This window comes from bacterium (assembly GCA_021372515.1).
Lineage (GTDB): Bacteria > Gemmatimonadota > Glassbacteria > GWA2-58-10 > GWA2-58-10 > JAJFUG01.
Genome location: JAJFUG010000095.1, coordinates 1 through 45,975, shown reverse-complemented (window position 1 = coordinate 45,975; position 45,975 = coordinate 1). Strand labels below are relative to the sequence as shown.

Below are 45,975 nucleotides of genomic sequence, written 5' to 3'. Positions count from 1 at the left end.
TCCCCCCACTGAAAGATCAACCAGCCTGAATCTTTTATGCGCTGACCCGCTCCGCCTTCCTCTTGAGAAATACCCGGATGGAAAGCGCTACAACGCCTATGGAAAGAATCAGCAGAAGCAGATCGACGGCCAGCAGGATATAGTTGCCCTTGGCTATATATCCTTTCAGCAGCAACACCAGCGCGGTAATGGTCGTTGCGAGCATGAAAAGCGCCGGATACAGCGCAAAGACATATTTTCTGCCTCTGAGCGCCAGCCAGCTCGCTACCGTTATCAGGGCAAGTGCGGCCAGAAGCTGGTTTGCCGTGCCGAAGATGGGCCACAGCACCGAAAAGGCGTTCGAATAGCTGAGGATGAACATTATGATTACAGTCAGGAGAGAATTGAACCAGTAGTTCTTCAACAGCGGCTTGGGCGACTTGAAAAGGATGGTCCACAATTCCTCGAACAGGTACCGGTTCAGCCGCACCGCGGCATCCAGTGTCGTAACGACAAAGCCCTCGACCAGCAGGATACCGAAAACGGTTCCGAGCGAGACCGGAATCCCCAGGCCCAGGTGGAACAGATTACCCGCCGCCAGCGAAAAACCCAGGATGGGGTTCGACTTTACATGCGGGTCCGATGGCCAGACGATCGATTTATAATCCACGAAATTCAAGCCCACGCCCAGAGCGAGAAGGACGCAGACCGCCAGCAGCGATTCGAGGAGCATCGAATTGAAACTGATTTTCCGCGCATCCGTCTCGAGGCTCAACTGCTTGCAGGTCGTGCCCCCGCCGACAAGCGAATGAAACCCCGATATCGCGCCGCAGGCTATCGTGATGAACATCATCGGCCAGATCATGCCGAGGCTTTTCGCGCCCTCGGCGACATTCACACTCGGGAGCGAGATCGCCACGCCGCCGAAGCCGACAGATACCAGCGAGACCACAAGCAGAAGAATCCCGCCGTACAGAATCTGCACGTTGATGAAATCACGCGGCTGAAGGATCAGCCAGACCGGCATCCCGGACGCGAAGAGGACATATACGGATATGATGATCATCCAGTGAAAAGGCTGCATGGAAACAGGCAATGCTATACCGGCGAGGATGGACACGATGCAGATGAAGGAAGCCAGCAGGTACGCGTAAAGCGTCCTGATCCCTTTCTTGTGGATGAGCCAGCCGAGACAGGGAGCGCACAGCGTTATGATGATGACGGATGTCGACGCGATGCCGCCGATCCGGCCGTAAGTGACTCCGTCGGTCGTAACGGTTTTCAGGATCGAGTCGGCGCCCTCGACTATGCCAAGCTTGGCGAGCGGCCAAAGCGAAGTCAGCGAGATCGCCGTGGCGCTGAGAAACGACGAGCACACCAGCAGCAGCATCATGATCGTAAACGAGATCATCAGGTTGAAACCTGTCTTGCCCAGCGTGTTCCGCGCAACTTCGGCGATGGATTTCCCCTTTTCGCGCATGCTGATGAACATCGTTGAGAAATCATGCACCGCTCCGAAGAAAATTCCTCCCACTACCACCCACATCCACGCGGGAACGAATCCGTAGAGCACCGCCATGGTCGGGCCGATAATGGGACCGGCTCCGGCGATGGCTGAAAAATGATGGGCGAAAACCACATAGCGCTTGGTCGGAACATAATCCCGCCCATCGTTGATCGTAACCGCCGGGGTAGGTTTGCCCGCATCTTCACCGAGAATCCGCGCAACGTACTTTCCGTATAATTTACTCGCCAGGACGAAAGCAATTATAGGGACTGCCAGATAGATAAGAACATTCATCTTTTCCTTTACCTCCGTTGAGCAGAGTAGGCCACCGAAGAGCTTTCCCGGTGGCAGATCGCCTGCTTCGTTCGGCCTCTATCTCACAGACTGTCAAGGCGTTTTGGCGGGTTTCAAAGCTTGCCTCGGACTCCTCCGGCCGGAGGGCGGAAACCTTGCCGGCAGCCCTCCGCCCTGGAAGGATTGCCTGACTGACCCGGCTCCCGTCCTGTCCGGACTGACTTGCCCAATAGCGTGAAATATGGACTGTTGCAACGGATTTGTAAACAACAAATACTCTTTTCTTGCAGTTATTCCGCTGAACTTACAGGTGCATGTCCGCAGCCCGCGTCAGTCCTGGCCCGGAATATGCATAAAGGCATTCATTGCCGGCTGGACGGCAACACTGTCCGACCGGGGAAACTCCGGGCCAGCCGTTCCGTAATATCTTATCATTCAATTAATTATGGATTCTTCCTCCAAATGAAAACACAGCACAAACCACTCTTACTCTCCGCCAGGGACTCATCGACCATGCTGCCGACCGGAAGGTTATTCCCACACGGACTGGGCCTGGCGCTGGCCCTGGCCGCCACTCTATGCGCGTTCACACCGGCCGTCTCGTTCGCCCAGGTGCAGGGCCAGGCCGTGATAACCAACAGCTACGCCAACCTCCGCAGCGGACCGGGCACCAAGTTCAAGCGCCTGGGACGCGCCCTGGCCGGCGACCGTTTCCCGGTCACCGCCACCCGTCCCGGCTGGTTCCGGATCGTCTACAAGGGCCGCGAGGCCTGGCTGTTCGCCAAGCTGGCCCGCCTGGAGCAGGCCGGCCCCTCGACCGCCGAGGTGGGGCATCTGGAGACGCAGATCGAGAACCTGAACCAGCGGGTGGACCAGGTGAGCCAGAAACTGGACAACGTGCGCCAGACCCTGGAGGCCGGTATCGCCGAGGTGCGGCCGGAGGAGTCGGCGGCAACCTCCATGCAGCAGAAAAAGAACGGCGGCCAAAAGTTCAGAGTGCAGCGCGAGGTCCCAGCCGTGGGTGCGGCCTGGGCTTTCATCCCCGGCGCGAGCCGGATGAAAGTGGGCCAGCGCTGGCGCGGCGGCCTGATGCTGGGCCTCACCGCCGGCTGCGCCGCCTCGGGCCTCTGGGCCCGGAACAGCTACAATTCACTGCGTGACGACTACCGGGCCCTGCCCGCCGGCAGCCCGCAGAGCGAGTTCGACCGCCTGCTCTCCCGCTCCGATGACCGGCGGAACCTGTCGGTCTGGCTGCTGGCCGGGACCGCCGGGCTCTATGCGTTCAACGTGACCGACCATTTCCTGTTCCTGCCGCGGCCGAACCTGGCGCTCTCCCCGGGCGACACGAACGGAAGGATCGACCTGAGCCTGACATGCGAGTTCTGAGGACCACTGTCACAGCCGTCCGTCTTGCGGCGCTGCTTCTGCTGGCGTGGCTTTCCGCCTGCCGCGACCTTCCGCGGGACAACCCCTACGACCCGTTGACCGAGGTTTTGACCGTGACGGTCGACGCCCCGGCCGACAGTTCCGTGTTCCGTCAGGGCCAGCCCGTGACTTTCCGGGTCTCGGCCGCGACCGCGTTCGACGACCAGGGCGTGGCACTGCGCTCGGCGGTCTGGCGCTCCAGCCTGGCCGGGCCGCTCTCGGACAGCCTGACTTTCAGCCGCTCCGACCTTCCGGCCGGAACGCACCGGATCACTGTCACCGTGCAGGACTCCAGCGGACGCAGCGGCGCGGAGACATTCAGCCTCATCATTCTGCCCGCCCCGGCGTTCGGGGTGGTGATCGATTTCCCCCCCGCTGACACCGCGGTCATCCTCGGCGCCAGCTTCCACCCCGTGGTGGAGGAGTTCCTGCCGGCTGACGGCACGGTGGAGGGGCGGCTCTGGAGTTTCGGCCCGGGCAGCGGCCTCGCCGATTTTCAGGGACAGGACCCCGGCACTGTCACCTGGCGGCAGCCCGGAGTGTTCGAGATGGTCTACCAGATCGTGGACAACCGGGGACGGCTGGCCGCGGACACCGTGCAGGTCGAGGTGGTTCAGAACGCCACCCCCACCTACGTGGCCATAATCTCGCCCGCGGCCGACACCACCGTGGATGTGGGGGACAGCCTGTTTTTCGAGGCGCTGGAGATCGAGACCTCGGCCAAGGTGAGCAGCCGCGCCTGGGTCTGGCCTGCTGGCAGCGGCTTGAACAACGGTCACGACCGGGTGGCCGTGGCCGGCTGGCGGCGTTTCGCGCGGCCGGGGACATACGAGATCATCTACGGCGTGCGGGACAAGCTGGGCCTGAGCAGCGCCGACACGGTCACGGTCAGCGTGGTCGACACCATCGCCGCCCCGCAGACGGCCATCCTCTCCCCGTCGCGGGACACCACCGTGGCCCGGGGCGCTCCGGTGAATTTCCGGGCCTCGGATTCCGACCCCTGGGGTGGAATAGTGCGCCGGGTCTGGTCCTGGGGTGAGGGCAGCGGGCTGGACAGCACGGGGGATGTAACCGCCACGCCGGGTGAGAAGGTTTTCATGGAGGTGGGGGTTTTCACCGTGCGCTACACGGTTTCTCGGGCCAACGGGGTCCAGGCCAGCGCCTCGGTGCAGGTGACGGTCACGCCCAACCAGCTCCCCACCGCTCACATCAACACCCTGTCCGGCGACACCACGATCACCTCGGGCGAGCGGCTCCCGGTGGGGGGCAACGCCAGTGATGCGGACGGCAACATCACCCGGCGCGAATGGACCCTGCGCCATCCGGACGGCAGCCTGGAGACGCTGGACGTGTCCTCTCCCCCGCTCTGGCTCCGTATCACCGCGGCCGGGGCCTACCGTCTGTATTTCCGGGTCACCGACAACAGCGGCGCCCGCAGCGCCGATTCACTGAACATCAACGTCCTGGCCGGCTCACCCAACCAGATGCCCCTCGCCTACATCATCACCCCCACGCGCGACACCACGGCCGGCGCCTGGGTCAATCTGAATTTCCTGGCCCAGGATTCCGACCCGGACGGCGCCATCGTCTCGCGGAAATGGACTTTCGGCAACGCGGTGGCGGCCGCTCCGAGCGACACCTCGGCCGCGGCGGGAAAACGGGCTTTCACCATCGACGGGACATACCCGGTGGTCTACAGCGTCATGGACAACCGCGGGGCGGTCAAAGCCGACACCTTGATCATCACCGTGCTGACCAATAACCGTCCCAACGCCGAGATACTCTCGCCGATGACCGGCGAGGTCTTCGCGCGCAACGACACTGTGACCGTGATCGGGCTGGATTCCGACCCCGGCGGGCGGATTGTCTCGCGGGCCTGGAACTACGGGGCGGGAAGCGGGATCGCCGCGGACACGATCTCGGTGCCGGGATACCGCTACTACCACAATGCGGGCACGTTCCTGATCACCTACACCGTGACCGACGACATGGGCGCCCAGCGCGCCGACACGGTCAGCGTGACCATCAGGCCGTAACGCACCCGTCTCAGATGTTCTCGCCCCCGCCGCGGCTCAGAGCCGCGGTCCGGGTCGCCGGGACCGAGTCGAAGCTGAACTTTTTCAGGTTGTACTCGGAGGGGCTGATCATGCCCAGGCTCAGGATCAGCTTCATCGCGTCCTCCACGCTCAGCATCAGCCGGTGCAGCTGCTCCTCCGGAACCAGCAGGATATAGCCCGAGGTGGGATTGGGCACCGAGGGCACGAACACGTGGGCGATCCGGCCCTCGGGCACGCCCCCGGGGTAGCTGTGGACCTGGCTCGGCTGACGGCTGGTGACGAAGCCGATGGCGTAGAGCCCCTGGCGCGGATACTCCACCAGCACCACCTGCTCGAAACTGCCCGTGTTCATCTCCAGCAGGCCGTCGCTCACTTTCTTCACCGAGGCGAACACCGAGCCGATGAGCGGGATGCGCTCGATCAGGAAATCCTTGAGCTGGTTGAGCTTGCTGCCGATGTAGGTCCGTCCGAGCACCCCCACCACCCAGATCAGCAGGATCAGGCTGACAAATCCCACCCCGACGATGTAATCCCCGAGCAGCTTGGCGAAATAGCGGCCCAGGATCTGGTCCAGCGCCCGGAAAAACCAGACTACCACGAAGATCGTGGTGATGAGCGGGACCATGATGAGCAGGCCCGAGGTGAACTGACGCCGGAACAATCCGATCATTCTCTGCAAAAGCATTGTACGCGACTCCTTCCCTTCCATTTTCCTCTCTCCCGCACACAGGCGGCTCCGTCCTCACCGACCGGAAACCGGAGAAGGTGGAATTTAGCTCCATCGAGCGGCCCGGACAAGGCTTTCTCCGTTGACAAAGGCCTGGCCAGGCTTTACTTTAATGTTTCATTCCAGCCTCTCAAATTCAAGCCTTCCAGCCGGAGGCGGCCCGATGAACAAGGGTTTCAGCGTGGTCCTGGGCATGAGCCTGGCCTATGGGGTCAGCTTTTTCGGACTTCTCCTCGCCTACATCGTCTATCAGCGCAACCACCACAAGGATGAACTCTGGCGCCTGCGGCCCATTGGGGTATCGTTCTTCGGCGTGGTCTACGGCTACGTTCTGCCGCTGATCGCGGTGCTGAACGCCCTGATCACCGTGGGAGTGAAAGTCGCGCGCGGCTGGGACTACAACCTCCTCATCTGGAACGACGCCTCCCTGCTGTATGTCCTGCCCGCGGCGGTGCTGCTTTTCCTTCTGATCGGCCGCCAGCTCTGGCGCCTGCGCCTGCCCGGCTACCTGGCCGCTCTGGTCGTGGCCGCCGCCGGGACAGTCTGGACCGCGCAACTGTCGTTCGAGGCGTGGTTTGCCGATGCCCGCAACCTGCACGTGATCGGCGCCGCGGTCACCGGCCTGATCTGGCACGCGCTCTGGACAGTCTACCTGCTGAAAGGCCGGACCCGTCAGTTATTCTCGACCGCAAAGCCGGTCCAGGCCTGAGACTCTTCTCCATCGGATATCCAGCCCCTGCTGCACGGAGTGTTCTTCCTTGGGGCAGGGGTTTGACTTTCCGCCCGCCGCTGCGCATGATTCAGAAGGTGGTTTTTCAGGGAGCCGTGAATGGAACTCAAGCCGCTGGATGAATACCGCTGGGAGATTCCGGCCCGCGAGGGCATGCGGGCGCCGGGGCGTATCTGGGCCTCCGCAGCCATGCTGGAGCGCATCCGGGCCGACAACGCCCTGGAGCAGGTGGCCAACGTGGCCTGGCTGCCCGGCATAGTCGGGGCCTCCCTGGCCATGCCCGACATCCACTGGGGCTACGGCTTCCCCATCGGCGGGGTGGCGGCGATGGACCCCGAGGAGGGGGTGATCAGCCCCGGCGGCGTGGGCTACGATATCAACTGCGGCGTGCGGGTGGTGGCAACGGGGCTGGCTTTCGCCGAAGTGCGGGAGCGGCTGGCCGGGCTGGTGGACGGCCTGTTCCGCGACGTGCCCTGCGGAGTGGGCCAGGGTGGCGAGCTGACCCTCGCCCGGCGCGAGCTGGAGCGGGTGCTGCGCCAGGGGGCGCGTTGGATGGTGGAACAGGGCTGGGGCTCCGAGGCCGACCTGGAGCGCTGCGAGGAGAACGGCTGCCTGGCCGGGGCCGACCCGGCCAGGGTCTCGGACCGGGCCTGCAAGCGCGGCGCCGACCAACTGGGCACCCTGGGCAGTGGCAACCATTTCATCGAGCTGCAGCAGGTGGAGCGGGTGTTCGACCCGGCGGCGGCGGCCGCTTTCGGGCTGGCCGAGGGTCAGCTGCTGCTGTTTATCCACTCCGGCTCGCGGGGCCTGGGCCACCAGGTGTGCGAGGATTACCTCGAAATCATGAACCGCGAGGCCGCCCACAGCCGCCTCAACCTTCCCGACCGCCAGCTCGCCTGCGCGCCCATCCGCAGCGAGGCCGGACGCGGCTACATCGCGGCCATGAGCGCCGCGGCCAACTACGCCTGGGCCAACCGTCAGATGCTGATGCACCTGGCGGTCAAGTCCATCCAGGCCACGCTGAAAGTCTCGGCCTCCACCTTGCGGGCGCGCCTGGTCTACGACATCGGCCACAACAACGCCAAGCTGGAGCGCCACCGTGTCGGGGGCCGCGAGCGCGAGGTCTGGGTGCACCGCAAGGGCGCCACGCGCTCGTTCGGGCCGGGACGGCCCGAGGTGCCCGCCGATTGCCGCGCGGTGGGCCAGCCGGTGCTGGTGCCGGGGAGCATGGGCACGGCCAGCTGGATCCTGGCCGGCACGCAGAAAGCGATGGACGAGTCGTTCGGGAGCTGCTGCCACGGGGCGGGACGGCTGATGTCGCGCAAACAGGCGATCCGCCAGTCGGCGGGACGGCACCTGGCGCGGGAGCTGGAGGCGCGCGGCATCCGGGTGCTCAGCCGCGAGCGCAACACCCTGGCCGAGGAAATGCCGGAGGCGTACAAGGACGTGGACGAGGTGGTGCGGGTGGTGCACGCCTCCGGGCTGGGGCGCAAGGTGGCCCGCATGCTGCCCGTGGGCGTGGTCAAGGGCTGACCGCCACCGGAGAGTGGCCCCGCCGACCGCTTTCAAGCTCAGACCGGCCGGGATCCTACTGTTCGATCGCGGCGGCCGCTCCACCGGCGACCACCGGGTAACCGCCGCGGCGCAGGACCCGCTTCAGCTTTTCCCACATCGACTGCCAGGGCACGGCTTTGAGCATCGCGATAAGCGAGGTCTCGAACTCGAGCGGCCGATAGTCGAACATCGTTTTCCCTCCTCAGAGGTTGGTGTTTCCACCCGCGGTCTCGGTCAGGGCTTTTTCGCGCCGTCCCTGCGGAACTGTCTGTCCGTTCGAGAAAAAATCGCAGGCAAACCTGACCCCTTCCGAGAACACTTCCAAAGCATTTTTCTTGCCGTCCAGCTCCAGCACCAGGTTGCCGCTGTAGCCGATGGCCTCCAGCGTGTCACACAGGCCGGCCCAGTCGATTTCGCCCTGGCCCGGGATGAGATGCAGATCATCCGGCTGGCCGTACAGGTTGTCGTGCAGGTGGATCGAGAACAGGCGGTCGCTGACCGCCTCGACGCTGCGGGTCAGGCTGCCGCCGTTGACCACCACGTGGCCGGTGTCCAGGCAGAGGCCCAGGTTGTCCCGCCCGCTCGACTCGACCAGCAGAAAAAGCTCCTCCAGGGAACGCCCGAACCGTCCGCCCCCGGCCGAGGGCATATTCTCCACGGCCAGCCGGACATCCAGGACCGCCGCGATGTCGGACAGGCGGTACAGGGCGTTGGTGGTATGCCGGACCACTCGGGTGTAGGCCGGGTTACTCTCATCGAGCGCATCGGTCATCGGGTGCAGCACCACGATCGAGGCGCCCAGATAATCCGCCCGGGCGATGGTCTGGCAGGCCAGCACCTCCCAGTCGAGGAGCTGCTTTTCCAGCGGATCGTCCGGCCGCACCGTGAAAGGCGCGTGGATCGAGAGCACCCGCATCCCGCTGTCGAAGACCTGACGGGCGGCCGCAGCCGCGTTCTCGGAGCTGTTGCGCGGGTCGAGATGGCTGATGTCGGCCCAGAGCTCGACATTCCTGACCCCTTGGGACGACATCCGTTCCAGGGCATCGGCCAGCTTGTATTCCGCCAGGACCATTGTCGAGAAACCCAGCCTGGCCCGGCCGTTGAGGACTTTTTCCGGCACTGCCCCGAGGGCGTGACCGGTCCGGTTGATTTTCATTCCAGGTCTTTCCTGTTTTCTTCAGTTAGTGTTCGACAGCCGGGCCTGACAGACAAGCCTATCCCCATGCAACCGATGAGGGGATGGACCGCCAAGCCCTGAAAGTCCCTGTGTCCGAGGGATGAGTTAATATAGAAAGGCGGGTTTAGCCCTGAATAAGGATCAAAGCAGAAATGTGATAGAGGGAACCGGCCTGCCCCGCAACCACCCTGTTTCAGACGGGCAATAAAAAGGCGCCCCCGGCGGACCGGGGGCGCCTTCAGTACCGGCTCTGCGTCCAGCCTTAGAAGCCGAAGGACATGGAGAAGAAGTTGTCCGCAGACAGTCTTCCCTTGTTCTTGTAGGCATAGTTGAAACGCAGGGTCTTGTCACCGAAGCTGCGCTGGATGCCGCCGCCGAAGCTCAGGCCGCGCCAGGTCGGATCATCGCCCAGGTAATCATACCCGAACTGATCCTTGTCCTCGGTGTACTCGTCGGTCTGTATCTGCCAACCCATCCGCAGGGCAGCGGAAATGGTCGGGTTGAAGTTGTAGTTCAGCTCGGTGCCGGTGGCATAGGAGATGGGGATGTAGCTGGGGCGCCAAAGTTCGGCGGAGGCCAGCCAGTTGACCTTCTCGCTGGTGTACAGGTTGTAGGCCAACGCAATCTTCATCGTGGTCGGCAGACGGTAGGTGTGGGTGCGCATCATGACCTCACGCGAGGAGCGACGGCTGATCGCGTAGGGATCGGTGCTGAAATCGTTGTACCCACCGGGGAAACTGCCGTCCTCACCCTGCGGGCCGATATCGGTCAGCAGGTTCGGGCCGCTGAACGTCATGTTCGTGCCCAGGTTCTGGATCGCGAAAGCGAAGCGGATCTCGCGGTCCATGAACTCGGTGTGGTAGATCGCACCGGCGTCAATGGCGAAAGCGTTGGCGCCCATGTTGCCCCACATGTCCTGGTGCACGTACTTCAAGCTCATGCCACCCATGAAACGGTCGCTGAAGTTGTAGGCGAAGCTGCCGCCCATCTGAAAATCATAGGCGTTGAAAGTCGATCCGGTGCCCTCGGGCGAACTGACTGTGGTGATCTCGATATCCGGGATGTCGAGATAGCCGAAGAACCCGCCCACCACTATTTTACCGTCGCTCATCGGGAACGCGGCGGCGGCATAGCTGTAGGTCAGGTCGAGGGTGTAGTCGACCACGTTCAGCATCACCTCGCGGTTACGCATGAAACCCAAACCGGCCGGGTTCCACCAGATCGAGCTGATGTCGTCCGTAATCGCCGCGTAGGCGCTGCCCAGGGCGATGCCCCGTGCACCCACCGGGATCGTCAGGAACTCAGCCGCGCGGACTCCAACAAACGAGGAGTTGTCCATCCGGCCCTGTTCCAGGTATTTGTCCAGTCCCGTGTAGTCCTGCCGGCTTACCCCCTGCGCATGCAGGCTGACCGCCACCAGCGACAGGACCGCACAGGCCGTAAGCATGGCTCGTATGGCCGTCTTCCTTATCATATCAAACCTCCATAAAGGCTGCGGGGAAAGTTTCCGTTCAAGCTCGCGATCATAAACGGGCCTCAGTCGATGACGTAGAACTTGCCGGTGTAAGTCTTCCCTCGCGTATCCGTCACGTGGTAGAAATAGAGACCGCTGGCGATCGTCTGGCCGAAGCGGTTTCTCAGGTTCCACGGTTCGGTGCCGCTGTGGTTGTCGTAGCCGGTCATGACTTTGGGTTCACTCAGGGTCAGACGGTCCCAGTCGGTGTAATTGCCCCAGCCGGAACGGTTCGACCCGATATGGTTCAGCACGTTGACCAGGTTGCCGCCCAACGTATAGATACGGATGGTGCAACGATCGGGCAGGTTGACGAAATCGACACGGCGCTGCGTGGCCGACAGGTCGAGGAACGAGCTGGCGATGTACGGGTTCGGGACGACCTTGATCTTGCTCAGGTCGGCATCCTTGGCGTCCAGCGTGCTCTTCTTGATCTCGATCGTCCACTTGTCGCCCAGCCAGGGCAGGTCCGGCACCTGGGTGAAGACCGTCCCATCGCCGTTCCAGCTGCCGAAGGCGTTGGTGGCGGTCCAGACCGTGCCGGCTGTCGGCATGGTGATGCCATCGCCGCCGCCCGAGGAGATACGCCACAGGCCACCGTTCAGCCACAGGCCGAAATGCTCGGTGTTGTCGGCCGATATGGTCTCCGGCATCTTCACCGTACGCTGGCTGACCGGCACCTGATTGGAGAAGGCCTCGTCATAATACACACCACGATTGCCTGCGGAACCGATATCGGCTCCGAAGCCTTCCTTGGTCTGGAAGCCCCAGCCGTACTGGTCGGGATAGTCGACATGCGGTATGGTGATACCACGCACTATGTCCTTCACCTCGACCGTCATCTTACCGCCACCGGCGTCCTTCCAGGTGATGGTGAAACGACCGGCCTTGGCCATCGCCACGTTGCTGGGCGAGGTGCCCGGCTTGGAGTCCGAGCCGCAGGAACGCGCGGTCGGCAGGTCGATCTCGCCGCCGGTGTATGTTCCGGGATCCATATCATAGTAGTATGACTGATACTGCCCGGACTGCTGCATACCCTGGAAGGTGACATCGAAGGCGTAGTTGATGCCCTCGGCATCCGCCGGGCCCTGGTAGGTCAGGGTCTGCTCGTTGTCGCTGCCGCCGATCAGGTCCTGGCCGATACCGCTCTTCGCCCCTTCCACGATCTGCATCGTGCGGGTGCCCTGCATACGGTTACCGCCGCAGCTTACGCTCCAGACGCCCTGGTCCGTGCAGACCAGGTTGACTGTCATGTCGGAGGTGATACGTTCGTTGTTGACCGGAAGGAACTTCACTTCCTTGATCGAAGGCATTATCACCTTCGGAGCCTCAGTCAGCTTCCCGTTGCCATCGCCGGTCAGGTTAACGGTCGGGCCTTCCAGGTAATTGGCGGCTGTCGCCGGGCTGAAAGCCACGTTGCCCATCGAAGCGACCCTGAAATCGCTGGCGTCGCTGCGCGGGATCACGTTGTACAGGCCGGACTCGCCCGCACGGTTCCAGGCCTTGCCGCTGGTCGGATCGGGCAGGCTGAACGCCGCTCCGGTGGCCGGATCGTAGTTGCGGTCGTAAGGCACCAGAGCGTACCAGACCTTCATCCCGTTACGCATGCGGAAATAGGGCTGGTCGCTCTCCAGCTTGTCGACATAGAAGAATGTCAGGTTGCCGTCCGTCAGGCTGCACTTGTAGATCATCTCGCTGTGCGAGTCGTTCGGGCCGACAAAGCTGCGGTACAGGCGGTAGCCTTCGAAATCGAACTTCCGGTAGAGGTGCTCCGGGTCCAGCTCCGGATTCTGCTCCAGGAACAAGGCGTATGGATCCGGAGTCTGGAGATTGACATCGCTCCAGGTGATAGTCACCTCGCGATCGCCCGGGACGATTGTCATCAGCGGGGGAACCGGCGTGGCCGGAGTGACGAACCCGCCGTCGAACACGCCCTGCGCCACGTCGGCGTAATGCGCCTGCGGGGCGAAAGCCTCCTGCATCATCGGGGCGTCGATGTTGGCGATGTCGTAGGTCGGAGCCACCAGCGGAGTCACGCCGGAGGGCGAGAACATGATCACGTAATCGAAGGAGAACGTGTCACGCGGGGCGACATCGGTCAGCTCGCTCCAGAAGGTATAGGTCTGCCAGTTACCGCGTCCACCCCAAACCCACTGATGATAGCGGCTGTCGCTGGGATAGAGCACGCCCGGCCAGCCCATAACCTCGCGGCCGGTCAGGGGGCTGATCATACCTTTGAAGAACGGGTAGGTGCCCCGTCCGCACTGGTACTGCACACTCAGAGGCAGACCGGAGGCCAGCAGGTTGCCCGCACCCGAGAACCCGAACTCTGGATACCTGTCGTCCGTGGTGTTCCAGAGGTTGGTCATCTCGGCCACCTGGCCGCGCAGCATGGGCTTTTTCAGCATCTTGCCGCCCATCAGCGCGGGGGTGTTGGGAGTGAAATTGGAGATAGTGGGCTGACGGCTCCAGAAAGTGACGATCTCTTTTTCCGGATGGTAAGCCCAGGCCGCACCGTTGCCGGTCCAGCCGTAATCCCAGCCGCGGCGGTTCTCGAACAGGACCATGCCCTTCCAGTCCCAGCCGTCCGGGTTGGCCACGCAACGCGGGTCCGGTTTGGCGGCGGAGGCTCCACCGTACGTCGGGTTGTACTTTTCGTACATGGTGACGTTACTGGTCAACACATGGACATAGACCATGTTGTTGCTCTCGGCGAAGTCCAGGAAATACATGCTCCAGGCCATGTAGAAACCGTTGGTCGGACCGCCCCAGGAGTTGAACACATCGCCCGAGTGGGTGAACATGGTCTCGGCGCCGTGCAGGATCGGGGCGCCGTCAGCCGCGAAGCCTTCGCGCCCTTCCCGCGGCCAGTCGGCCAGCTCCTGCGCGTCCAGACTGGTCCAGATACGGTTGAACTCCAGCTCGGCCATGTGACCTTCCATGTTCGGCTCCACCGCGCCTTCCGCGTTGATGAGCTGCTCGGCCCAAGGGAACGGCGAGCAGTAGCCGGCCATGTTGTCACGACCGCCGGAACCGAGTACCAGAGTATCTTCAGCCAGACCGTCGCCGTTGAAATCGCGGGCGGTGGCTATACCGAATGTCCAGCAGTCGTTCCCTATTAAGTTACCTGAACCCTTCGGGAACTGAAGGGTGTTGCCAGACCAGGTCGCGGTGATCCACGGCATGGCCCAACCGGTCATCAGTCCCATTCCCACGTTGTTTCCGCGGGATATCCGCTGCGCGAGCCGCTCGGCCGAGGCCGGTGATGCCAGCAGGCCGACCAGCGCCGCAAGGGTAACCAGCAGAATGCCTTTTCGTATCATAATGATCTCCTGCTTATTTTACGCATAATTAAGCAGAACACTGTCTTCTGAGCGTCTGCCAGAACCGGCTCAGAAGGAGAAATCGACCCCCATGCGAATCTGGCGCGCAGTGCCCCAGAGACGCTTGTCCATGGTCGAGGTCACGAAGTCCTCGGCAATGGCGCCCAAAGCGGCTTCATCCACTGTCAGGATCCCGTCGCCGTTGAAATCCGCGTTGAAACGCACATGGGTGCGGTTGCTGGGTTCATTGGCAATCCCATCCCAGCTTACATCTTCGCCGCCGGTGATGTGCGAAGCATCCTCATAGGAACGCGGATGAGGATACGGAGTATTGTTCTTGCGGTTCAACAGGTTGTAAACCTCGCCGAACACTGACAACTGGCGCGAGCCACCGATGGTGAACCGCTTGGAGAAGCGGGTGTCGATGTTCGTGTACCAGCGGCCGCGGAAGAAGTTGTAGCCACCCCACTGATCGGTCAGGCTCGAGTTCTCGCTGCCGGTGTACGAGGAACCGTTGCGGCTGAGCAGAGGCTCGCCGCTAAGCAGCTGGAACACCGCGTAAGCACTCACGTTGCCCAGAATCTTGTTGTAGATCGTCCCGGCCTTGAAATCCTGCGGAACGAGATAGTTGAACTGGGCAGTCAGCTTGTGCGAACGGTCACCGTCGATCGGACGCAACTCATCGGGCGGAACGAACAGCTCGTTCGACGTGGCGTCGAAGTCGCCGACGCCCTGGCTGCTGTTGTAGGAGCTGCCGGTCGTGCGGCTGTACTGCAGGGTGTACATCAGGTTATAGGAGAAATTGTTGGAGAAGCGGCGCTGCAGCTTGAAATCCACGCCCTTGATGTTGCCGTTGTCGCGGTTGACATAGCCCTGGTTCCACTCACGGAAACGCTCCTGGCGATGCCAGGCGTAGTAGTCACGGAAATAAGCCTTGGTGGCCACGTTGCCGTCAACATCGCGGTAGAAGGCGACGACGTCGAGGACCATGTCGGGAGTCACCAGATAGCTCAGGCCGGACTCGAAAGCGTCCGTGCGGCTGAATTCCAGGCCACCGGGGTTCATAAACGGCGAGCCGCCGCTGGATCCGGCATACATCATGTCCAGGCTGGGCAGCTGGGTGAATACGCCGTAGCTGAAACGCATCTGCGACTTGTCGGTCACCGGGAAAGCGACATCGAAACGCGGCGACCATTCGTGCAGCGTGCGGGGGTTGACCGTCTCACCCCAGGCGTCCAGCGAGGTGATGCCCCAGTTCCGGTTGTGCTGGAACCCGTCATACCGCAGGCCATAGTCGAACACGAAATCGCCGAGATCGGTGCGGTTCTGCGCATAGACCGCATAAATCAGGGGCTTGTAGCGGAACTCGTTGCGCGGATCGCGCTTCTCGGTGGTGTAGTTGGTGCGGAAAACGTTGTTGTTGATGTAGGTCGACTGGAACCCGATCTTGGCGCGGTTACGCCGGTCGATCTGCAGGTCGAGGTCGGCCTTGTAGTTGTTCTGGTGCTCGGACAGATAGCCGTAGTTCATGTAGTAGAAGGTCTCCTCCTCAACGCCGAAGGGACCCTCGAACGGCACGTACTGCTTCCAGCCGGTGGCGCCGTCGGGCAGGTAGGCGCGCTTCATGTCATCCGTGGTCAGACCTTCCTTGCCCGGCCAGGTCTCGACCTCGAACTGGATGTCGTGCGGAGACCAGCTCAGGAACGTGTCCCGTTCCCAGTTGGTCTTCAGGCTGGCGGTGTTGATGTCCTGCGAGGACATTTTCCAGTAGCGGAGCTGCAGGGTGGCGCTGCGCTGGGTGCTGCGCCAGAAATCGTAATCGGCGCCCAGGGTCAGCACGTTGGTCTTTGTGCGGCGACCGTAGCCCTGCGGCACGTAGAACCTGTCGTAGCCCTTGGTCCACCAGGGACTGAGGTCCCAGTACGTGCTGAGGTAATTTTTGTAAAAATCGGTGGTCCGGTCGACGACACCGGTCTGGAAATAGTTACCCTCAGCCGTGTAGCCGGTGGGATAGGACTGCTGGTTGCGCGACCAGCTGTCGATGGCCAGCAGCTTGACGCCGTCCATCGGTGAATAGGTCATCTTGCCGGTGGCCAGGGTGCGGTCCTGCCAGTTGCCGGGCAGGCGCACCGGATTGGGCGGGGAGAACAGCGATTCCAACCCCCCGGTGTGGCTGGCATAGAATTCATGGCCGGTCTTGAGCATTTCCAGAGTGTAAGGAGTGCCGCGCTCGCCCAGGACCGGGTCGTTGCGCACCGCATTGTTCAGGCGGTCGACGAAGTCCTGGTTGACCCCGCGGAAACCCTCATCCGCGTGAGTGGCGATACGGTCGGCAAAGCCCTGGATTTCTCCCGAACCGTGGAAATACATGTTCTTGACCAGGGGCACCGGCCCGCCGACACTTGTCTGGACTTGGTTGTAACCCCAGTCCGAGGTGCGGGGCTGCTGCTGGTCGGTGGTGAAACGCACGCTCCCGCGATAGTCCGCGCCGCCTTCCTTGGTGACGATGTTGACGATACCGGACTGCGCGTTACCATACTCGGCCTGGAAGCCGCCGGTGATGATATCCACCTGCTCCACGGCGTCGGACGAAATCTCCAGAGGCGTGGTGTCCTCGCCCTGGGAACCGATTTCAGTCTCGAAAATCCAGCCCTGGCCGCTCTGGAAGGGGTTGGCGGTGTAGTTGCGCACCATCACGCCGTCCACCACCATACCTTCCTCACCCAGACGGCCGCCGCGGATACGGAGACCGCGCGCCTCGGCGTCACGGCCACCGACCTGGACGCCGGCCTGCAGGACCATCATGTCCTCAAGCTTGGTCGCCGGGGTCTCTTTGACATCCGCGGAGGTCATACGCTGCTTGGTCACCGTGTTGTCGCGCGGGACAAGCACTTCGGCTTCACCCTCGACCGTAATCCCCTGCATCTCCACCACGGTCGAACTCATGGTGCCGTTGACAGTCGCGGTCTGGCCGGCCAGCAGGAGCTGGTCGGCAACCGTCATCTTCTGATAACCGGTGAAAGTGAAGGTGATCGACTGGCGTCCGGGCGGCACGTTCAGGATAAAGAAGTAACCATCTGCATTGGTCACGTTACCCAATCGGGTGCCCTCGATGGTGACCTGCGCACCCTGCAAGGGCTTGCCCGTATCTTTGTCACGGACAACACCCTCGACCTTCGCCGTGCTGAGCTGGGCCAGGATCAGCGCCGCATTCACCAGCACCAGCGTCGCCGCCAGCGCCAGCATCCGCGACACGTGTACGAGTGAGATTCTGTGTTGCATGTAATCCCCCAATTGAAATTGGAACGGAGCAACATGAAAGCGGACAAAAGTCACGGTCACTCCATAGGCAGCACCTCCCGGACCTCACGTTAAGGTTTCAGTTCGACTCTTCGAGTTCTTAAAACCACTCGAACCAGACAGCGCAAACCAGCTCATCCTTGAGACAAGCAAGCACGGCCGCCCCGCCGCGGGCAGCCCGCACATCAATTGAACTTCCAGATCACTTTCGAAATCTCGTCATCCTGGATCGGCACACCGGCCAGGCGCAGCGCCTCCTGGATGAACTTGGTGGAGACAGGCTTTTCGAAATAGAAATCCGCCCCCAGCCGGGTGGCTTTGTCCTGTATTTCGGGATTGCCGTAAGCCGTGATCAGCATGATCTTGGTGGAGGGCGCCTTGCTCTTGATGACCGACATCAGCTCGAAGCCTTCCTCGCAGGTCCCGCCGCTGAGCCTCAGGTCCAAGATCGCCACGTCGTAGGCATGCCGCTCCAGCAGCCGGATCGTTTCCTTCTTGGAATCCGTCGCGTCAACCAGCAAACCAGTGCGCTGGAGGACTTTTTTGTAGGCGAACAAAACCGCAGTCTCGTCGTCCACAAGAAGGATTCTTTTCGGTGTCATCACGCCCCGCGGGAGAAAGGTTCGATACGTATAAGACAAAAAAGATGCCACGCCGTTGAGCGTGGCATCTTTATTTGTTTTCAACAAGTTAGGCTATCTGTCACCGGAGCGTCGATTCTCAAAATCGTAAAAAAAAGCTACTTTTCTGAGAATGGTCCGCGGCGCTACCCCAATCGTCAGCAAAGACTCTCAGCACAGGGCCGGGAGCCAGATCAGCCGATTCGGAGTTTTTTTATCTTGCGGTAGAGCGTGGCCAGCGAAATCCCGAGCACCTCGGCGGCCTTGCGGGTGTCGCCGTTGAAGCGGTCGAGAATCTGGCTGATGTGGCTTTTTTCCATCTCCTCCAGCCCGACCGGCTGACTTTCGCTCTCGGGCAGAGAGCCGCCGCCCAGGCCGGACAGATGGCGGGCGGTCAGGCGGCCGTTACGGCTAAGCAGGATGGCGCGCTCCAGGACGTTGCGCAGCTCGCGGATGTTGCCGGGCCAGGAATGGGCCACCAGAAGGTCCATCGCCTCGGGACTCAGGTTTTCGGTGCTGGAGCCCAGGGAGATCAGGATGCTGCGGGCCAGGGCCGGGATATCGTCCCGGCGGGCGCGCAACGGCGGCAACTGGATCGGGAACACGTTGATCCGGAAAAAGAGGTCCTGGCGGAAAGTGGCCTCGGACACCTTTTTCATCAGGTTCTGGTTGGAGGAGCAGATCAGGCGGAACTCGCTGCGCCGGACCAGGACCTCGCCCAGACGGCGGTACTGCTTTTCCTCGATCACCTTGAGGAACTCGGCCTGCACCCCGGGCGGCATGTCGCTGATCTCGTCCAGGAACAGCGTCCCCCCGTCGGCCACCTCGATCAGCCCCGGCTTTTCCTGGTTGGCCGAGGTGAACGCCCCCCGGGCGTGACCGAACAGCTCGCTGGCGAAAAGGTCGCCTTTCAGGCTGGAGCAGTTGATATCCACGTAGGGGTTGCTGCTCCAGACCCCGTTGTCGTGGATCCAGCGCGCCAGCACCCCCTTGCCGGTGCCGGTCTCACCCTGGAGCAGGACCGGGGAATCGTTCTCGGCGGCCAGGGCGGCCAGCTCCATCACTTTCTGCATCAGCGGGTGCTCGCCGAAAAACGCGCCGCCGTTTCGCCCGAGCTGCTGGGTGGTGAGCTGCCGGCGGCGCAGGCTGCCCAGTTCCAGGCTTTTCTGCAGGATGACCGAAAGCTCCTCCAGGCTCACCGGTTTGGTCAGGAAATTATCGGCCCCGCGGTGGATCGCCTCCACGGCGGTGGGAATATCGCCGTGGCCTGTGATCACCACCAGGGCGATGTCGGGATGGTCGCGACGCAGTTCCTCAATCCAGTCGAAACTGTTCCCGTCGGGCAGCACCATGTCCAGCAGGGCCGCATCGAAACGGTTCGCGGCCACGGCGCTGCGGGCCTGGCCCAGCGAGGCCACCGCGGTGAGGTTGTAGCCGTTGCGTGTGAAAAACTTGGTGTAGCCGAACCGGATGCCCGGATCGTCATCCACCAGCAGTATATTTTTCTTCATTCCCGTCTTCCTGAGCCAGGGGCAAAGTCACTTCCACTGTCAGTCCCGGGCCGGGGTCGTTGTTGAACAGCTCAGTCTGGCCGCCGTGAGTCTCGATTATGCTTTTTACTATACTGAGCCCGAGCCCGGCGCCGCGGTTGCGGGTGGTGAAAAACGGCTTGAACACCTCGGGCAGCAGCTCCGGCGAGATGCCGGTGCCGCGGTCGCGGATCTTGACCGAGAGCATGCCGCTCTGGCCGAGGCCGACCTCCACCACGATCTCGCTTTCCTCGGGGCTGTGCTGGGCCGCGTTCTCCAGCAGGTTCATCACCACCTGCTTGAGCTTGCTGCCGTTGCCGAACACCTCCAGCCGCCCGCCCTCGGCGCCGACCACCAGGCGCACCTTGCGCGCACCCAGGCTGGAGGACTGTTTCCACAGTTCGATCGCCTCGGAGCAGATCGAGCGGATGGAGTCGCGGACGAAGCTTTCGCGCTTGAGCGGCTTGCCCAGCTCCAGGAGATCTTTCATCAGCAGGGCCAGACGGTCCACCTGGGTGCGGATGTGCTCCAGGTAGGGACTGTACTCCGGGTTGTCCCCGATGTCCTGGAACAGGGCCTCGGTGATCGCCAGGATCGCGTTCAGCGGGTTGCGCACCTCGTGGGCCACGCCCGAGGCCAGCCGCCCGATCACCTCCATGCGCTGCGACTCCTTGATCTGGGCCTCCATCCGCTTGCGCTCGGTGGTGTCCTGGATGCTGCCCTGGATGCAATAGACCGAGCCGTCACGGTTGCGGTGCACGGTCGAGGTGATCAGGCATTCCACCATCGAGCCGTCCTTGCGCTTCATCCGCAGCTCGTAGTCGCGCACGTAGCCCTTGCGCTCCAGCACGCCCAGATAGATGATCCGGTCCTCGACGTTGATATACAGGTCATCCGCCGGCAGGCGCATGAACTCCTCGTGGGTGTAGCCGAACAGGTTGGTCATCTCCAGGTTCACGTCCAGGAAACGGCCCTCCGGGGTGGTGATGCTCAGGGCGACCCGCGATTCCTCGAACAGGCGGCGGTATTTTTCCTCGCTCTCGCGCAGCGCCTCCTCATCGGCCTTGCGCTTGGTGATATCCTCGAGCATCAGGGTGTGCAGGGTTTTGCCCATGATCTCGTTCTTGGCGTACTTGAGCCGGAATACGTTGTCGCGCAGCTTATCGTCGCGCAGACCCACCTCGATATCGATCGGGATGCGGAACTGCTCCAGCTCGAAACGCGACTGGCGGGTGTAGACCTGGAGGTCGTAGAACTCGGCCTCACCGCTGAATGTGTAGAACCCGATGTGGTTCTGGCCGAAATAGACCGCGTTGCTGTCGATGAACTCCAGCAGCGGAATCTCGCTGCCCGTGGCGGTGTTGGTCACCCAGCGGCGGACACAGCCGCCCACGCGCTCGATCACCACCCGGTACTCGGAGCCGGTGTCCAGCGACTCGGGTCGGGTGATCACATTGGCGCCGTGTTTCTGGATACGGCCCTCGGAGTTGTAATTCGAACCCAGGCAGACCGTGTAGCCGAACATGTCCGGGGTGACCGCCTCCAGCCCGGAGGAGCCCGAGAGGATCGTGGAAAGGTCGCGGATATCCTCGCTGCGCTGCGAGGTGCGGATAGTGTAGACCAGGCGGATGTCCTCGAACTCGCTGCCGAACTCGCTCACCGACATCAGGCAACAGTCGAGGTAATCATCGGTGTGCGGGGCATGGTAGATCTTGAACCCTCCGCCCTCGCGCGGCAGCACCTTCCAATGGCAGTTTTCGGTGTGACGGTAGATGATCCAGTTCCGCTCCAGATCATCCGGCGCGGCCGGGCCGGCATAGGCCAGCTTCCACTCGCGGCCCTCGTCGTAGGGCAGGTTTTCCAGTGAGGCGATTTTCTGAAGGTGACGGGAAATCTTTTCGAAATCGCTTTCCTGGAAAAACTCGCGGATGTTGCGGCGCTCGCGGGTGTAACGTACCACCCGGCGGCTGAGCAGCGGGGCGTCCGCCGAGTAGCCCACGATATTCCAGTTCTCGTCCAGGTAGATCTGCGGCATCCCGACCATAGAGCGGATCGAGTATATCTCCCGGCACATCTTGTCCAGGTTCTTCAGCGTCTCGGCGTAGCTTCTCTCGATGCTGTGCAGGGAGCGCTCGGCCAGGGCGCCGCGGCGCGCGTTCTCCTCCAGCTCCAGGATACGCTGCTCCAATTGCTCGTATGTCGGCTTTCTGGCGCTCATCGCTCAACCGCGGGTAGTTGAAGTCGCCTTGCAGACCACGTTCAAAACCTTGCGAAAAGGCAATTTAGAGGCTCTCCGACCGTCAGTCAAGTGCGGCAAGCCCGAAAAACCGTGAAGAACATTATTTCACGCCGAAAAACTAATACCCGGCGGGACAATATACAAGCTAAAACCCGAAGCAGTCCGCAAAAGGGAGAGTTACAATCTTATGACCACGCAGGGCAGGCTAAGGTTTCAGGAAAATAAGGCTGTCCGGGCTCCCGGCAAAAGAAAAGGGGCGCGGGATGCGCGCCCCTTGACGGTTCCTTTGCGGCTGCCCTGCCCTCAGCCCTGGGCTTCGATCTCCTCGCGGGTGACCTTGCGCCCGCCGTCGAACGAGCTTTCGTACAGCATCAGCGCGGCGATGGAGGGACGGCGGCAGGTGTCGTAGTTCATCACCGGCTGGCCGCCGTTGCGGATACACTCGAAGAAATTCTGCACCGCCCGCGTGCTGCCGTCCTCGGTGTTGTCGCGGTAGTCGACCACCTTGTCCGGCTCGGTCATCGGGGCGTCGCTCACGTTGAGCGACTGGCCCAGCTTGATCTGGCTGAACTTGTGCTTGAGCCCGAGCTGCTGGAGGTGGCGGGTCTCTTTCTCCCAGAAAATACGGTAGGCGCTGCCGGTGAACTCCAGGGTGCCGAAAGTGCCGTGGATGGCCCAGGAGCTCCCCCAGCGGGCATTGGCCAGCCCGCCGCTCGCCACGCCGATCACCCCGTCCTCCATCTCCCAGTGGCCCATCAGGCTGTCCCAGTGCTCGCGCCCGTCCTGGTAGACCTGGATCTTGCCGGTGCAGGAGCCGGATACTGGCATGGTGCCCAGGATATCCAGGACCATGTCGATCTCGTGGGTCAGCAGCTCGGTCAGGATGCCGCCGCAGTATTCCTTGTACAGGCGCCAGTTGAGCACGCGCTCCCATTTCGGATCGACATCGTCCTTGCGCCAGGTGCGGTTGTTGTCGTAGTGGACGTAGAACTGGACTAACTTGCCCAGCGAGCCGCCTTGGACCAGTTTCTTGGCGTCGTTGAACGAGTCCATCATCCGGCTCTGGTAGCCCACCAGGTAGACCTTGTCCGGGTGGGCCTTGACCGCGGCGCCCACCTCGTTGAGCTGCTTGACCGTCAGGCCCATGCTCTTTTCGCTGAACACGTGCTTGCCCGCCTCAAGGGCGGCCACGCTGCACGGCACGTGCAGGAACAGCGGCGGAGCCACCACCACGGCGTCCACGTCCTTCTGCTCGATGATCTTCTGCCAGTCCTCCCAGGCGCGGACCTTGGGGTTGCCCGAGTCTTTCTTGCCCTCTTCCAGGTTCGGCGGGTAGATGTCGCAGACATCCGAGATGATCACCTGCGGCTGGGCGGCCAGGATACGCAGAAGGTAGCAGCCACGGCTGCCCGTGCCGATCACGCCCACGTTGAGATTGCTGTTCAGGTTCTGGCCGCGCACGATCGCCGGAGCGCCCAGCGCGCTCAGCCCGGCCACCGCCACCGCGGCGGCCCCGGCGCCTTTGAGGATGAAATCCCGGCGGCTGAGGCCTGTCTCTTTCTGTTTATCTTCCATCATCTTCCTCCATCCTTGCTTACAAAAAAATTAGTTCATCGTGGAAAACCATACTTTAATCAAAAGACGTCCGTTGTCAAACATTATTCAGCGCTTAAGCAATAAAAGCACCTGCCGACCGGCGGGCACAGACCCGCTGAACGCGGCCAGAGAAGCACCCGCGGTGGGCTGCACCTCCGGGGTGAGGGACTGGTAAGTCCCGCCGTCCGGGTCCAGGTACAGGCCGAGCGGCGCGCCCTCGGGCGCCTCCAGGGTCACTTTCAGGGTGTCACCCGCAGCCTCGACCGCTGCCCCGTCCGCCCCGCGGAAAAACACCAGGCGCGGCCCCTCACTGGCCGGCTCCAGCAGTAGGAAACTGGTCCGGCCGGGGGTGAGAGCCAGTTTCAGGGCGGCCAGGTCGGTCAGGCTGAACGTGCGGCCTTTCTCCAGGTAGGCCGCGGCAACCAGGTCCACCAGACGGTAGCGCGCGGCCGGATCGAGGCCGAGGGTCTCGGGTTGCCTGAGGCTCAGGGTCTCGCCGCGCGGGGCGCGGGATGCGACCGCTGCGCCGCCGGGCAGACAGCCCAGGCAGAGCAGCACCCGGCCGTCACGCGCATAGGCGGTCACAGTGGAGCCCTCGCCGGAGACGTTCAGCACGTCCCGGCTGTCGAACGCGCTGAAACACTGCGCCGCGCCGACTCCGAAGAAACGTTCGATGTCCCAGTACAGGCGGTTGAAGCCCAGCGGCGTGTCGGGTGAGGCTGCCGCGCTCCAGCGCTCCAGCATGTCACTCTCCCGGCGGCCGCCTATCAGTCGGAACGAGAAACCGTAGCGGGCGCAGAAATTGAGCATGTCCAGCGGGTCCTGACCCTCGCGCCACATCGCCACGGACTGCACCCCCTGGCGCTTGCCGTTCCAGGTGCTGAGCACGGTCTCGCCGGCCAGGCGCAGCGGGTTGTTGTTCTCGCCCGAAAGCCGCAGGTCGAACCAGGCCAGGCTGGTGGAACAGGAGACATTGTCCGTGTTGAACAGCATGATCCCCTTGCCGCCGGTGTGACGGGCGACCACGCGGCGCAGACGGCGGGCGAAATCATGGTACCCGTCGGTCACGTAGCGCCCCAGGTAGCCGCCGCAGCCGTGGCGGGCGTTGGTGCAGTGACGGGTGATGAACCAGTTGTCGACATACAGGCCGTCGAACGGGAAATTCATCAGCAGGGTGTCGCACTGGCCCTCCACGTGCTTGCGCCAGCCCTCGGCCCCGAAACACATCAGGCTGGTCTCGGTGATGAACTCGATGTCCTTGGAACTCATCCAGTCGGCGGCGTGCTCCTGGTAGCCGGGGGCCGAAAAATCCCAGTCCGAGGTGGTCACATAGGGGATCACCCGCAGACCCAGGCCGTGGGCGGTCTCCAGGAAATGACGGATTTTCTCGGGCTGGTCGGGCCGGGCGTAGTCGCCCGAGAAATAGTTCGCCCCGCCCACGATCAGGTTCACACCAATCTGCGCCCATTGGCGCACCTGCTCATCCGAGGGCGGCTCCCAGGCGGCGCTGTCGCCTTTCCAGCCCGCCATGCGTATCTGGTGCGGCCCCGGCCAGACAATGCGCGCCCCGGCCAGCTCCGCGCGGGGCAGCTTGGGCGGGGTGAGCTGCACGTAGAACGAGCGCTCACGGGTCTCGCCGGGGTTAAGCGGGACCGTGGTGTTGCGGACATCGAACTCCTCCAGCTCCAGTCCGGCCGGGCGGTTGTAGATCTGGGTGAAAATGTCCTGGCGGCCGCGCGAGTCCCAGCCCTCCAGCACCTTGCCGTCCGTTGTCTCCACCGACCCGGTGTCCGCCACCTTGCCGTCCGGCAGACGCACTGCGGAATCACGGTAGCCGCTCAGGCGCTCGGAGAACTCCTCCTTGGTGAACTCGATGCCGGTGAGTGGGTTGCCCAGGTGGAACAGCGTGTTGAAGTGCGACTCCAGCACGGGAGCACCCTCGGCGAGGCCCTCCAGCGATACGGTCGGGGCCTGGCGGATGTTGAACGGCGGAGCGCCCGGGTCCTCGTCCCGCGCCATGAAACGGACGCTGCGGCGGTCGAACATGGTGTGGTTGTAGCAGTGCCAGCGTAACATCAGCTTGCGTTCCGTGCTCAGGCGCACGGTCACTTTCATGAATCCGTCCACGTCGATCCGGTAGCCCACCTCCCAGCGCAGCCCGGTGGGCTGGCCGGCCTCGTCCAGATAGCGGCCGTTGGAGGTGATCTCTACATTCTCCGGCGCGGATGAGACCAGGCGGGTGGTCACGCTGTCGCTGGCGATGCTCTCCAGGCGGACAGCGCTGGTCAGGCCGCCGGAGAACAGAGTCGGCCGGATCGCCACGGCTTTCTCGAAACCGTAGCGCGGGCGGCTCTCCGCCGTGCCGTCCACACTGGCCCCGGGGTCGCTGGCCGGGAACAGCCCCACGTACGGATTGGGGAAACTCGCCCCCGCGGCCAGGAACTCATCCCCCAGGGCGCGGGCCGAGATCACCTGGCCGCTGGCGCAGTCGAACGTCCAGGCGAAAGTCTCGCCGCTCACCGTTATCCGGCCGTCTTTCTCCACCGCTTCCAGCGGCTTGTAGATACCGAACACCCGGCCGTCGTAAATGTCTCCCGCAGCTGATGCCGGCGGGGTCTTTTCCGCGGGCGGCGCACTCCGGCCACATGCGACTGTCAGGATGGCGATCACACACAGGATACGCCAGGGCATTTTCTCTCTCCCGCCGGAGTGGGTCCGGCCAGATGGTTAACGTGCGGGCGGCTTACGGCTCCGGGGTCAACTCCACCAGCAGGCTCTCCCGGAAAGCCACGGCCAGAACGGATTTTTCCGCGCTCACAGTGCCCAGGTCGCGCCCGGCGGCGTAATCCCGCGCTCGGTAGACCCGGCCCGGCTCCAGGCCGCGCAACTCAAGCGGCGTGGCCCGGCTCCAGCGTTCGGCGAAAAATCCATAATAAAGGCGATCGCCCTTTTTCACCACGTGCGCTTCGGGCTTGTCCCAGGCCAGGTCGTAGAGGTTCAGGTACTCGCCGCTGGACAGGCCCAGCTCACGGTACAGGCCGAACCAGTGTTTCCATTTTTCCATCTGCTCGGGGCTGAGCTTCGAGTACAGCGTGGTGGCCTGCGCCCCGGCGCCCAACGCGCTTTCGAACGACTCCGGGCACGACCAGCCCTCCCACTCGTGGATCGGGATCTGGTAGCAGTCGCCCACGGCGAACGCGGGACCGCGAAAAGCTTTCTCCACCTTGATCCGGCGGCGGACCTGGTTCAGGTTCACCGGGTCGGAGGCGTTGGCCAGGTTGTAGTAGGGCATCTTGAACGGGTCGTGCGGGATGCCGCAGATGCACATCTCGATCATGCAGCCGTTTTTCAGCTCCCGGGCGGTCTCGTAGATCGCGCGGAACAGCTTGTACTGGTTGCGGTAGCTGTCCAGGGGCGAGCTGTGGGCGTGGGCCGGGTTGAAACAGGGCGGCGCGGCGCTCAGGCCGGTGGTGTCGAGGTAGAGCGAGTCGAAGCCCCAGTCGCCCATGATCTTTGTGGTCAGGCCGCGCACGTATTCCACCGCCTCGGGGCAGTCGGCGCACAGGTAGTAGAGGCCGCGCTGGCAGGTGGGGAAAGAGCCGTCCTCCCGACGCACGAGCCAGTCCGGGTGCTCGGCGGCCAGGCGGCTGTCGGGGCTGACCCCCTGCGGATACCACCAGAGGCCGATCTTGAACCCCTCGGCCTGCATGCGCCGGGTGAACTCCTGGAGGTCTTTCTCGCCGCCCGGGAACTTGCCCGGCGCTGGGTGCGGCTCCCAGTCGCCGTAATGCACGAACCAGCCGTCATCCAGCAGCGCGGTGCGGATGCCGAATTCCTTAAGCTCCGGCAGGGCGCCGAAAATCTGCTCCTGGGTGAAATCCAGGCCGAAACCCCAGCTTTTCCAGTACGGCTCGTGGCAGGCCGCGGGAGAGTTGAGCGGTATCGCCACGCCCTGCGAGCGCAGGATGTCGGCGTAGGTGCGCAGGGCGTCGTGGAAATCCAGCTTGTGCAGCACGGTGAGCGAGCGGATCGTGCGCAGGCTCTCGCCGGGGCCGAGGGTTGTTTTCTGGCCCAGGCGCGCCTCGGGCGCCTCCTCCACGCACAGCTCCACCAGGCCGTCACGCCCGGCGCTCACCGGCAGGCTGATCCACTCCGGACGCGGCTCGGCGCTGGCTACGGCCAGGCCGACTTTCGGCGACCAGAGGTCGACCAGCGGGGTGCCGCCGCCCTCGCCGCCCGAGCCGGTCAACTCGCCCAGGCCCATGAAATTCTGACGGCTGAAACGGCTGTCCAGCCAGACCACCTCGTAGTCCGTGCCCCAGCGCCAGGCCGCCCCGTGGTAGGAGGCGAAAGCCCAGGGCGCGGCCTCGGGCTCCAGCAGGCGGCGGTCCAGGCGGTAGTGGCTGCCGGCCAGACGGTCGACACGGTAGGTGCGGCGGCCCAGGTTGGTGAACTCGGCCGCGCCCACAAAGGCCGAGGGGTATCGATCGTAGAACTCCAGCTCCAGTTTCACGCCGATTTTCAGGCCCGGGTACAGCGGGTGGCCGTACTGATCGGCCGCGCCGTGCAGCACGACCCGTTTGCCCGGCCCCAGGCTGGAGCCCACCTGGCAGACTTCTGTCCGCTCCCAGTCGGAGCGGAAAGCGGTCACCGCCAGGCCCTCGAGCTGAAGGTAGAACGCCGGGGCGAGCGGGGTCTCGGCGGTCACCGGGCAGAGCCAGCCTCCGTTTCCATCCGCCAGGGCCGGACGCAGCGCCAGGGCGTTGTCTATGTCCAGGCGCAGCGAGCCGCTCATTATGCGCAGGCCGTTTTCCGTGCGTGTCGTCTTGAAATCCATTTCCCGATCCTTTCCTTGCCCGTACTTACTCGAAAAGAAGACGTGTTCCGCAACCCACGAAATAGACGACCATCCCGCCCACGGCCAGCAGCGAGGCGTGCGCCCCGCCCATCCCGCCGATCAGTATCCCGGCGAAGAACAGCGCCGCACCGATTATAATCAGGCCCAGGGTGCACTTGCCCAGCAGCGAGCGCGGGATGATATGGTACCAGTCCGCGTCCTCCTCCTGCTCCCGCTCGTACAGGGCGTCGATCTTGGCGCGGTCGGGCGGGGCGAAGAACAGGCTCACCACCAGCGCGATTATCGCCGCGCCCAAGAACGCCGAGACAGTGGTCCACCACAGGTAGTCCGGCAGGTTGTAGGCCGTGCAGGCCCAGCGCGCCACGCCGCCACAGAGCGCTCCGCCCAGATACCCGGCGATGGCCCCGGCCTGGTTGATCCGCCTTACTTTGAGACCGTAGAGGATCGCGACCACGAAAATCGGTGTGTCGAAAATGCCGATGATCGAGAGGAACACATCCACCACCGAACCGACCTTGAGCACCAGGATCGAGCCGAGCAGCATCAGGCCGGTCATCAGCAGGGTCATCAGGCGCGAAAAACGCAGTTTCTGCTGCGGGCTGGGCGCGGTCCGGCGCCAGCGCTGCCAGATGTCCTGGGCCAGGACCGTGGCTCCGGCGTTCAGCTCGGCCCCGATCACAGAGAGCTGCCCGGAGAGAAGCCCGGCGATGAACAGGCCCAGGAATACCGTGGGGATGAGGCTGGTGTAGAGCTGGATCATGATCGCGTCCACGCTCATCGAGGGCGCCTCGGGAACCAGGATGCGCGCGGCCAGGCCGGAGAAGAAATGGAACGGGTTGATCGGCGTGAGCACGATGCCGGTCAGCACCATGGCCCGCACCAGGGTCTTGACGTTCTTGGAGCCGAACGAGCGCTGCAGCATGCTCTGGTCGCAGGTCCAGGCGTTCACCCCCAGGAACAGGATGGCGAGGATGAACTTGAAGTCGAACTTGCCCTGGGCCGGCACGAAATTCATCATCTCCGCGGGCAGCTTCTCCACTATCCCGGGCAGCCCGCCCACCTTGGCCGCGATGAAGGAGTAGCCGATCAGCGAGGCGACCAGGATCATGATGAACTGGGCGGCGGAGGTGAAAATCAGGCTGACCATCCCGCCCTCGTAGGTGTAGACCCCCACCACCAGCGCGAAAATGCAGATCCAGACATAGAAATTGAGCTGCGGGATGATGATGGAGGCGGCGTAGGCGCCCATGTACATCATCGTGCTCAGCTTGGCGGCGCTCTTGAGCGAGTACATGAAAGCGGTCAGCGTGTGGGCCTTGGGGCCGTAGCGCAGGCCCATAAACTCCGGCACGGTGGTCAGCTTGAGCCGCCGGAACGCCGGCAGGATGAACAGCCCAGCGAAAGCGAACGCCATGTTGCCGGTCCACTCGTGCCAGATGATGCTCACGCCCTGCTGGGCGGCGTTGCCCGCCTCGGCCAGGAAATTGTACATCCCCAGGTTGCAGCCGCCCAGGGCGCAGATCACCAGGGTCACCGGCATAGCGCGGTTGGCCAGGTAGAAATCATCCGTGTTGGACACACTGCGCGCCAGGTATTTGCCCAGGGCCAACATCAGGGCCAGCCAGACGAAAATTATCGCAATGTCATAGCCGCCGATCATCTTTTCTCCAGGTTATTTTAAGCCGGTATTCAGGATATCGGACACCAGCGGTCCGAGAGGGCCGTGACACGGTCGGTTTTTATTGCCCCTGTTGTTTTTCGTGGCGACGGCCGCGCTGAAAATCGATATAAGCCAGAATCGCCCCGCGGGCGATCAGAACTATGACCGTGAGGACAAAACCATAACAGAACATCTCGATCCAGCGCATTGGGAGCCTCCTCGCCGCTGTCAGTCGTACAGGCAGGACGCCGCGGCGGAGGCGTAGGCCTGCAGGCACTCCGGCTCGGCGTCGAAAAAATGGTCCGATGGACATAGAATGTATCCGCCGCCCCCGCCCGCGGCCGCGAAACAGCGCCGCACCTCGGCCGCGGTCTCGGCGGGTGTGCAGCCGGTGAAAAAGTGCACCTGGTCGAACCCTCCGATCATGCAGACCTTGCCGCCGATACGCTCCTTGGCCTCGGCCAGACGGGCATCCGCGCCCATCTCAGGCGGGGTGAAAGTCTCCAGGGCGTCCGGCCCCATGCCAGCGGCCAGCTCCAGCAGCGGCATGATCCCGCCGCACAGGTGGTAGGCGATCCGCTGGCCGGCCGCGTGGGCCAGCGCGATCAGCTCGCTGTCGTAGGGGGCGACAAACCGCTCGAACATATCGGGCGAGATCACCGTGCTGCTGGCCGCGCCGCCGCCCAGTTCCAGGAGGTCGTAGCGCGCCCCGGCCAGAGACCGGACAAACACTTTCTTACGCTCCTGGAGTATTTTCAGCAGGGCGTGGACCCATTCCGGATCATCGAAAGTCTCCATGATCAGCCGCTCGGTGCCCACCAGGCAGGAGGCGTCCTGCCAGCAGCCCGGCTGGCCGTAGATGTCGAAGCAGCAGATGTGGCCGCGCACCAGGCCCCGCTCGCCGAACTCCACCGCCACGCGGTTCACCGCCTCCACATCGCACAGCGGCGCGGTGGCGTAGTCGGCGATCAGCTCGATGTCCTTTTTCTGTTTGATCAGGTGCTCGCTGACCCAGGTGGTGTGACGGTCCCCCTGCAGCACGCAGGTGAGCTCGCCGCGCGGGGTGACGATACGGTAGCGCGTGGTCCGGTACTCGTGGCCGGGGACCTCCTCCTCCAGCACCCGCCAGTTTTCGCTCGCCACCCGCCGGCTCTCCAGGAACCCGGGCTCACCCTGCTGCGGGTCGAAATACTGGCCTTTGGACGGGTCGGGGCGGTGCGGCACGGTCCAGGTGAGGGCATCCAGGCCGAAACGGTCGAAAAAACCCTGCGTGTCCAGGCCCGGCAGACGGTCCTCCAGGAAACTGGGCATGATATGGTGCGTGGTGGCTGGCAAACGGTCCGGGACTCGTCGCTCCAGGGCGGCCAGCATGCGCTGCCGGGAAGTCATCATACTCTCGCTCCTTGACAGGGCGGCCGGGCCGCCCCGCGCTCTCACTCGGGCAGGTCGATATCTTTCTTGAGCTGCATGTACTGGCCGGAGTGGGTCTGCCAGACCTCCGGTATGCGGTCGAACGGGTCGACCACCACGTAAATCCGCTTGCGTCCGCTCAGGCCGCTGACATCCCACTCCACCTCCGCCGCACCGAACTCGCCCGGCTCTATCCGCGGGATTACGGCCTCGCCGATCAGGTGGGCATCCAGGCGGCCCTCGACCGGCTGACGGTCGTAGAAGCGCACCGCCACGTCCCGCGCCTCCCGCGCCCGGGTCAGCCAGCCGTAGAGGTTCTGGTTGCGGATCATGGCGCACAGGCGCACGCTGTCGCCGCTGCGGGAGAAAGTGACAAAGGAGGGATCGACCAGCACCAGGTTGGCCTTGTTGTAGACCGTGATCTCGCGGCTGGTAGTGTTGTTGCCCGTGTCACTCTCCGTGGTTCCCTCTTCCGGCTCCACCCGCACGAAAATCGTGTTGTGCACGTAGCCCGGCACCCCGGCGTGGCTGGCCAGCGAGATACCCTGGCTCGCCCCCAGGTGGCGCTTTTCGGCGCGCCAGGGCACTCCAACCCGGGCGGTGGTTCCGGCGGCCAGAGAGGCGATCACGCTGCGGCCGATCTCCACTCCGCCCTGCTCCGGGTCGCCGTCCCAGAACCGGACCTGCACGTTTTTCGCAGTCTCATCCCCGCGGTTGGTCACCCGCGCGCTGATAAAGACGCTGTCATCCTCGCAGGGACGGTCCTCGGAGAACGTGATGTTCGTGTCCTCCAGCCAGCGCAGACTCACCTTGCGTGGCGCTCCCCCGCGGCCGCTGTCGCGCCAGACCAGCGTGTTCGCCCCCACCTTGAGCTCGGGCAGCAGCTCCGGCCTGTAGAACAGGTCGGCGCTGACCCGCACCCCGCTCAGGCGGCAGCCGGCGGGCTTGCCGGCGGCGCTCAGGCTGAACCGCACCAGGAAAGAGTACTTGTCGGTGCTGTACATGGTGGAACGCTGGGTCTCATCACTGGCCAGCTCGATCTTTTTCTCCCCCGGTCCGGTTGCCTCGCCCAGGCTGACCCAGGTGCGGCCGCTGTCCGCGGAGATTTCCACCGTTACCCGGTCCCCTGCTCCGGCCAGATTCGCCGTGGCCTCGACCTGCATCGAGGGGATGAAATAGGGGCTGCGCACGCGGTAGGTCACACTGCCCGGCTCACCGGCCCGCTCTGGCTGGAACGCGCCGCCCGCGGCTTTGATCCCGGAGCGCGCCGCGGCCTGGACGGCGGCCAGGGCAGGGTCAATATCGAAAATCAGCTTCCCATTGGCATAGAGCAGCGGCGGCACTGTGCTCGCCTCGCCGCCCTCGTTACGGTGGAGCTGCTGCCAGCGGGGGCTGAGGTCCTTGCGGTTCCACCAGCGGCCCTGTTCAGTGCGGCCCAGGACCACACGCTCGCCCTTGCGCAGTGTCAGGCGGCTGTCCCACTCCGGGCAGGTGGCGTGAAACAGGCTCCGGTTGCCGAAATGCGCGTTTTCGCCGTCGTACCAGTCCGACTCGGAGTTGTAGTAGTTGGTCAGGATGGTGAAATAGTCCCAGTGGTTGTTCATGCGGAAACCGTAGTCCAGGCCGCGCCGCACCAGGAAATCGTCCCGGTCCAGGTCGATCAGCGAGGCCACGCTGTGGTTGTCGCGGTTAAGGAAATAGCCGCGTAGCCGGGAATCGTACATGTGCCAGGCGCCGTCGTACTTGACCGCCGTGATCGTGTGCCCGCTGGGCATGCCGATCACCGGGTTTAGGAACACGGTCTCGAACCCGGCCGCGCGCCAGAGGGCGTTGAGCAGCAGTGCGAAGTTGCCGCAGAAACTGTAGCCGTAGAGGCTCACGTACTCCAGGGGGTCGTCGCAGCCCTGGCTGCCGCGGTCGTAAAGGTGCGTGGCCGCGAAATAGAAAATGGCCTTGACCTTTTCCTCGTCGGTCATACCCGGGCGGAGGAGGCTTTGCGCCAGAGCCTCGATGCTGCTGTAATCCAGGCCGCCCGTCACGTGCAGACGGACATTGTCGACCGGGCCCTCGATCTCAAGACTCTGGAACACCGGCGGGGTCTCGCCCTGTACCGAAAGCTCGAACTCAGCCGATTGGCTCTTTATCACCGGGTTGAGTTGCCGCGCGACCGGCGCGACCGAAAGGTCCACCGCAGCGGTCGCGCTGGAGGCAGCCAGGGCCGCAAACACAACAGCGGCAAGCATTGCAGGCCGTATAAGATGATTTTTGAAGTTTTTCACCGGTTCGCCTACATCCACTTGCGCCAGGCGGCGGCATCCAGCCCGAAATCCTTGCCGCTCAAGGTTGCCAGGGCCTTGGCCGCACCCCAGCGCGCCCAGTCGCGGCCCTCGTCGCTGAATTCGTTGCGCGGATCGGTCAGGGCAGTGAGAAGGGCGGGCGCGGCGCGACGGTCGCCCAGGACGCCCAAGGCCACCGCGGCGGCATCCCGGGTGAACAGCGCACCATCTTTGAGCAGTGCGGTCAAGGGCTCGAAAGCCGCCGGGTCGTGGTTCGCGGCCAGGGCCGTGGCCGCGGCCAGGCGCACCCGCTCGTCGCTGTCCTTGAGCCCGCCCAGCAGGACACCGCGCCACGGGCTTTCCGGCCTGGACTCGGCCGCGGCGGCGTGCAGCGTGCCGGTCAGGATATCACCGGCCAGCTCGTAGAGACTAACCCGCACCTGCCAGCTTTCATCCGCGGCCAGTTCGGCGGCGGCCCTTTCGCTCAGCCCGCGCGCGCCCACGGTTTTAAGCCCCTGCACCGCGCGCCAGCGCACGAACCAGACCGGGTCGGACAGGGCGGAGTCCAGGGCCGCCTCGCAGCCGTGTCCACCGGAGAGCGCCAGCGCCTGCACCGCGCGCTCGCGCACCAGGGGGTCGGTGTCCGCGGCGGCTGCCTGCCGCATCAGCGGCAGCGACTCCTGCGGGTAATCAAGCGCCAGGTCGCGCACGGCCTGAAGGCGCACCGCGGCCTGGGGCGAGCCGAGGGCCGTGCTAAGCGCGGCGGGCGTCTCGGCCCGCAGGCCCGCGCAGCCAACCGCCGCGGCCAGTAACGTAATAATGGCTGTTCTCATCGGCAATCCAATCCTCATGCATGCAATTTTTTCATTCAATGCTTCGCGCCGTGAATCCAGCAAAGCCGAAATCGGCGTTCGTGCCTTTTCCGTGACCATTTTTACCGCCCAGGAAATGCCCGATGCCGGGGTCACCCGTCTTGAAGGTGTCATCCACGGCCCGGGCTTTCTCCACACCGTTGACATAGACCGTAATCACGTTGCCGACCACCCTGGCTTTCAGTATATCGCCGTCTTTCAGCCCGTATTCTGGCCCGTGCTTGTCGGCCAGGTAGGTGTACTTGCCCAAGGGGCCCTCCCAGCGGACTATCTGCACATAGGAGCCGGCCCCGCTCAGGCAGCGGGCGAAACACTCGTACCCGGTGGTGCGGTGGGGCGAGCTGCTCCAGCGCAGAAGGATCTCCAGCTCCTGGCTGAAGGTGGAGTCGGGCCGGGCGATACGGACCTCGCCCCAGGCCTCCTGGTCCGGCGGGAACCCGGATAAGATCGCATACGAATCATTGTACCGCGCCGCGCCCACCTCCTCGCCGCTCTGTGTACCGAACGCGAGGCCACCCTCCTTGCGGAACGTGGCCCAGTCGAGGCCTGCGTTCCGCCAGCGCCCGCCCTCGGAGAGCGGGTTCTCCGCGCCCTCGAAACGGGTGCTGTAAGTCTGGGCCAGCGCGGCGGTGCACAGGCAAACCACGGTGCACAGAGCAAGCCCCAGGTGTTTTCCCATCGCAAGCCTCCTCATTGCACGCAGCGCGTATCTCACCACCAGGCCCGGGGCATATCGGCCAGGTCATCCCCGTCGCCGGGCACGCCCGCGGCCGGCCCGTAGAACACGCTGCCGCCATAGGTGGTCAGGTAGAGCATGCCGGGGTGGTGCGGGTCGGGCACGGGACGGTGCCCCCACTTGAACCGGTAGCCCTCCAGGCGCTTCCAGGTTTCACCCCGGTCGACGCTACGGTAGGCCGCGTTCTGGAAAGTGTTGATATAGACCGTGGACGGATCCTGTATGTCCAGGGCCGCGGCGTAGACCCGGCAGCTCTCGTCGAAAGTCTGTTTCCAGGTTTTCCCGCCGTCATCGCTACGGTAAAGCCCGCCGCAGATATCCTTTCCGTCCGCTGTCCGCGGCCAGCAGCTCAGGTACATGCGGTTGGGGTCAGCCGGGTCGATCAGCAGGTCGCTGGGGGCGTTGACCCCGGCGGGAAGCTCCATCCTCTGCCAGGAGGCAGCGGCATCCTCGCTCACGTACAGGCCGCCGTCCACCACCGTGTCGTTGTCCGGCCAGCCGCGCACGCACAGACAATAGAGGCGTCCGCCGGCCAGACGGGTCTCCCAGGCGTAGGGGTGCTCGCCCAGGCCCGTGGCGCAAAGGTTCCAGCTTGCCCCACCGTCCGTGGACTTGTACACCCCCTGGTCGAACACGCAGGCATACAGGGTGCGGCTCTGGGGCGGGCTGGCCGGGTCAACCAGGATATGGGTGACCACCGAATGCTCAGGCAGGCCATTACAGCTCTTGCGCCAGGTGCGGCCACTGTCCTCGGAGAGCACCACCCCGCCCAGGCCTTTCTGGAACCGTCCGGGCGCGAACTGCGAGCGCCGCGGCAGCGAGTGCACGTTGGCCCAGACCGACCACATCCGGCCTTTCACTGTGGGGTCGAACTCCGCCCAGTAGCAGGTATTGACCCAGTCCCCGGGGATACCCTCGATGTTGTGGAACCAGCTCTCGCCCCCGTCGTAGCTCTGGAACAGGCCGACATCGATATACGAGATCGCCAGATGTTTCGGGTCGAAGGGGTCGAAATGCAGGCCGTAACAGCAGATCACATCCAGGCCGGTGCCGGTGCAGGAACTGTCGGGGTGGTTGACCGAATAGACCTGCCGCCAGCTCGTGCCACCATCCAGGGTGCGGTAGGCGCGGCCGTAATCGGTGCCGTAGCAGACCTCCGGATCGGTGGGTGAAACCCCCATGCTGATCGGCACGCCGCCCCAGCCGGGGCCGTAGTCACGGCCCAGCCAGGAGCCCTCGTAATTGCCCGAGAGCACTGCCCGCGAATCGGCGAGGTAGACCGTATTCCAGGAGTCTCCCGAGTCCCGGCTGCGCAGGATGAACTCATGCTCCCCGGCCGCGCGGCTCACGCTGTCCTCGGCCTCCGAATACCCGGACAGGTAGAGATGCTCCGGCGCGCCCTCGCAGACCGCGAAACTGGCAAAGCTCTTGACCCGCTCGTTCCGGACAGTCTTCAGGATACCGCCGTTGACCGGCTCCCAGGTGGCTCCCAGGTCGCGGCTGCGGAACAGTCCGCCCTCCAGGCGGTCACCCTCGTACCGGGTGCGTGTCAGCACGTACAGGACCGCCGCACGGTCAGTCCCCACGCCGCCCTCCGCGGACTGCGCCCTCCCGGCCGGCAGCGGGTGAATCACTGTCTCTCCGTCCGCTTTCACCTCGACACAGGTCGAGTCGGTGATCGCGATCAGAGCGCCGGGCTGCCCAGCCCCGGACAGAGCGACCAGCGCCAGAACCTTGCTGCCCGGTAGCGCCGCCATCTGCCGCCAGGAAACCCCACAGTCGGAGCTGGCCATCAGGATAGCCTCGCCCTCGGGCTTCTCCCCGCGCAGCGGGATGTAGGGTGTCAGGGGTGACATCCCGAGGTAAATCCGGTTCGAGTCCGCCGGATCCACCCGCACCTTGTCGATCGAGCGGTCCGGCAGCCCGGGCGACATCTGCGAGGGCAGCAGCGACAGGCTCTGCAGCTTCTCCAGCGGCTTGAATTTCAGCGGGTCGGGGTAGACAATCTCCCAGTGCGCGCCGCCGTCCCGGCTCCGGCAGAGAAGGCTCAATCCTGAGCCGCGGTCCTCGTCGTGAAGGTAGCCTCGGGTGGAGGCATAGACTGTCCCGCTGCTTGCCGGGGCGAACTCGAAATCGGTCACCACGGTCCAGAGGTTGAACAGGCCCCAGCTGCGGCCGTCATCCCGCGTGTAATAACCGGCGGTCATATCGCAGCGCATCAGCACGTGGCTGGGGGCGGACGGGTCGACAGTCGGGTCGAACAGCCCGCCTCCGCCGCCCGGGCCGATCACTTTCCAGCCCGCGGGGGAGGCGCTCTCTTTCGCTGCATCCCCCCCGGCCCCGGAGCAACCGGCGCCGGACGCAAGGCCCAGTGCGACCAGACCCACGGCCAGCCAGCGTCTCAGCCCCTGCCCCGGACCGCTGTTCTGCTTCGGCTCTGTGCGTGTCATCCCCTTATCCTTCATTCTCACCACCAGGCGGATGGCATGTTGACAATGTCCTCCACCGCGCCGGGCACACCCGTGGACGGTCCGACAAACACGCTGCCGCCGTAGGTGGTCAGGTAGATCAGGTCCGGCCGACGGGGGTCGATGTTGGGCCGCTGGCCCCACTTGAAACGGTAGCCCTCCAGGCGCTTCCAGCTCTCGCCCCGGTCATCGCTGCGCCAGGCCGCGTTCTGGAAAGTGTTGATGAAAATGGTTTGCGGGCTGGCCGGGCTCACAGCCAGGGAGTTCACCCGCACCCGCTCGTCGAACACCCGTTTCCAGCTCGCTCCGCCGTCCTCGCTGCGGAACACGCCGCCGCCGGTGTCCACGCCGTTGTCGCCCTGACGGGTCCAGCAGGCCAGGTAGAGGCGTTTGTCGTCCGTCGGGTCTACCTGGATGTCGTGCGGTGCGACCACCCCTTCGGGCAGGGCCACACTCTGCCAGGAGCCGCCGCCGTCCGTGCTGGAATACAGCGCGCCGGGCACGGTTTCCGGCCCGCGCCGTCCGCGGGTCATGAGCAGCAGCAGCCGCCCGCCGGAGGTGCGGGTGATACGCCAGGCGTAGAGGTTGCCGCCCAGGCCGTTGTTGGCCAGGCTCCAGCTCGCCCCGCCGTCGATCGAGCGGTACACGCCCTTGTCGAACACGGTGACATAGAGGTGACGGCTGTCCACCGGGCTGTCCGGATCGACCAGCACGCAAGTGGAGACCGCGTTGTCCGGCATCCCGGTTCCGGCCACGCTCCAGGAGCGGCCGCCGTCCGCGGTCACTGTCACTCCGCCCTGGTTGCGGTCGAACCGCCCGTCCCGGCCGAACATCTTGTCGCGGGGAAGGTCGTGCGCGTTGGCCCAGACCGCCCAGGCGCGGCCCTGAACCTTGGGGTCGAAAGTCAGCCAGTAGCAGGTGTTGGTCCAGGGGAAAGGCGTCCCTTTCACCGAGTGCAGCCAGGTCTTGCCGTAGTCCAGGGTGTGGAACAGGCCGATGTCGGTGTAGGTGATGAAGAAATGGTTCGCGTCGAACGGATCGAAAATCACGCCGTAGCAGGTGGTGACATTCAGGCCGCTGGTGGAGTACGAGCCGTCCGGGTTGTTGTGGCTGTCGATTTCCTTCCAGGTTTTGCCGCCGTCGCGCGAGCGGTAGGCGCGCCCGGCGTCCGAGCCGAACACCAGGTCGGGGTTGTGCGGGTCGACTCCGATGTCGATCGGGTTGCCGCCCCAGCCGGGCCCCCACTGCTTGTCGAGCCAGGAGCCCTCGTGGTTCCTGGTCAGGTAGCCCTTGTCGTCGGACAGCCAGACCGGCTGCCAGGCGCCGCCGCTGTCGGAGGTCTTGAAGATGCCGTACTGCCATGCACCCGCCTTGTCGCGGGCCTCGCGCGCGTTGGCGCTGGAGATGTAGGCCACCTCGGGACGGGTTTCGCAGACCGCCAGGCCGCGCAGCTCGGGCACGCCGTTCTCGGGCACCTCGTAGCGCAGGCCGCTGCCTGCCTCCTGCCAGCTCTTTCCACGGTCGCGGCTGAGATACACGCTGCCCGCGACCTTGCCATCCTTGCGCCCGTAGCCCACCACATAGACCACGCTGCCGTCCTTGCCCACGCCGCCGGCGGTGCAGACCGCGAACTCGGCCGGCAGGGGCAGCGGGGTCACGGCGCCCTTGACCACATCCACCAGGGCGCCCGACTTTTCGGTGATCACCAGGACCTCATCCGGCTTGCCGTCCGGCGCGCCCGGGTACAGCCCCAGCACGCTCCGGCCCGGCAACTCGGCCGCGGTGCGCCAGGACCCGCCCGCATCGTCCGAAACCATCAGCATGGCCTGGCGCAGCGGGGCCTCACTGCCGCGGCTCATGTAGGTCTCGAGCGGGGCCATGCCCAGGAATATCCGCTGGTTGTTGGAGGGATCGACCTCCACTTTCTGGATCGTGGCGTCCGCAGTGCCCTGGACTACCTGGGAGGGAAGCACCTGGCGGCTCTGCGGCAGGCTGAGAGTGGTGTCGGCCTTCGACATGTCGGGGTAGACAATGCGCCAGGAGCGGCCCTTGTCCGCCGAGCGCAGCAGGAAACCCACTCCGCTGCCGCGGTCCTCGCTCCAGAGGAACCCGCGCGCGGCCACGTAGATCACGTTCGGGTCCACCGGGTCGAACTCGAAGGCCTCGGGGACGTTGCAAGTGTAGAACATGCGCCAGTTGTCCCCACCGTCGTAGCTGATATAAGCGCCGGTCATGTCGCAGTGGGCCAGCATTAGATTGGGGTCGTGCGGGCTGACCGTGGGCTTGAAAATACCGCCGCCGCCGCCGGGGCCGATCACCTGCCAGCCGCAGGTGGTTAGGTCGGCCGCGGCCTGGGGCGCGGCGGCGGATTGCTCCGCCTGCGCCGTGCAGCCGCAGAGCGCGGCCGCAACGAGCAGCGAGGTGAGCCGCAACGCAAGGGACAATCCGAACTGTGAGCGCATCCTGACTTCTCCTGTTGAGAGTGAACCTCTCCGCTCAGGCCGGCCGGGTCAGATGCCCGGATACCATTTCACGGCGTTGTCGTGGAAAATCTTGCGCAGCACCTCGGCCGGAAGGGCCAGGCCGCGGAACTTGCCGTTGACCTCCCAGACTTCCATCTCCTGGTCCGTGGCGAAATACTTGAAGTCCTTGTCGTAAGTCGTCTTGATCTTGACCACGGTGCTGTCGATGGAGGTCTGCATGTATTCGCGGCCGGCGCCCAGGTCGGTGCCGTAGAGCACGCGGTCCTGGTACTTGATCAGGAAAGCGCGCACTTTCTCGCGGTCCTGCACCTGGAGGTGGCAGACCCGCGCGGCCATGTCCACGGCGAAATTGGGGTAGAGGTCGAAGCGCTTGGCCAGCTCGTCCACGTCCCACTCCACGCTGCCCAGGTGGCAGCCCACCACGCGCAGGTTCGGGTGATGGGCCAGAACGCTGTCGCGCGCTGCGACATGCTTCCAGTAATGCGGAATCTCGGGGTGCAGGTAGGCGTGGTACTGGGGGAACTCGGCGAAATACTTGCGGTCGTTGTTCACGGTCATGGAGTCGAGCGGCAGCCAGCAGTTGCGCGGCTCGCCGATATGGGCCACCAGGGTGCGGTTCTGGCTGGCGATGTAGTCGAAGATCGGGTCGAAACGCGGGTCGTTGATCATCACGTAGCTGCTGTCCGGGTCCTTGAGCACCATGCCGATCTCTTTCCAGACCTTGACCGCCACCGCGCCTTTCTCGAAGCCGTCCTGGATCGTGGCCAGGGCTTTCTCTTTCCAGTCAGGATTGTTCCAGTTGTAGAGCGGGAACGTGGTGGCCCAGGCCACCCGCTCGGGGTACTGCTCGTGAAGGCGCGCGGCCAGGGCGATCTTGGCGGCCACCTTGGCCGAGTCGGTCAGGCCCACGGTGCAGATAGTGAGCCATTTCATATGGTAGCCGTCCAGGCACTCGAACAGCGGCGGCAGCTCTTCATCCAGCACACCCATGTAATGCGCGTGCGCGTCGATCTTGGGCATGGCCGCCAACTCCTCCGCGCTCATCCCCTGCTCCGCGGCCGCGGGCTGCGGCTGGGCGCCGCCCGAGCAGCCGAGACCCAGCAGCGACAGGACAAGCAGCGCCGCCCCCAGGAACACCACAGCCGCCAGGCCTCTCTCACTCACCTTTCCGCTCGCCATCTCATACCTCCGTCTCCGTTTAACTTCAATGCCCATAAGGGCCTATCACAGCTTCAATTTCAGATCCCGGGAAACCAAGTCTTCGCGTTGTCGCAGAATAACTTCTTCAGCACCGAATCGGGCAGGGCCAGGCCCTGGAACTGTCCCGGCACTTTCCAGTCGGTCAGGAGCCCGTCCGTGGCGAAATAGCGGATGTCCTGAGCGTAAACCGAGTCGGTGCGGGCTAGCGAGGCCGCGAGCGGGCGGGTGGGGTCGCCGGCGCTGTCCACCACCAGGTCGGTGCCGTAGAGGATACGGTCCTGGTACTTGAGGACAAAGTCGCGCACTTTTTTCCGGTCCTGGAGTTGCAGATAGTAGACCCGCTCGGCCAGGTCCACGGCCAGGTTGGGGTAGCGCTCCAGGCGCGCCGCCACCTCGTCCACGTCGAACTCCAGGCTGGCCAGGTGGCAGCCTACCACGCGCAGGCGCGGGTGCGCGGCCAGCATGCGGTCGCGGGCCGCGATAATGGTCCAGTAGTCCGGCATCTCGGGGTGCAGGAAAGCGTGGTACTGCGGGTGCTGCCCATAGTAGTCGCTGTCGTTGGGGCTGAGCATCTTGTCCAAAGGCAGCCAGCAGCTGCGCGGCTCGGCGATATGGGCCACCAGGGTGCGGCCCTGGCTCTCGATATAGTCGAGCAGCGGGCCGAACCGCGGGTCGTCGATCTGCACGTAGCCGCCGTCCGGGTCCCTGAGCAGCATGCCGATATCCTTCCAGACCTTGACCCCCACCGCGCCCCGCTCGAACCCGTCCCGCAGCGCGGCCAGGGCTTTCTCCTGCCAGCCGGGACGGCCCCACTCGTAGAGCGGAAAAGTGGTCACCCAGGCCAGGCGCTCCGGGTGCGCGGCGTGAAGGCGGGCGGCGGTCTCGACCTGACGGCGCAGGTGCTGGCTGTCATCCACCGCAGTGCAGATCGTGAGCCATTTGATGTTCCAGCGCTCCAGGTCGGCCAGCCAGGCCGCCTCGTCCTGCGGACGGATGGACATCACGTGCGCGTGGGCGTCCACCTTGGGCCAGGCGGCCGGCTCCTGCGAGCCCGACTGGGCCTGCGCCGGCGAAAGCACCGCGCCGGCCGCAGTCAGCGCGGCCAGAGCCAGCATCACTCCCAGAAAATGAAAACCGATCAGGTTGGACATACACGCCTCCAGTGTCCGCCTCTCACGTCTCAGTACACCTCACCCCAGACCAGCTTGCCTTTCTCTTTCAACTGAAGCGCATAAGCCCCGTCCGGCTCCAGCGGCTGGGCGCAGCACCAGCGGTAGGGCCGCGCCACGCCGTTGGTCACGATCTCGCCGCGGATCAGCACCTCGCGGCCGAACATGTCCTCCGGCAGTACGAACTGGGCCTGGCGCACCTTGCCACCGTAGGGCTGTCCGGCGTCCAGGCAGCCCGAGGCGCGGTAAGAGCCGTCGCGGCTTTCCACGCTCACCCGCAGATAGCCCGGCGCCCCGGCCACGCCATCGTTGGTGAAACCAATAATCAGCTCGGGACGGTCCCAGCGCTCGCGCTGCCAGAGCCAGGAGGGTCGCACCCGGTGGCCCATCCGGGCCTCCAGGGCCTCGAACGCCCGCGGGAACCGCTCGCGGTAGAGGCGGAGGTTCTCGCCCTCGGTCCAGAGCGCCCAGTAGTTGGCCCCCAGGTCCAGCACATGCAGCATGGACTTGTCCTTGGCGCTCACCCCGGCGGCGTCCACCGGGATTTTGTCCAGCGCATGGGCGCGCGCCCAGCCCTGCTCGATCACCACCGCCAGCCAGGGGGGACGGTGGGCCAGGCGCTCGATCTGGATCGGCTCGTCGTGGATGATGCTGTCCGAGCGCAGCCAGCCGCCCGCGCGGACAGTCATGTCCAACACCTCGTTGTTGCCCACGTGGTTGCCATCCGGCTGGGTGTTGGCCGCCAGCGGTATCCGCTTGAAATTCTCGAACTGGATACGAGTCAGCTCCACGAAGGTCTTTTCGGCGGTGTAATAGTCGTTGAACGGGGTCCCGGCGCCGCTGGTGTGGCCCTCGCCCCACCAGCCGTACATCATCAGGTCGATGAACTCCACCTCGCCGCTGGAATCGAATCGCGCGGCCAGAAGCTCGTTCAGCTCGCGGAAAGCCTTGATGAACTCGGGGTGGTCGTAGCGTGGCTCGAACATCTGGTCCCCGCGTCCCGGGTAGGGGCCGATGGGCACCAGGGGCACCTTTTCGAGCAGGAAATCTGGCAGGGCGCGGTAGCCGGCCGGGACCGGCTTCGGGTTGGACATCTGCACGCGGAACGCGATGCGCTGGCCGTGGCGCTTGGCGGCATCGAGAGAGACCTGCCAGACCGGGGCCAGGTCAAGCCGGCCGGGGGCGCTCTGCACGTCGCGCCAGTCGCAACGGATGTAGATCACGTCGTTGAACGGCAGCGCGGCCAGGGTCTCAACCGCGTCCTCCAGCTTCTGCTGCCCGCGCCGCACCGCCAGGGCCGGGCCGCCCTCCTCCCAGGCGTAGCCGACAAACCCGACGCCGAAATTGCGGATATGGGCCGCGCTCTGTGAAGTGCTGCCGATCGTGGCCCAGACCTCGCTCTGCTCGATGCCGAAGGGGCCCTGGTTCAGACGGTCGGGCGCCGGGGGGCCGGAACCGAAATCGTAGCCCTCCCAGAGGTGCGAGGGCCCCTCGGCTTGGGACACCCCGGGGGCGGTCCCGCCCAGAAGGGCCAGCGCGGCGCCGGCCCGGATCAGCTCACGTCGTTGCATGCGTTCTCCTCGAGGCTCAGCGCAAGAGCACCATTTTGCGGGTCAGGCTGTGCGCGCCGGCCTGCAGACGGTAGAAATAGACCCCGCTGGGCAGGGTGCGGCCCTGCTCGTCCGCACCGTCCCAGAACACCGTGTACACCCCGGCCTCCCTGGTCCCGTCGACCAGGGTGCGCACCAGCTGGTTCCGGAGGTCGTAGACCTTAAGCGAGACCCGGACGGGGGCCTGCGACTCCGGCAAGCTGAAAGGGATGACAGTCTGCGGGTTGAACGGGTTGGGGTAGTTCTGGGACAGGCTGAACGCGGCGGGCAGGATGGAGCGCCGCGAGGCCTCATCCAGCGCGGCCAGCAGCGCGGTGCGCTCGTTTTCCTTGAGCGGCAGGCTGCTCATCTGCTGCAGCACGTACTCGCGGTCGGCCGGGGCCAGGGCGGTTCCACCGTCCTTGCCCGCTGACGCCGCGGCCAGCACGGGCAGTCCGCAGCGTCCGGCCAGGATGTCCTTGAGCATGCGGTAGGGGTCGAGCACGCTCAGACGGCCGTCGCCGTCGTAGTCCGCGGCAGTGTCGGTCGGGTGGTCGCGGCGGAACAGCAGGAACGAGATCACATCCGCCAGCGTGGAGCGTCCGTCACCGTTCCAGTCGCAGTCGAGCGCGCCGGTGGCGGACTGGCCCTCGGTCACGAAAGGCTGGTGCCAGCGGCTCCACTCGGACCAGGCTCCATCGCTGCCGCTCTGGCGCACCCGGACCCAGTAGCGGGTGCCCGGGTCGAGGGCGGTCCGGCCCTCCAGTGCGCCGCTGAACCGCCCGGTCGCCGCGTCCACGCGCAGCGTGTCGGCCGTGCCCTGCACCGCGCCGTGCCAGACCGCTTCGCCCTGAAGCGACTGGGACAGCTCCGCCTCCCAGCCCGCCTGGGTCCCCGGCCCGTGGTAGGGCCGCTTGATCAGCGTGGGGTTCACCGAGGTGGTCACCGGGCCGATGGGCGCGGTGGAGACGACGTAATTATCCAGCCAGCGGGTCTGCTTCACCGGTGAGCCCTCGTTCCAGTAGGCTTCCAGGAACAGGGCGTTGAGGGCGTGTACGGTGTAGCTGCCGCGGAAATTCATGTTGTGGCGCTCGGTCTCCAGGTGGCCGTCGATCCAGAGCTGCGTCTCACCGTCCGATTTGCCGGGGGTGTTGAGCTTACAGCGGACCTCCACGCAGACCCACCAGCCCGATTCCTCGGTGCTGGAGATTCTCATCTGGGCGGAGGGCGAGTTGCCCAGCCAATGCATGGCGTTCCAGTCGTTGTAACCGGTGGAAAGCACCTGGTCGCCCTCGACGCAGCTCACCGGGTCGAGGGTGAGGGTCTCGTTGCTCGACCCCCAGACATGATCGATCATGGCCTGGGCCCAGCTGCCGTTGACAATGCTGGTGATACGGCTGAGCTTGGCCTCGGCGCCGCCGGTCCAGCCGTACTGGTGCAGCACGTAGACCCGCCAGTAGACCTCCTCGAACTTCTCCCCGGCCTTGACCACGGTGGTGCCGTAGGGGCTGTCGCCGAAGAACAGCTTGCGGTTGCCCGTGCCCTGGGAGCCCTTGTCGTAGACACAGGGCAGCGAGCCGCCCTGGCCCCCGAACCCGACCCGCGTGTCGAGATCGTTCTGTCTCTCGGTGTATTCGGTCCTGTCGCTGCTGAAATCATCGTACCAGATCGTGCTGGCGGCGGC

Annotated in this window: 28 protein-coding genes; 4 read left to right on the top strand and 24 right to left on the bottom strand. The window is 64.4% G+C overall.

What is annotated here, in order from left to right; genetic code table 11:
* Window positions 1-34 precede the first annotated feature (34 nt).
* Window positions 35-1,780 (bottom strand): carbon starvation protein A, encoded by a 1,746-nt coding sequence (locus LLH00_09560; GenBank protein ID MCE5271514.1) that lies wholly within the window; start codon window positions 1,778-1,780, stop codon window positions 35-37.
* A gap of 513 nt (window positions 1,781-2,293) precedes the next feature.
* On the opposite strand from LLH00_09560, the gene LLH00_09555 reads away from it, so the two are divergent.
* Together LLH00_09555 and LLH00_09550 are read left to right on the top strand one after the other, a co-directional pair.
* The gene (locus LLH00_09555; protein MCE5271513.1) at window positions 2,294-3,166 is read left to right on the top strand and encodes an SH3 domain-containing protein; all 873 of its coding nucleotides are present in this window, start codon (window positions 2,294-2,296) and stop codon (window positions 3,164-3,166) included.
* Window positions 3,154-5,241: a hypothetical protein gene (locus tag LLH00_09550; protein MCE5271512.1), complete on the top strand. Its 2,088-nt coding sequence runs from the start codon at window positions 3,154-3,156 to the stop codon at window positions 5,239-5,241. The genes LLH00_09555 and LLH00_09550 overlap by 13 nt, the downstream gene beginning before the upstream one ends.
* Before the next feature lie 10 nt (window positions 5,242-5,251).
* Here LLH00_09550 and LLH00_09545 read toward each other — a convergent pair whose 3' ends face one another.
* The gene (locus LLH00_09545; GenBank protein ID MCE5271511.1) at window positions 5,252-5,947 is read right to left on the bottom strand and encodes a DUF502 domain-containing protein; all 696 of its coding nucleotides are present in this window, start codon (window positions 5,945-5,947) and stop codon (window positions 5,252-5,254) included.
* 205 nt (window positions 5,948-6,152) lie between these two features.
* On the opposite strand from LLH00_09545, the gene LLH00_09540 reads away from it, so the two are divergent.
* Together LLH00_09540 and LLH00_09535 are read left to right on the top strand one after the other, a co-directional pair.
* A complete protein-coding gene (locus tag LLH00_09540) occupies window positions 6,153-6,698 on the top strand; it encodes a hypothetical protein (GenBank protein MCE5271510.1) in 546 nt (181 codons plus the stop codon).
* 120 nt (window positions 6,699-6,818) lie between these two features.
* A complete protein-coding gene (locus LLH00_09535; GenBank protein MCE5271509.1) occupies window positions 6,819-8,252 on the top strand; it encodes an RtcB family protein in 1,434 nt (477 codons plus the stop codon).
* A gap of 55 nt (window positions 8,253-8,307) precedes the next feature.
* Here the strand turns inward: LLH00_09535 and LLH00_09530 are convergent, their stop codons facing one another.
* The 22 genes from LLH00_09530 to LLH00_09425 form a co-directional block, all read right to left on the bottom strand.
* Window positions 8,308-8,463, bottom strand: a complete 156-nt coding sequence (locus LLH00_09530; GenBank protein MCE5271508.1) for a hypothetical protein — start codon at window positions 8,461-8,463, stop codon at window positions 8,308-8,310.
* Window positions 8,464-8,475: 12 nt separating this feature from the next.
* A complete protein-coding gene (locus LLH00_09525) occupies window positions 8,476-9,429 on the bottom strand; it encodes a sugar phosphate isomerase/epimerase (GenBank protein MCE5271507.1) in 954 nt (317 codons plus the stop codon).
* 283 nt (window positions 9,430-9,712) lie between these two features.
* A complete protein-coding gene (locus tag LLH00_09520) occupies window positions 9,713-10,924 on the bottom strand; it encodes a PorV/PorQ family protein (protein ID MCE5271506.1) in 1,212 nt (403 codons plus the stop codon).
* A 62-nt stretch (window positions 10,925-10,986) separates the two neighbouring features.
* Window positions 10,987-14,286: a hypothetical protein gene (locus LLH00_09515; GenBank protein ID MCE5271505.1), complete on the bottom strand. Its 3,300-nt coding sequence runs from the start codon at window positions 14,284-14,286 to the stop codon at window positions 10,987-10,989.
* Window positions 14,287-14,355: 69 nt separating this feature from the next.
* Window positions 14,356-17,568: a TonB-dependent receptor gene (locus LLH00_09510; GenBank protein MCE5271504.1), complete on the bottom strand. Its 3,213-nt coding sequence runs from the start codon at window positions 17,566-17,568 to the stop codon at window positions 14,356-14,358.
* A gap of 203 nt (window positions 17,569-17,771) precedes the next feature.
* Window positions 17,772-18,188 (bottom strand): response regulator, encoded by a 417-nt coding sequence (locus LLH00_09505; GenBank protein ID MCE5271503.1) that lies wholly within the window; start codon window positions 18,186-18,188, stop codon window positions 17,772-17,774.
* 212 nt (window positions 18,189-18,400) lie between these two features.
* Entirely contained in the window at window positions 18,401-19,717 is a 1,317-nt protein-coding gene (locus LLH00_09500) for a sigma-54 dependent transcriptional regulator (protein ID MCE5271502.1), read from the bottom strand.
* Entirely contained in the window at window positions 19,689-21,953 is a 2,265-nt protein-coding gene (locus LLH00_09495) for a PAS domain S-box protein (GenBank protein MCE5271501.1), read from the bottom strand. Before LLH00_09495 ends, LLH00_09500 begins: the two co-directional genes overlap by 29 nt.
* A gap of 324 nt (window positions 21,954-22,277) precedes the next feature.
* Window positions 22,278-23,552, bottom strand: a complete 1,275-nt coding sequence (locus LLH00_09490; GenBank protein ID MCE5271500.1) for a Gfo/Idh/MocA family oxidoreductase — start codon at window positions 23,550-23,552, stop codon at window positions 22,278-22,280.
* 84 nt (window positions 23,553-23,636) lie between these two features.
* Window positions 23,637-26,261, bottom strand: a complete 2,625-nt coding sequence (locus LLH00_09485) for a DUF6259 domain-containing protein (GenBank protein ID MCE5271499.1) — start codon at window positions 26,259-26,261, stop codon at window positions 23,637-23,639.
* A gap of 52 nt (window positions 26,262-26,313) precedes the next feature.
* On the bottom strand, window positions 26,314-28,407 hold the full coding sequence (locus LLH00_09480) for an alpha-galactosidase (GenBank protein ID MCE5271498.1): 2,094 nt from the start codon (window positions 28,405-28,407) through the stop codon (window positions 26,314-26,316).
* Between the two features lie 25 nt (window positions 28,408-28,432).
* Window positions 28,433-30,088: a sodium:solute symporter family protein gene (locus tag LLH00_09475; protein ID MCE5271497.1), complete on the bottom strand. Its 1,656-nt coding sequence runs from the start codon at window positions 30,086-30,088 to the stop codon at window positions 28,433-28,435.
* A 228-nt stretch (window positions 30,089-30,316) separates the two neighbouring features.
* On the bottom strand, window positions 30,317-31,480 hold the full coding sequence (locus LLH00_09470; GenBank protein MCE5271496.1) for a hypothetical protein: 1,164 nt from the start codon (window positions 31,478-31,480) through the stop codon (window positions 30,317-30,319).
* A 41-nt stretch (window positions 31,481-31,521) separates the two neighbouring features.
* Window positions 31,522-33,741, bottom strand: coding sequence for a hypothetical protein (locus LLH00_09465; protein ID MCE5271495.1), 2,220 nt, complete (start codon window positions 33,739-33,741; stop codon window positions 31,522-31,524).
* A gap of 44 nt (window positions 33,742-33,785) precedes the next feature.
* Window positions 33,786-34,607, bottom strand: a complete 822-nt coding sequence (locus LLH00_09460; GenBank protein ID MCE5271494.1) for a HEAT repeat domain-containing protein — start codon at window positions 34,605-34,607, stop codon at window positions 33,786-33,788.
* Window positions 34,608-34,638: 31 nt separating this feature from the next.
* Window positions 34,639-35,325 carry a hypothetical protein gene (locus tag LLH00_09455; protein ID MCE5271493.1) on the bottom strand — a complete coding sequence of 229 codons (687 nt, stop codon included), beginning with the start codon at window positions 35,323-35,325 and terminating at the stop codon, window positions 34,639-34,641.
* A 32-nt stretch (window positions 35,326-35,357) separates the two neighbouring features.
* The gene (locus LLH00_09450; protein MCE5271492.1) at window positions 35,358-37,832 is read right to left on the bottom strand and encodes a hypothetical protein; all 2,475 of its coding nucleotides are present in this window, start codon (window positions 37,830-37,832) and stop codon (window positions 35,358-35,360) included.
* Between the two features lie 17 nt (window positions 37,833-37,849).
* Window positions 37,850-40,312, bottom strand: a complete 2,463-nt coding sequence (locus tag LLH00_09445) for a hypothetical protein (protein ID MCE5271491.1) — start codon at window positions 40,310-40,312, stop codon at window positions 37,850-37,852.
* 48 nt (window positions 40,313-40,360) lie between these two features.
* Window positions 40,361-41,512, bottom strand: a complete 1,152-nt coding sequence (locus LLH00_09440; protein ID MCE5271490.1) for an amidohydrolase — start codon at window positions 41,510-41,512, stop codon at window positions 40,361-40,363.
* Window positions 41,513-41,571: 59 nt separating this feature from the next.
* A complete protein-coding gene (locus tag LLH00_09435; GenBank protein MCE5271489.1) occupies window positions 41,572-42,684 on the bottom strand; it encodes an amidohydrolase in 1,113 nt (370 codons plus the stop codon).
* 29 nt (window positions 42,685-42,713) lie between these two features.
* The gene (locus LLH00_09430; GenBank protein MCE5271488.1) at window positions 42,714-44,273 is read right to left on the bottom strand and encodes a hypothetical protein; all 1,560 of its coding nucleotides are present in this window, start codon (window positions 44,271-44,273) and stop codon (window positions 42,714-42,716) included.
* Window positions 44,274-44,289: 16 nt separating this feature from the next.
* Window positions 44,290-45,975, bottom strand: a 1,686-nt coding sequence (locus LLH00_09425) for a T9SS type A sorting domain-containing protein (GenBank protein ID MCE5271487.1), incomplete at its 5' end; no start/stop codon positions are given.

What these genes read in the sequence shown, in the direction of transcription:
- LLH00_09505 (MCE5271503.1), bottom strand. Translation starts at nt 18,188, where the DNA reads ATGACACCGAAAAGAATCCTTCTTGTGGACGACGAGACTGCGGTTTTG.
- LLH00_09460 (MCE5271494.1), bottom strand. Translation starts at nt 34,607, where the DNA reads ATGAGAACAGCCATTATTACGTTACTGGCCGCGGCGGTTGGCTGCGCG.
- LLH00_09455 (MCE5271493.1), bottom strand. Translation starts at nt 35,325, where the DNA reads ATGGGAAAACACCTGGGGCTTGCTCTGTGCACCGTGGTTTGCCTGTGC.
- LLH00_09510 (MCE5271504.1), bottom strand. Translation starts at nt 17,568, where the DNA reads ATGCAACACAGAATCTCACTCGTACACGTGTCGCGGATGCTGGCGCTG.
- LLH00_09435 (MCE5271489.1), bottom strand. Translation starts at nt 42,684, where the DNA reads ATGTCCAACCTGATCGGTTTTCATTTTCTGGGAGTGATGCTGGCTCTG.
- LLH00_09465 (MCE5271495.1), bottom strand. Translation starts at nt 33,741, where the DNA reads ATGCTTGCCGCTGTTGTGTTTGCGGCCCTGGCTGCCTCCAGCGCGACC.
- LLH00_09530 (MCE5271508.1), bottom strand. Translation starts at nt 8,463, where the DNA reads ATGTTCGACTATCGGCCGCTCGAGTTCGAGACCTCGCTTATCGCGATG.
- LLH00_09475 (MCE5271497.1), bottom strand. Translation starts at nt 30,088, where the DNA reads ATGATCGGCGGCTATGACATTGCGATAATTTTCGTCTGGCTGGCCCTG.
- LLH00_09450 (MCE5271492.1), bottom strand. Translation starts at nt 37,832, where the DNA reads ATGACACGCACAGAGCCGAAGCAGAACAGCGGTCCGGGGCAGGGGCTG.
- LLH00_09520 (MCE5271506.1), bottom strand. Translation starts at nt 10,924, where the DNA reads ATGATAAGGAAGACGGCCATACGAGCCATGCTTACGGCCTGTGCGGTC.
- LLH00_09555 (MCE5271513.1), top strand. Translation starts at nt 2,294, where the DNA reads ATGCTGCCGACCGGAAGGTTATTCCCACACGGACTGGGCCTGGCGCTG.
- LLH00_09430 (MCE5271488.1), bottom strand. Translation starts at nt 44,273, where the DNA reads ATGCAACGACGTGAGCTGATCCGGGCCGGCGCCGCGCTGGCCCTTCTG.
- LLH00_09545 (MCE5271511.1), bottom strand. Translation starts at nt 5,947, where the DNA reads ATGCTTTTGCAGAGAATGATCGGATTGTTCCGGCGTCAGTTCACCTCG.
- LLH00_09525 (MCE5271507.1), bottom strand. Translation starts at nt 9,429, where the DNA reads ATGAAAATCAACCGGACCGGTCACGCCCTCGGGGCAGTGCCGGAAAAA.
- LLH00_09485 (MCE5271499.1), bottom strand. Translation starts at nt 26,261, where the DNA reads ATGCCCTGGCGTATCCTGTGTGTGATCGCCATCCTGACAGTCGCATGT.
- LLH00_09470 (MCE5271496.1), bottom strand. Translation starts at nt 31,480, where the DNA reads ATGATGACTTCCCGGCAGCGCATGCTGGCCGCCCTGGAGCGACGAGTC.
- LLH00_09550 (MCE5271512.1), top strand. Translation starts at nt 3,154, where the DNA reads ATGCGAGTTCTGAGGACCACTGTCACAGCCGTCCGTCTTGCGGCGCTG.
- LLH00_09495 (MCE5271501.1), bottom strand. Translation starts at nt 21,953, where the DNA reads ATGAGCGCCAGAAAGCCGACATACGAGCAATTGGAGCAGCGTATCCTG.
- LLH00_09560 (MCE5271514.1), bottom strand. Translation starts at nt 1,780, where the DNA reads ATGAATGTTCTTATCTATCTGGCAGTCCCTATAATTGCTTTCGTCCTG.
- LLH00_09490 (MCE5271500.1), bottom strand. Translation starts at nt 23,552, where the DNA reads ATGATGGAAGATAAACAGAAAGAGACAGGCCTCAGCCGCCGGGATTTC.
- LLH00_09440 (MCE5271490.1), bottom strand. Translation starts at nt 41,512, where the DNA reads ATGGCGAGCGGAAAGGTGAGTGAGAGAGGCCTGGCGGCTGTGGTGTTC.
- LLH00_09540 (MCE5271510.1), top strand. Translation starts at nt 6,153, where the DNA reads ATGAACAAGGGTTTCAGCGTGGTCCTGGGCATGAGCCTGGCCTATGGG.
- LLH00_09515 (MCE5271505.1), bottom strand. Translation starts at nt 14,286, where the DNA reads ATGATACGAAAAGGCATTCTGCTGGTTACCCTTGCGGCGCTGGTCGGC.
- LLH00_09500 (MCE5271502.1), bottom strand. Translation starts at nt 19,717, where the DNA reads ATGAAGAAAAATATACTGCTGGTGGATGACGATCCGGGCATCCGGTTC.
- LLH00_09445 (MCE5271491.1), bottom strand. Translation starts at nt 40,312, where the DNA reads ATGCGCTCACAGTTCGGATTGTCCCTTGCGTTGCGGCTCACCTCGCTG.
- LLH00_09480 (MCE5271498.1), bottom strand. Translation starts at nt 28,407, where the DNA reads ATGGATTTCAAGACGACACGCACGGAAAACGGCCTGCGCATAATGAGC.
- LLH00_09535 (MCE5271509.1), top strand. Translation starts at nt 6,819, where the DNA reads ATGGAACTCAAGCCGCTGGATGAATACCGCTGGGAGATTCCGGCCCGC.